The 57,057-nt window shown below is 55.5% G+C and carries 54 protein-coding genes and 1 pseudogene (1 of these 55 only partly in view); 29 read left to right on the top strand and 26 right to left on the bottom strand.

Translation table 11 applies throughout. The annotated features are described in order from the left end of the window. From ompX to GS12_RS07875, 5 genes are all read left to right on the top strand, one after another. Window positions 1-283 carry the 3' portion of an outer membrane protein OmpX gene (ompX, locus tag GS12_RS07895; protein WP_034913661.1) on the top strand. 230 nt of this gene lie to the left of the window's left edge, so the window shows 283 of its 513 coding nt (coding positions 231-513); the start codon falls outside the window, past its left edge; the stop codon is at window positions 281-283. 343 nt (window positions 284-626) lie between these two features. Then, window positions 627-1,076: a manganese-binding transcriptional regulator MntR gene (gene mntR, locus GS12_RS07890; protein ID WP_034945653.1), complete on the top strand. Its 450-nt coding sequence runs from the start codon at window positions 627-629 to the stop codon at window positions 1,074-1,076. A gap of 154 nt (window positions 1,077-1,230) precedes the next feature. Further along, a complete protein-coding gene (locus tag GS12_RS07885; RefSeq protein ID WP_034913666.1) occupies window positions 1,231-2,388 on the top strand; it encodes an HlyD family secretion protein in 1,158 nt (385 codons plus the stop codon). Further along, the gene (locus GS12_RS07880) at window positions 2,385-3,953 is read left to right on the top strand and encodes a DHA2 family efflux MFS transporter permease subunit (protein WP_034945650.1); all 1,569 of its coding nucleotides are present in this window, start codon (window positions 2,385-2,387) and stop codon (window positions 3,951-3,953) included. The genes GS12_RS07885 and GS12_RS07880 overlap by 4 nt, the downstream gene beginning before the upstream one ends. Window position 3,954: 1 nt before the next feature. Then, the gene (locus GS12_RS07875; protein WP_034945648.1) at window positions 3,955-5,511 is read left to right on the top strand and encodes an efflux transporter outer membrane subunit; all 1,557 of its coding nucleotides are present in this window, start codon (window positions 3,955-3,957) and stop codon (window positions 5,509-5,511) included. On the opposite strand, the gene GS12_RS07870 is transcribed toward GS12_RS07875, so the two are convergent. Genes GS12_RS07870 through GS12_RS07860 form a run of 3 tightly spaced genes read right to left on the bottom strand, consistent with a single transcriptional unit; the run spans window position 5,492 to window position 9,292 of the window. Further along, window positions 5,492-6,115 (bottom strand): Crp/Fnr family transcriptional regulator, encoded by a 624-nt coding sequence (locus tag GS12_RS07870; protein ID WP_052118392.1) that lies wholly within the window; start codon window positions 6,113-6,115, stop codon window positions 5,492-5,494. The genes GS12_RS07875 and GS12_RS07870 overlap by 20 nt on opposite strands. Continuing rightward, the gene (locus GS12_RS07865) at window positions 6,090-7,604 is read right to left on the bottom strand and encodes a sulfatase-like hydrolase/transferase (RefSeq protein ID WP_034945645.1); all 1,515 of its coding nucleotides are present in this window, start codon (window positions 7,602-7,604) and stop codon (window positions 6,090-6,092) included. Before GS12_RS07865 ends, GS12_RS07870 begins: the two co-directional genes overlap by 26 nt. After that, window positions 7,601-9,292, bottom strand: coding sequence for a solute:sodium symporter family transporter (locus GS12_RS07860; RefSeq protein ID WP_052118391.1), 1,692 nt, complete (start codon window positions 9,290-9,292; stop codon window positions 7,601-7,603). The genes GS12_RS07865 and GS12_RS07860 overlap by 4 nt, the downstream gene beginning before the upstream one ends. A 387-nt stretch (window positions 9,293-9,679) precedes the next feature. Between GS12_RS07860 and GS12_RS07855 the strand changes: the two genes are divergently transcribed. After that, a complete protein-coding gene (locus GS12_RS07855) occupies window positions 9,680-11,272 on the top strand; it encodes an ABC-F family ATPase (RefSeq protein WP_034945642.1) in 1,593 nt (530 codons plus the stop codon). A gap of 110 nt (window positions 11,273-11,382) precedes the next feature. On the opposite strand, the gene GS12_RS07850 is transcribed toward GS12_RS07855, so the two are convergent. From GS12_RS07850 to moeA, 3 genes are read right to left on the bottom strand one after another with little or no spacing between them, the layout of a single operon-like run. Then, window positions 11,383-12,930 carry a sensor domain-containing diguanylate cyclase gene (locus tag GS12_RS07850; protein ID WP_052118390.1) on the bottom strand — a complete coding sequence of 516 codons (1,548 nt, stop codon included), beginning with the start codon at window positions 12,928-12,930 and terminating at the stop codon, window positions 11,383-11,385. Next, window positions 12,923-13,681, bottom strand: a complete 759-nt coding sequence (gene moeB / locus GS12_RS07845) for a molybdopterin-synthase adenylyltransferase MoeB (protein ID WP_034945639.1) — start codon at window positions 13,679-13,681, stop codon at window positions 12,923-12,925. The genes GS12_RS07850 and moeB overlap by 8 nt, the downstream gene beginning before the upstream one ends. Further along, entirely contained in the window at window positions 13,682-14,917 is a 1,236-nt protein-coding gene (gene moeA, locus GS12_RS07840) for a molybdopterin molybdotransferase MoeA (protein WP_034945636.1), read from the bottom strand. Window positions 14,918-15,162: 245 nt separating this feature from the next. On the opposite strand from moeA, the gene GS12_RS07835 reads away from it, so the two are divergent. From GS12_RS07835 to GS12_RS07810, 6 genes are all read left to right on the top strand, one after another. Continuing rightward, a complete protein-coding gene (locus GS12_RS07835; protein WP_034945632.1) occupies window positions 15,163-16,125 on the top strand; it encodes an isoaspartyl peptidase/L-asparaginase in 963 nt (320 codons plus the stop codon). Between the two features lie 15 nt (window positions 16,126-16,140). Then, window positions 16,141-17,973 (top strand): glutathione ABC transporter ATP-binding protein GsiA, encoded by a 1,833-nt coding sequence (gsiA, locus tag GS12_RS07830; protein WP_034945629.1) that lies wholly within the window; start codon window positions 16,141-16,143, stop codon window positions 17,971-17,973. Window positions 17,974-18,014: 41 nt separating this feature from the next. Continuing rightward, the gene (gsiB, locus tag GS12_RS07825) at window positions 18,015-19,550 is read left to right on the top strand and encodes a glutathione ABC transporter substrate-binding protein GsiB (RefSeq protein WP_034913687.1); all 1,536 of its coding nucleotides are present in this window, start codon (window positions 18,015-18,017) and stop codon (window positions 19,548-19,550) included. A 62-nt stretch (window positions 19,551-19,612) separates the two neighbouring features. Then, entirely contained in the window at window positions 19,613-20,533 is a 921-nt protein-coding gene (gsiC, locus tag GS12_RS07820) for a glutathione ABC transporter permease GsiC (protein ID WP_034945626.1), read from the top strand. Window positions 20,534-20,542: 9 nt separating this feature from the next. Further along, window positions 20,543-21,448 carry a glutathione ABC transporter permease GsiD gene (gene gsiD, locus GS12_RS07815; protein ID WP_034945623.1) on the top strand — a complete coding sequence of 302 codons (906 nt, stop codon included), beginning with the start codon at window positions 20,543-20,545 and terminating at the stop codon, window positions 21,446-21,448. 84 nt (window positions 21,449-21,532) lie between these two features. Beyond that, on the top strand, window positions 21,533-21,982 hold the full coding sequence (locus tag GS12_RS07810) for a DUF4385 domain-containing protein (RefSeq protein WP_034913693.1): 450 nt from the start codon (window positions 21,533-21,535) through the stop codon (window positions 21,980-21,982). Window positions 21,983-22,036: 54 nt separating this feature from the next. On the opposite strand, the gene rimO is transcribed toward GS12_RS07810, so the two are convergent. The 3 genes and pseudogenes from rimO to GS12_RS07790 form a co-directional block, all read right to left on the bottom strand. Next, complete coding sequence (rimO, locus tag GS12_RS07805; RefSeq protein WP_034945620.1) at window positions 22,037-23,362, bottom strand: 30S ribosomal protein S12 methylthiotransferase RimO; 1,326 nt, start codon at window positions 23,360-23,362, stop codon at window positions 22,037-22,039. Window positions 23,363-23,588: 226 nt separating this feature from the next. After that, window positions 23,589-24,275, bottom strand: a pseudogene (locus tag GS12_RS23260) (IS3 family transposase); the annotation flags it as partial. Between the two features lie 137 nt (window positions 24,276-24,412). Beyond that, on the bottom strand, window positions 24,413-24,892 hold the full coding sequence (locus GS12_RS07790; protein ID WP_034913701.1) for an Hcp family type VI secretion system effector: 480 nt from the start codon (window positions 24,890-24,892) through the stop codon (window positions 24,413-24,415). Window positions 24,893-24,971: 79 nt separating this feature from the next. On the opposite strand from GS12_RS07790, the gene GS12_RS07785 reads away from it, so the two are divergent. Continuing rightward, complete coding sequence (locus GS12_RS07785; protein ID WP_034945615.1) at window positions 24,972-25,790, top strand: DUF4225 domain-containing protein; 819 nt, start codon at window positions 24,972-24,974, stop codon at window positions 25,788-25,790. Window positions 25,791-25,792: 2 nt separating this feature from the next. Here the strand turns inward: GS12_RS07785 and GS12_RS07780 are convergent, their stop codons facing one another. After that, a complete protein-coding gene (locus GS12_RS07780) occupies window positions 25,793-26,122 on the bottom strand; it encodes a hypothetical protein (RefSeq protein WP_034945613.1) in 330 nt (109 codons plus the stop codon). Window positions 26,123-26,727: 605 nt separating this feature from the next. Here GS12_RS07780 and GS12_RS07775 point away from each other — a divergent pair. After that, window positions 26,728-27,843: a PQQ-dependent sugar dehydrogenase gene (locus tag GS12_RS07775; RefSeq protein ID WP_034945611.1), complete on the top strand. Its 1,116-nt coding sequence runs from the start codon at window positions 26,728-26,730 to the stop codon at window positions 27,841-27,843. Between the two features lie 16 nt (window positions 27,844-27,859). Here the strand turns inward: GS12_RS07775 and GS12_RS07770 are convergent, their stop codons facing one another. After that, window positions 27,860-28,516: an HAD family hydrolase gene (locus tag GS12_RS07770; protein WP_034913710.1), complete on the bottom strand. Its 657-nt coding sequence runs from the start codon at window positions 28,514-28,516 to the stop codon at window positions 27,860-27,862. 274 nt (window positions 28,517-28,790) lie between these two features. Here GS12_RS07770 and GS12_RS07765 point away from each other — a divergent pair, with 274 nt between their 5' ends. Beyond that, entirely contained in the window at window positions 28,791-29,996 is a 1,206-nt protein-coding gene (locus GS12_RS07765; RefSeq protein WP_052118388.1) for a serine hydrolase, read from the top strand. A 52-nt stretch (window positions 29,997-30,048) separates the two neighbouring features. On the opposite strand, the gene ybjG is transcribed toward GS12_RS07765, so the two are convergent. Both ybjG and GS12_RS07755 read right to left on the bottom strand, forming a co-directional pair. After that, window positions 30,049-30,654, bottom strand: a complete 606-nt coding sequence (gene ybjG / locus GS12_RS07760; RefSeq protein ID WP_034913712.1) for an undecaprenyl-diphosphate phosphatase — start codon at window positions 30,652-30,654, stop codon at window positions 30,049-30,051. Window positions 30,655-30,956: 302 nt separating this feature from the next. Further along, window positions 30,957-32,645: an aspartate:alanine antiporter gene (locus GS12_RS07755; RefSeq protein ID WP_034945609.1), complete on the bottom strand. Its 1,689-nt coding sequence runs from the start codon at window positions 32,643-32,645 to the stop codon at window positions 30,957-30,959. A 273-nt stretch (window positions 32,646-32,918) separates the two neighbouring features. On the opposite strand from GS12_RS07755, the gene ybjM reads away from it, so the two are divergent. Beyond that, entirely contained in the window at window positions 32,919-33,290 is a 372-nt protein-coding gene (gene ybjM / locus GS12_RS07750) for an inner membrane protein YbjM (RefSeq protein ID WP_051937070.1), read from the top strand. Between the two features lie 69 nt (window positions 33,291-33,359). Here the strand turns inward: ybjM and GS12_RS07745 are convergent, their stop codons facing one another. Further along, entirely contained in the window at window positions 33,360-33,626 is a 267-nt protein-coding gene (locus GS12_RS07745; protein WP_034913715.1) for a GrxA family glutaredoxin, read from the bottom strand. 196 nt (window positions 33,627-33,822) lie between these two features. Here GS12_RS07745 and nfsA point away from each other — a divergent pair, with 196 nt between their 5' ends. From nfsA to rlmC, 9 genes are all read left to right on the top strand, one after another. Next, the gene (nfsA, locus tag GS12_RS07740) at window positions 33,823-34,545 is read left to right on the top strand and encodes an oxygen-insensitive NADPH nitroreductase (protein ID WP_034945606.1); all 723 of its coding nucleotides are present in this window, start codon (window positions 33,823-33,825) and stop codon (window positions 34,543-34,545) included. A 22-nt stretch (window positions 34,546-34,567) separates the two neighbouring features. Continuing rightward, a complete protein-coding gene (rimK, locus tag GS12_RS07735; RefSeq protein ID WP_034913719.1) occupies window positions 34,568-35,470 on the top strand; it encodes a 30S ribosomal protein S6--L-glutamate ligase in 903 nt (300 codons plus the stop codon). A gap of 87 nt (window positions 35,471-35,557) precedes the next feature. After that, window positions 35,558-36,037 carry a YbjN domain-containing protein gene (locus tag GS12_RS07730; RefSeq protein WP_034945603.1) on the top strand — a complete coding sequence of 160 codons (480 nt, stop codon included), beginning with the start codon at window positions 35,558-35,560 and terminating at the stop codon, window positions 36,035-36,037. A 387-nt stretch (window positions 36,038-36,424) separates the two neighbouring features. After that, on the top strand, window positions 36,425-37,528 hold the full coding sequence (gene potF, locus GS12_RS07725) for a spermidine/putrescine ABC transporter substrate-binding protein PotF (RefSeq protein WP_034945600.1): 1,104 nt from the start codon (window positions 36,425-36,427) through the stop codon (window positions 37,526-37,528). 115 nt (window positions 37,529-37,643) lie between these two features. Continuing rightward, the gene (potG, locus tag GS12_RS07720; RefSeq protein WP_034945597.1) at window positions 37,644-38,777 is read left to right on the top strand and encodes a putrescine ABC transporter ATP-binding subunit PotG; all 1,134 of its coding nucleotides are present in this window, start codon (window positions 37,644-37,646) and stop codon (window positions 38,775-38,777) included. Window positions 38,778-38,787: 10 nt separating this feature from the next. Beyond that, window positions 38,788-39,729, top strand: a complete 942-nt coding sequence (gene potH, locus GS12_RS07715) for a putrescine ABC transporter permease PotH (protein ID WP_034945595.1) — start codon at window positions 38,788-38,790, stop codon at window positions 39,727-39,729. Continuing rightward, entirely contained in the window at window positions 39,726-40,580 is an 855-nt protein-coding gene (gene potI, locus GS12_RS07710; RefSeq protein WP_034913728.1) for a putrescine ABC transporter permease PotI, read from the top strand. Before potH ends, potI begins: the two co-directional genes overlap by 4 nt. A gap of 29 nt (window positions 40,581-40,609) precedes the next feature. After that, window positions 40,610-41,089 (top strand): YbjO family protein, encoded by a 480-nt coding sequence (locus tag GS12_RS07705; RefSeq protein WP_034913731.1) that lies wholly within the window; start codon window positions 40,610-40,612, stop codon window positions 41,087-41,089. Between the two features lie 51 nt (window positions 41,090-41,140). Continuing rightward, window positions 41,141-42,274 (top strand): 23S rRNA (uracil(747)-C(5))-methyltransferase RlmC, encoded by a 1,134-nt coding sequence (gene rlmC, locus GS12_RS07700; protein ID WP_034945658.1) that lies wholly within the window; start codon window positions 41,141-41,143, stop codon window positions 42,272-42,274. Here rlmC and GS12_RS07695 read toward each other — a convergent pair. The 6 genes from GS12_RS07695 to GS12_RS07670 all read right to left on the bottom strand — a co-directional run bounded on the left by GS12_RS07695 (window position 42,265) and on the right by GS12_RS07670 (window position 46,697). After that, complete coding sequence (locus GS12_RS07695; RefSeq protein WP_034913733.1) at window positions 42,265-43,002, bottom strand: transporter substrate-binding domain-containing protein; 738 nt, start codon at window positions 43,000-43,002, stop codon at window positions 42,265-42,267. The two genes, rlmC and GS12_RS07695, sit on opposite strands and share 10 nt — an antisense overlap. A gap of 129 nt (window positions 43,003-43,131) precedes the next feature. Continuing rightward, entirely contained in the window at window positions 43,132-43,800 is a 669-nt protein-coding gene (gene artM, locus GS12_RS07690) for an arginine ABC transporter permease ArtM (protein ID WP_034945593.1), read from the bottom strand. Next, window positions 43,797-44,516, bottom strand: coding sequence for an arginine ABC transporter permease ArtQ (gene artQ, locus GS12_RS07685; protein WP_034945588.1), 720 nt, complete (start codon window positions 44,514-44,516; stop codon window positions 43,797-43,799). Before artQ ends, artM begins: the two co-directional genes overlap by 4 nt. Before the next feature lie 6 nt (window positions 44,517-44,522). Beyond that, entirely contained in the window at window positions 44,523-45,254 is a 732-nt protein-coding gene (gene artJ / locus GS12_RS07680) for an arginine ABC transporter substrate-binding protein (protein ID WP_034945586.1), read from the bottom strand. A gap of 14 nt (window positions 45,255-45,268) precedes the next feature. Next, window positions 45,269-45,997: an arginine ABC transporter ATP-binding protein ArtP gene (artP, locus tag GS12_RS07675; protein WP_034945583.1), complete on the bottom strand. Its 729-nt coding sequence runs from the start codon at window positions 45,995-45,997 to the stop codon at window positions 45,269-45,271. Between the two features lie 166 nt (window positions 45,998-46,163). Further along, entirely contained in the window at window positions 46,164-46,697 is a 534-nt protein-coding gene (locus tag GS12_RS07670) for a lipoprotein (protein WP_034913745.1), read from the bottom strand. 98 nt (window positions 46,698-46,795) lie between these two features. On the opposite strand from GS12_RS07670, the gene GS12_RS07665 reads away from it, so the two are divergent. Together GS12_RS07665 and GS12_RS07660 are read left to right on the top strand one after the other, a co-directional pair. Then, window positions 46,796-47,116, top strand: coding sequence for a heavy metal-binding domain-containing protein (locus tag GS12_RS07665; RefSeq protein WP_034913747.1), 321 nt, complete (start codon window positions 46,796-46,798; stop codon window positions 47,114-47,116). A gap of 23 nt (window positions 47,117-47,139) precedes the next feature. After that, window positions 47,140-47,940 (top strand): N-acetylmuramoyl-L-alanine amidase, encoded by an 801-nt coding sequence (locus tag GS12_RS07660; protein ID WP_235421111.1) that lies wholly within the window; start codon window positions 47,140-47,142, stop codon window positions 47,938-47,940. A 4-nt stretch (window positions 47,941-47,944) separates the two neighbouring features. On the opposite strand, the gene ltaE is transcribed toward GS12_RS07660, so the two are convergent. From ltaE to cspD, 6 genes are all read right to left on the bottom strand, one after another. Continuing rightward, entirely contained in the window at window positions 47,945-48,946 is a 1,002-nt protein-coding gene (ltaE, locus tag GS12_RS07655) for a low-specificity L-threonine aldolase (protein ID WP_034913751.1), read from the bottom strand. A gap of 127 nt (window positions 48,947-49,073) precedes the next feature. After that, window positions 49,074-50,060 carry an NADH oxidoreductase gene (hcr, locus tag GS12_RS07650; protein ID WP_034945577.1) on the bottom strand — a complete coding sequence of 329 codons (987 nt, stop codon included), beginning with the start codon at window positions 50,058-50,060 and terminating at the stop codon, window positions 49,074-49,076. Window positions 50,061-50,071: 11 nt separating this feature from the next. Continuing rightward, a complete protein-coding gene (gene hcp / locus GS12_RS07645) occupies window positions 50,072-51,718 on the bottom strand; it encodes a hydroxylamine reductase (RefSeq protein WP_034945575.1) in 1,647 nt (548 codons plus the stop codon). 122 nt (window positions 51,719-51,840) lie between these two features. Beyond that, on the bottom strand, window positions 51,841-52,740 hold the full coding sequence (locus GS12_RS07640; RefSeq protein ID WP_034945572.1) for a lysine exporter LysO family protein: 900 nt from the start codon (window positions 52,738-52,740) through the stop codon (window positions 51,841-51,843). Between the two features lie 119 nt (window positions 52,741-52,859). Continuing rightward, on the bottom strand, window positions 52,860-54,368 hold the full coding sequence (locus GS12_RS07635) for a bifunctional metallophosphatase/5'-nucleotidase (protein WP_034945569.1): 1,509 nt from the start codon (window positions 54,366-54,368) through the stop codon (window positions 52,860-52,862). Window positions 54,369-54,737: 369 nt separating this feature from the next. Beyond that, window positions 54,738-54,965 carry a cold shock-like protein CspD gene (gene cspD / locus GS12_RS07630; RefSeq protein ID WP_034913763.1) on the bottom strand — a complete coding sequence of 76 codons (228 nt, stop codon included), beginning with the start codon at window positions 54,963-54,965 and terminating at the stop codon, window positions 54,738-54,740. A 316-nt stretch (window positions 54,966-55,281) separates the two neighbouring features. Here cspD and clpS point away from each other — a divergent pair, with 316 nt between their 5' ends. Continuing rightward, on the top strand, window positions 55,282-55,602 hold the full coding sequence (gene clpS, locus GS12_RS07625) for an ATP-dependent Clp protease adapter ClpS (protein ID WP_034913765.1): 321 nt from the start codon (window positions 55,282-55,284) through the stop codon (window positions 55,600-55,602). A gap of 28 nt (window positions 55,603-55,630) precedes the next feature. Next, window positions 55,631-57,057: Clp protease N-terminal domain-containing protein (locus GS12_RS07620; RefSeq protein WP_034945566.1), on the top strand; the 1,427-nt coding region annotated here is incomplete at its 3' end.

Genomic DNA, 57,057 nt, shown 5'->3' with positions numbered 1-57,057 from the left:
CTATAACAAAGGCCAGTACTACGGTGTGACTGCGGGTCCTGCTCTGCGTCTGAACGACTGGGCAAGCATTTACGGTGTGGTTGGTGTTGGCTACGGCAAATTCCAGCAGAACGCTCAGCAGACGCGTGACAAATCTGATACCAGCGATTACGGCGTTGCCTATGGCGCAGGTCTTCAGTTCAACCCAATTGAAAACGTTGCGCTGGACGTGGGCTACGAGCAGAGCCGCATTCGCAACACCGACGTTGGTACCTGGATCGCAGGCGTGGGTTACAGCTTCTAAGCTGTAGGCTTATTGCTTCACCGATCATAAAAATCCGCCCTCGAGGCGGATTTTTTATGCCGTTTTGCCGGCTAACATTTCCAGCAGCATCAGTCGCAGCGTAAAGGGCGAACGACAGAAGAGCGTCAGCAAGAGCGGTTTTTTCATTTTTCAGCCTCCTGCGGGCGTTTTTTATGCCAAATGGGTAGGGATACGTTCGTATTATAATCAGTTATAGCATGGGCTATACTTTGTAGCCAGCGCTATGCAGCGAAATTTTGTGCTTCAGCGGGCTTCGTTTACACTAGGAAACCAAAATCTGACGTGGTCGTAGCGCGTAAGTGTTAATCAATGAGGAAGCTGAATGAGTCGTCGCGCTAAAGGTGCCATCCCCGCACCATTAAAAGATATCGAAGAGCACGTCGAAGGTTTCCGCCAGGTGCGCGAGGCGCATCGCCGTGAGCTGATTGATGACTACGTTGAGCTGATTTCCGATCTGATCCGCCAGTTTGGCGAAGCGCGTCAGGTGGATATGGCGGCGCGGCTGGGCGTTTCGCAACCCACCGTCGCTAAGATGTTGAAAAGGTTGGCTATCGCTGGCCTGGTTGAACAGGTTCCTTACCGCGGCGTATTTCTTACTGCCGAAGGCGAAGCGCTGGCGGAAGAGAGTCGTATACGCCACTCTATAGTTGAAAACTTTTTGCTGGCGCTGGGCATCAGCCCGGACACAGCCCGACGCGATGCCGAAGGCCTGGAGCATCACGTCAGCGATGAGACGTTGGCTATCTTCCAGAAGTTTTACGAGAATCGTTAGTAATCGTTGTCACCCGCACCCATTTTTAGTCATTAATGCGATTAATGCGCTACCCGACGTAAGTTTGTAAAGAAATACTGGAATTTGTCAGTTTACATCGTATTGTTATAGCTGCGTTAATCATGCGAACCGACAACGGGTTCGCCGTAACCTGATGAGAAATATGGCTAATCAATCAACTCCCCCGTCGGATGATGACCAGCGTCATCAGGAAGACAACCCGCAGCAGGACAAGCAAAATGACCAGCAGGATGATCAGGAGCAGCCGGAGCGCAAACGGCCCGGCAAAAAGCCGCTCATCATCCTTGGCGTGGTGGTGGCGATCGCGATCGTCGTGGCGCTCTGGTTCTGGTTCACTACCCGCAATATTGAAAGCACCGATGACGCCTTCACCGACGCCGATGCGGTGACCATTGCGCCAAAAGCGTCCGGCTACGTCACCAGGCTGCTGGTGAAAGATAACCAGCGGGTGAAAAAGGGCGATCTGCTGGTGGTGATTGATCCCCGCGACAACACCGCGCAGCGCGATCAGGCACAGGCGCAGTTAGGGCTTGCGGTTGCACAGCTGCATCAGGCTCAGGCCGCACTGGCGCTGGCAAAGGTGCAGTACCCGGCGCAGAAAGATCAGGCGCTTGCCCAGCAGGCCAGCGCGGAGGCCAACCTGCGTAATGCGGAAGAGGATTACAAACGTCAGCGCGGTGTTGATCCGCGCGCCACGTCACAGCGCAATATTGATGCGGCAAATGCCCAGTTGAGAAGCGCGCGTGCGCAGTTTGAGAGCGCAAAAGCGCAGGTGGAAGTCGCCTCGCAGATCCAACTGCAAATCCGCCAGCAGGAAACCAACGTTGAGGCGCGTCAGCAACAGGTTCAACAGGCGCAGGCGCAGCTCAATACCGCGAATCTTAACCTCTCCTATACCGAAGTCCGCGCGCCGTACGACGGCTTTGTCACGCGTCGCAACGTGCAGGTCGGGACGCTGGTGCAGGCCGGCACCTCGCTGTTTTCACTGGTGTCGCCTGATGTCTGGATCACCGCTAACTTCAAGGAATCGCAGCTTGAACGCATGAAGCCGGGCGATAAAGTCAACATTACTATTGATGCGTGGCCGGACATGAAGCTGGAAGGGCACGTAGACAGCGTGCAGATGGGCTCTGGCTCGCGCTTCTCGGCCTTCCCGGCGGAAAACGCCACCGGGAACTATGTCAAAATTGTACAGCGCGTGCCGGTTAAGATTGTTATCGATAAAGGTCTCGATCCAAACAAATTACTGCCGTTGGGACTGTCGGTCGAACCTGAGGTAACGGTGGAATGAGTTCCGGCCAGAGCTGGAAACCGGCCAGCAATCCCTGGCTGGTCGCCATGACGGTGACGCTGGCGGTGTTTATGGAGATCCTCGACACCACTATCGTCAACGTGGCGCTGCCGCACGTCGCCGGGTCGCTGTCATCCAGCTATGACGAGTCCACCTGGGTACTCACCTCCTACCTGGTGGCGAACGGTATCGTGCTGCCCATCTCCGCCTTTCTCAGCCGTATTTTTGGCCGCAAACAGTTTTTTCTGATCTGTATTGTGATGTTCACCGTCTGTTCGTTCCTGTGCGGCATTGCCACCGAGCTGTGGCAAATCATTCTGTTCAGGGTGCTTCAGGGCTTCTTTGGCGGCGGCCTGCAACCGGTGCAGCAATCGGTTCTGCTCGACTACTTCAAACCGGAAGATCGCGGCAAGGCGTTTGGCCTCTCTTCCATTGCGATTATTGTGGCGCCGGTGCTCGGCCCGACGCTGGGCGGCTGGATCACCGATAACTACAGCTGGCGCTGGGTGTTCTTCATTAACATTCCGGTGGGCATTTTCAGCGTGCTGGCTATTTATCAATTGCTGGAAGATCCACCATGGGAACGTAAGTGGGCGAAGGGCAAGCTGAAAATTGACTATATCGGTATCAGCCTGATCACGCTTGGTCTGGGCTGCTTGCAGGTGATGCTCGATCGCGGGGAAGATGACGACTGGTTCAGCTCCGGCTTTATCATCACCTTCGCGGTGCTGACGGCGATCGGCCTGGTCGGTGCGGTTTACTGGCTGCTCTATGCCAAAAAACCGGTGGTGGATCTGCACTGCCTGAAGGATAAAAATTTTGCGGTCGCCTCGATTCTGATGGCGGGCATGGCGGCGATCCTTTATGGCAGCTCGGTGGTTATCCCCCAACTGGCTCAGCAGGATTTAGGCTATACCGCCACCTGGTCCGGCCTGGTGCTGTCCCCCGGCGCGGTGCTGATTGTCCTGTCGATACCGCTGGTGCTGAAGCTGATGCCGCTGGTGCAAACCCGCTGGATTATCGCCTTTGGTTTTACCTGTCTGTTTCTGTCGTTCCTCTACTCTGCGACGCTGACGCCGAACGTGGATTTCACCACGCTGGTGATGATTCGTAGTGCACAGACCATTGGCCTTGGCTTCCTGTTTGTGCCGCTCACCACTATTGCCTTTGTCACCATTCCGCAACGGCTCAATGCTGACGCCTCGGCGCTGTTTACCATGTGCCGCAACGTGGCGGGCTCGATCGGCATTTCACTGTCGACAGCGATGATCACCGAGCGCGAGCAGGCGCGCAGCGCGCAGATGGTGCATAACATGTCGCAGTTTAACGAGCCGTTTAACCTGACGGTGGAGCGCTGGGCGCAGTCGGTAAAAGATTTCTCGTCGATGGTTGGCGATCCGGTAACCATCGCCACCGGGCAGCTTTATCAACAGATGATTGCCCAGGCGCGAATTCTGGCCTATATCGACGTGTTTATGGGTCTGAGCGTGGTCGCCCTGATCCTTATTCCCTTTTGTTTGCTGCTTGCGCCGATTAAGAGCGAGGGCAGTGCAGGAGCACACTGACATGAACGTTCTTATCAACTTCAAGCGTTCGCGCACCGGCGCGCTGTTGATCGCCTCGATAGCGCTGGCGGCCTGCTCTGTCGGGCCGGATTACCAGGCGCGTCAGCCGACCACGCCGTCGTCTTTTAACGATATGCGGTCCGGCAGCGCCTCAAAGCCGCAGGCGGCGCAAACCAGCCCAAACTGGTGGAAATCGTTTAACGATCCGCAACTCGACAGCCTGATCGATCGCGCCATCACCGGTAACCTCAGCCTTCAGCAGGCGGTGTTGCGTATTGCCAGTTCCCGCCAGCAGGTGAATCAGGCGCGCGGCGCGTGGTTTCCGTCGGTAAATGGCAACCTCGGCGTCACGCGTCAACAGCTGGGTGCGAAAGGCATTCTGGAGGCGAACGGCGTGTATGATCAGGTGGATCAGGTTGATCCAAACCTGCGCTCGGCGCTGAACGGCCTGACGCAGCCGATCACCAACTATCAGGGCTCGTTTGATGCCTCGTGGGAGATCGATCTGTGGGGAAAAGTGCGTCGTCAGGTAGAAATGGCCAACGCGCAGCAGCAGCAGCAGATTGAGAACCGTAACGATGCGCTGGTGTCGCTGGAGGCGGAAGTCGCCCGCACTTATCTGCAACTGCGCGGCGCGCAATCGATCGTCAACACGCTGCAAACGCAGATCGATATCGCGCAGCAAACCGTCGGGCTGACGCAGAGCCAGCAGCAGAATGGCCTCGCGCCGCAGATGGACGTTGAGAACGCACGCGCGCAGCTCAGTTCGCTTCAGGCGCAGCTTCCGCAGTACGAGGCGCAGAGCCGTCAGGCGATGAACGGCCTGGCGGTGCTCATCGGCAAGCCGCCGGGCGCGCTGGACGGCGAGCTGAGCGCAGTAAAAGCGCTGCCGCCGCTGCCGAAAGCGGTGCCGGTCGGGCTGCCCTCGACGCTGGCGCGTCGCCGTCCTGACGTTCGCGCCGCCGAAGCGCAGCTGCATGCCGCCACGGCCAATATCGGCGTTTCGGTCGCGCAGCTTTTCCCGGATCTGTCGCTGACCGGCCAGTTTGGCATGCGCAACTCCGACATCAGCTATCTGGATAACTGGAGCAGTCACTTCTACAGTTTCGGACCGTCGATTTCGATCCCCATCTTCCAGGGCGGAAGGCTGGTGTCGAGCGTGAAAATGGCCAGAGCCGAACAGGCCAGCGCGGCGCTGGGCTACCGTCAGACGGTGCTGACCGCGCTTCAGGACGTCGAAAATGCGCTGGTCAGCTATCGTACCGATCAGCAGCGCGTGGAAGGGCTGGATCGCACGGTGGCCTCGCTGCAAAACGCGTATAACCTGGCGAATGAGAGCTATGGAAAAGGGCTGGCGACTTTTATCGACGCGCTGGATGCACAGCGTCAGCTGGCGCAGGCCACGCAGCAGGCAGCCTCGGCGCGGGTGCAGAGCAGTCTGGATCTGGTTGCGCTGTACAAAGCGCTGGGCGGCGGTTGGGAAACCTATCAGAACGTGACGCTGCCGGACTATTCGGTATTCGGCCCGGCGGAGAGCGTTACTCCCGCGACCGATTAAAATTTTCAGGAAGCAGGGCCTGCATTTTCAACTCGCGGCTGTGGCGGATAGCGGTTTCCGTTTCACAGCCCGCGTATTCCGCAATTTCCCGCCAGGTAAAATCGTAGCCAGGCCAGCGCTCATACAGCGTACTGATGGCGCGCATCACCCGCTGTCGCGATTTATCGTAAGCCATGCTCGTCATTCGTTTTTCTGCTTCGGCAAGATCGCCAGCCAGCCTGCACACCATAAACGCGTGCAGCGCGGAATAGTGATTCAGAAAGCGGTCAGGATCGTATGGGGTGATCCGCGTGACGCTGGCGGTGAGCTGCACGCGGGAAGAGCAGTGATAATAGCTGTCGCCAAAGAGGCTGCGGTAGCCGAAAAACTCGCCGGGGCAGAAGAGGCGAATCAGACAGACCTTGCCGTTTTCCAGCATGTGATAGAGGCCCACCAGCCCGCTGTGCAAATAGTAAAAGGAGGACGCTTCGTCCTCCTGCGGATAGATACGGGTCTGTTTAGGCAGCGCCTCCAGACGGGTCAACAGGGCGTGGGGTGAGCCTGTCAGGCCTGCAAACAGCGCCGGGCCTGACGTTTCATCAGAACTTTTGTTTCTTTTCCTCAATCTTCACCCCTTTGGTTGGCAAGCCGGTGTCGTAGTCGCGCACCACCGGCGAGACCAGATCGTCCGGCTTCGGACGGAATGCCCCCATCCATTGCGCGTGTCTGCCAGGCCGCCATGGTCGCATCGCCCAGCGATAGCTACGGAACGGATCGCGGATCCTGTCCATATAATCCAGTAACGTATCATGAAGGGCATCGCGGCGCGCGGCGTAGCGCGGATCGTCGATCGCATTGTTCATCTCATCGGGATCCGCCTTGCGGTCATACAGCTCGTCTTCATCAAACAGATTGATCACCAGCTTCAGCTCATTAGAAACCCACGCGCGCATCGGTATAAAGCCGCCAAAACTGTCATGCTCGATTTCATAACGGTTGAATTCCACCATCACTTCGCGCGGCTGCTCTGTCTGCGTTGCCTTGAGCAGCGGCAGCAGGCTTTCGCCATGCAGGGCAGGCGGGCGCGGAATGTTGGCGATCTCCAGCAGCGTCGGCAGCAGATCGATATGGCTTATTGGCGTATCAATTTCGCGTACGATCAGGCCGGGGCCGTGAATGATAAAAGGAATACGCGTAATATCGTCATATCCGGCGGAACCCTTGCTGATCAGGCGATGCGCACCCATCATTTCACCGTGATCCGAGGTATAAATCACCCAGGTGTTATCCCACTCATCGGGCGTCAGGTGATCCAGCACGCGGCCAATCTGGTCATCAACAAAATCATTACAGGCAAAGTAGAGCGGATGGTGATAGCTCTCGCCGTCAGCCACGGGCGACGGCATCGCTTCGGCCCACAGCCTCTGATGCATCGGTTTGCCCTGCAAATCATCCTTCGCTTTCGCGCCCAGCGGATAATGAAAATCTGCGTATCTGTCGAGATAGCGCGGTGGGCAGGTAAACGGGTGATGCGGTTCATCGTAGGAGAGTACCAGCAGAAACGGCCTGTCGTTCTGCTGACGGCGTTCATCCAGAAAAGCGATCGCGCGATCGCTGATGCGATAGCCCCAGGTGAAGGCGTCATCGATAGCGTACGCTTCCAGCTCCTCTTTACTGTTCAGGCCGTTGCGCCACAGGCTTATCTGATCTTCCGACAGATCGGCAAGATAGTTTGCGCCGTCGTACCAGTACTTTTCGTCCCATTCAGGCGGACAAATGCCGGTGCCGAAATAGTCATGGCCGTCCAGATGCCATTTACCGATGTAGCCGGTTTTCCAGCCGCTATTGTGGAAATAGCTGCCCATGGTGCGCATATTTTTGCCCGGCGCGAGGTTATTGGTCCAGGGGCCGCTCTGATTAGAATAGAGGCCGGTAAACAACCCGGCGCGGGCAGGCGTACAAAGCGGGGCCGTGGTGTAGGCCGAGTTAAATTTCGCCCCGCGCGCCGCCAGGCGGTCAATATTGTCGGTTCCCAGCGGCAGACCGGTATAGCAGCCCACCATATTCGAGGCCTGCGTATCGGTCATAATAAAAATGATATTGGGCTGTTTCATCGGGTGGTCTCCTGTTTTAAAGGGGGATTGCCGCCGAAAAACGCCAGCCGCAGGCAGATACCTACAACGACGGCACCGGTCAGCCAGCAGAGCCAGGCGGTGTTCCATCCGCCGAAACGGGCCAGAAACGCATAGACAAATACCATGGCGGACACCACTGCCACCGAGGCGATTTTGACATTTTTCCAGGGCGTTAAATCAACCGCGAAGGCGTCTTTAAATTCAAACGGCGTTTCGCGCGGCGCCAGGCGGCCCACGATCAGCATCATCAATACGTTCAGCAGGAAGGTGATCGCCAGCAGATAGAGAAAGTGGATATGCGATTCAAAGAGATAGTTGATACAGACATAACTCACGATGCCCATAAACAGGGCAAGCTTTGCAGCCAGCGCCGGAATGCGCGGAAAAAAGAAGCCCATTAATACAATGGTCACCAGCGGCACGTTATAGACGCCGTTAAGCTGTTTCATCCAGCTGTAAAGGCCTTCCGGCGCGTTGGCGATGGTGGGCGCAACCACGATCGACATGATGGTCAGCGCCAGCGCAAAATAGCGTCCGACAGCGACCTGCCGTTCCTGCGTTGCATTTTGGTTGATCACCCGGCTGTAAATGCCATAGCTGAACAGCGTACTGGCGCTGTTCAGAAAGCCGGTAAAGGCGCTGATAATGGCTCCGAACAGCACTGCGCCAAAGAAACCGATTAAGGGATCGGGCAGAACCTGATTCACCAGCGCCGGATAGGCCATATCCGCCTTCGGCAGATTCTTAAACAGATGCCAGGCGATAATGCCGGGCAGCACCAGAATCAGCGGGTCGAGCATCTTCAGCACGGCAGTATAAATAGCGCCTTTCTGCCCTTCGACAAGGCTTTTCGACGCCAGCGTGCGCTGAACAATGCCCTGATTAGTACACCAGTAAAAGGTGTTGACGAGGATCAGGCCGGTCAGCGCAGCGCCAAGCGGCACGGGATCGTGCGCGCCACCGATTGAGTTGAGCTTCTCGCCGTGATCGCTTGCCAGCCTGTTTACGCCTGCGATAAAGCTGCCGCCGCCCATCGCCATCAGGCCAAACCAGGGCACCATCAGCCCGCCAGTCACCAGACCGATGCCATTGATCACGTCCGCGACGGCTATCGCCCGCAGCCCGCCGATAATGGCATAGGCGGAGCCGATACAGCCCAGCATCGCCACCATCAGGATCAGCGAGCCGGCCTGGCTCAGACCGGTTATACCGCTGATATTAAACAGGCTGTTCAGCGCCAGCGAGCCGGAATACAGCACAATGGGAAGAAAGCAGATGCCGGTGGCGATCAGAAAGCAGCAGTCCACGATCAGGCGCGTGGTGCGGTCGTAGCGCTCTTCAATGAAATCGGGAATGGTGGCGATACCGCGTTTGAGGTAACGCGGCAAAAATATCAGCGCCAGCAGCACCAGCGGAATAGCGGACATCACCTCCCAGGCCATTACCGACATGCCGAACTTATAAGCCTGTCCGCTCAGCCCGACCAGCTGTTCGGTAGAAAGGTTGGTGAGCATTAGCGAGGCGGCAATAATGGGGGCTTTAAGCGAGCGTCCTGCAAGAAAGTAACCTTGCTGAGAGCGGACATCGTCCTTTCTCACTTTCCACCAGGTCAGCACGCCAACCAGTACGGTGAAAAAGAAAAACGAGGCAATATGCAGCGTATTCATAGAGTAATCCGTCCGGTAAAGTAGTCGCTATTTTTCCCTGCCTTTACGTTGTTGAAACGAAGACAGAATTAACTTCATCATTATTAACAACAATTTATGAAAGGCTAATATCGAGTTGACCTGTTTTATAACCAAAAGTCGGGTCGTTGTTACTGCGCAGGGAGACCGGCTGTTTGCGCCGTTGCCGGTGAAGGAAGTTGTACTCTTTTCAGGAAGCTGTTTTTATGACGATAGTCATAAGCGACATGGGCTTAACTCACAAAACCATAAGAATATGGGTGTCTCTTCAGCCGTTCAGGCTGTCGCGATGAGGTATTCCCCGCCGTATTTTTTTGGCATAATGCGCGCTGGTTCACACATCCCCCATCGCAAACGAAAGGCAATCCTGTGCTAGTTTCCAGCAACGTCACCATGCAGTTTGGCAGTAAGCCGCTGTTCGAAAACATCTCTGTAAAATTTGGCGGTGGAAATCGCTACGGCCTGATCGGCGCCAACGGCAGCGGCAAATCTACCTTTATGAAAATTCTGGGTGGCGATCTTGTTCCCTCCGCCGGTAACGTCTCCCTCGATCCCAACGAGCGTATCGGTAAGCTACGTCAGGATCAGTTCGCTTTTGAAGCGTTCTCAGTGCTCGATACGGTGATCATGGGCCACGGCGAACTGTGGGAAGTGAAGCAGGAACGCGATCGCATCTATGCGCTGGCGGAAATGAGCGAAGAAGATGGCTATAAAGTCGCCGATCTCGAAGTGCTCTATGGCGAAATGGATGGCTACACGGCGGAAGCGCGCGCGGGTGAACTGCTGCTTGGCGTCGGTATTCCGCTGGAGCAGCACTACGGCCCGATGAGCGAAGTCGCCCCCGGCTGGAAGCTGCGTGTTCTGCTGGCGCAGGCGCTCTTCTCCAACCCGGACATCCTGCTGCTCGATGAACCGACCAACAACCTGGACATTGATACGATTCGCTGGCTGGAGCAGGTGCTGAACGAACGCAACAGCACCATGATCATTATTTCGCATGACCGTCATTTTCTGAACATGGTGTGCACGCATATGGCCGATCTGGACTACGGCGAACTCCGCGTGTACTCCGGCAACTACGACGAATACATGACCGCAGCCACCCAGGCGCGCGAACGTCTGCTGTCCGATAACGCGAAGAAAAAAGCGCAGATTAACGAGCTGCAATCCTTTGTCAGTCGCTTCAGCGCAAACGCCTCTAAATCGCGTCAGGCGACGTCACGCGCAAAACAGATCGATAAAATCAAACTGGAAGAGGTGAAAGCGTCCAGTCGTCAGAACCCGTTTATTCGTTTCGAACAGGGGAAAAAGCTGTTCCGCAACGCGCTGGAGCTGGAGTCGGTCACCAAAGGCTTCGATCAGGGACCGCTGTTTAAAAACCTCAATCTGCTGCTGGAAGTGGGCGAAAAATTAGCGATCCTCGGGCCGAACGGGATCGGGAAAACCACGCTGTTGAAAACGCTGGTGGGCGAACTGCCTGCTGATAACGGCACGGTGAAGTGGTCTGAAAATGCCAGCCTCGGTTACTATGCGCAGGATCACGCACATGATTTTGCCGACGACCTGACCGTGTTCGACTGGATGAGCCAGTGGAAGCAGGAGAGCGACGACGAGCAGGCGGTGCGCAGCATTCTCGGTCGGTTGCTGTTCAGCCAGGACGACATCAAAAAACCGGCGAAAGTGCTGTCGGGTGGCGAAAAAGGCCGCATGCTGTTTGGCAAACTGATGATGCAAAAACCGAACGTGCTGATCATGGATGAACCGACCAATCACCTGGATATGGAATCCATTGAGGCGCTCAACATGGCGCTGGAAATGTATGAAGGTACGCTGATCTTCGTCTCGCACGACCGCGAGTTCGTCAGCTCGCTGGCAACAAGGGTGATTGAAATGTCGCCGGGCAAGCTCAACGACTTTACCGGCAATTACGAAGACTACCTGCGCAGTCAGGGCATCGTTTGATAACCAGCAGGAAGCCGGACGGCTTCCTGTTAGCTTTTTTGACCACGGGCTGTTTTTTGTTTTACTCGCTGGAAAAATAAGTTTGTGGGGTGAGCTTATTCACCCCCGTTTCAGAGCATCTCAACGCGGTTTTTGCCACCGGTTTTCGCCTGATAAAGCGCTTTATCCGCCTCGCTTATCAACGTCTCGCGCGACGTATTAGTCGCTTCATCCTCCAGCGCATGCACGCCCACGCTGATGGTCACAATCTTCTCCGCCACGTCGCTGCTCTCGTGAGGGATGTTCATCAATGCCACCGCGTCAACCGCCGCGTGCGCATAGCGCAAGGCGCCTTTACGACCGCTGTCGGGCAAAATCACTGCAAATTCTTCGCCGCCGTAGCGCGCAATCAGGTCATCAGCACGATGAGGAACCTGCTGTAACGCGCTGGCGATCCGCTTCAGACACTCATCGCCAGCAAGATGCCCATAGGTATCGTTGAAGCGCTTAAAGGAGTCGACATCGATCATCAGCAGCGCCACGGAAGATCGCGCGCTCTCCGACTTTTCCAGGCTGCTGTCGAGGTAAAGATCAAACTGCCGTCGGTTCGCCAGGCCGGTAAGGCTGTCAACCAGCGCGAGGTTTTGTAGCGCGTGGTTCATCTGCGTGAGCTGATCGCGTACTTCAGCCAGCTCGCGCTGATTCTGGATACTTTTACTCAGATTACGTAGCAGCAGGTAGCCAAGCATAACGATGGCAAGCAGAAGCAGGATGCACAGGACGATATAAACCAGTACGCCGGTCAGCCACGTCTGCAACAGCTGTTGCTTGCCATAACCAACCGTCACCACCAGCGGATACCGCTTCATGCTGGCGTAGCCAAACACGCGCTCGACGCCGTCGATTGCCGCTTTATAAATCGCGGTTCCGCTGGCGGATTGTTTCAGCAGATGCGTAAACAGCGGGCTGCTGGAAAGGTTGCGATTGATGGTGTCGTCAGGGGAAGGTCTGGCGTAAAAAAGGTTGCCTCTATCGCTGATCAGCGCCATCAGCCCGCGTTCGCCCAGCGTATAGTAGCTAAAAATCTGCCGAAAATAATCAATGCGAATGGTCGCCAGCAGTACGCCGCGAAACGAGCCGTCGCTGTTATTCAGACGCATTGATAAGGGAATAATCAGCTCACCCGTACTGCGGCTGCGGATCACCTTGCTGATCAGCATGCCCGGATCGGTATGCGTCATATGGTAGCGGAAATAGTCGCGATCGCTGTTGTTAAAACGTTGTTTCGGCATCTCCGCCGCCGAGGTTACCACCCAGTTTCCGCTGGCATCGTAAACAAACAGGCCGTGCAGCTGCGGCAGAGAGGATTTACGCGTGGAGAGCAGCTCGTGCAGATAAACCTGCCGCTCACCATCCAGCCCGATGAGCGTAATGCGGTCGCGCAGATCCTGTAACACCAGCTCCACCTGAAGAAATGAATCTTCCGACTGCTGCGACACGGATTGCGAAAGATTACGTGCGTTGTTTTGCGTATCGTCAAGCATGCGTTGCCAGGTATTATTGACTATCCAGCCATTCACCAACACCACGGCTACGCAGATAACCGATAAAAAGATCAGCAGCATTTTACGTAAATTAAGCATGCTGGTGTCGTTCTGCGCCCGTATCTCTTCACTCATGTTTACCACATACCTCGCAGGCAGGGTCTTTCGCTACCTTCATCTCACGAAACTGAAGCGCCATTGCATCATAGATTAGCAGCTTACCGCTGACGCGCTCGCCGTAGTGCGTCAGCAGCCGAATGGCTTCCATCGCCTGAAGCGCGCCAATCACCCCCACCAGCGGGGCCATCACGCCCGCTTCGACGCAGCTGAGGGTGGCGTCGCCGAACAGCCGACTGATGCAGCGATAGCAGGGCGCATTGTCCTGCCAGCTGAACACGTTAATCTGTCCTTCCATACGGATTGCGGCACCGGAAACCAGCGGAACGCGCTGCGCGAAACAGATCCGATTTAACTGCTCGCGTGTGGCTACGTTGTCAGTGCAATCAAGCACCACGTCGTGTTTCTTAACCAGCTCCGCCATCGCTTCGTCGTTAAGCTGTGCATTAACGCTGCTGAGGGAGAGATGGGGGTTGAGCGCGCGCAGTCTGTGGCTGGCCGACGCCACTTTAGGCATGCCGATGTCCGCATCGGTATGCAGCGTCTGGCGCTGAAGGTTGGACAGGGAAACCGTGTCAAAATCGAGCAGCGTCAGATGACCCATGCCGGCCGACGCCAGGTAGGGCGCCGCCGCGCAGCCGAGGCCGCCGAGGCCGACCACCAGCGCTTTCGACGCTTTCAGCCGTTCCTGCCCGTCAAAATCGAAACCCCGCAGCACAATCTGGCGGTTATAGCGCAGCGTCTCTTCATCGCTCAGTTCCGGCAGCATTTATCCCTCCAGCAGGGTGTTGAAAGGCTCAACCTCAACCCATTCGCCGGCGTTAACGTTGCCGCGCTCGCGCTCCAGCACGATAAAACAGTTGGCCTGGCTGAACGAACTGAACACGTGGGAGCCCTGAGGGCCGGTGCTGCGCACTTCCATTTCGCCCTCCGCGTTGCGGCTGAGGATACCGCGCTGGAAATCGAGCCGCCCCGGCGTTTTTTTCAGCGAGCCAGTCAGCTTAACGCGCTGGCGTGGCGGCAGTACGGCCGACTGCTGGCCGGTGAGCTTCGCCAGCAGCGGCTGCACCAGTTGATAAAAGGTGAGAGCCGCAGAAACCGGATTACCTGGCAGGCCGCAGAACCAGCTATTTTTCAGGCGGCCAAAGGCGAAAGGCTTGCCGGGTTTAATGGCCAGCTTCCAGAAGGTGACTTCCCCCAGACTTTCCAGCATCTGTTTGGTGTAATCCGCTTCGCCTACAGAAACGCCACCGCTGCTGAGGGTAACGTCGGCCTGGCTGTCCGCCTGCTGAAATGCGGCGCGAAGCGCGTCAGGATCGTCACGAATGATGCCAAGGTCAATTACCTCGCAGCCAAGCTTATGCAGCATCAGCGAGACGGCAAAGCGGTTGGTGTCGTAAATCTGCCCTGCGCCCAGCGGCTGGCCGACAGGCTGGAGTTCGTCGCCGGTTGAAAATATCGCAATTCGCAGGCGGCGAATGACATTTACCTCAGCCACGCCTAATGAGGCCAGCAGCGGAAGCTCCGCCGCGCCCAGGCGCGTTCCAGCACGCAGCACGCGGGCGCCGCGTCGAATATCTTCACCCGGCAGACGGATATTTTGCCCGGCCGCCACCGGCGCGGTAATGCGGATCGCCTCGCCGTCCTGTTCGGTCTGCTCCTGCATCACCACCGCATCCGCACCCGGCGGCACCGGCGCGCCGGTCATAATGCGGATACAGCTTCCTGCGGGCCATTCGCCGGAAAAGGGCGCGCCGGCAAACGCTTTGCCAGCTACGTAAAGCGGTTTTTCATTCTGTATATCTGCCAGCCGCACGGCATAACCATCCATGGCGGAGTTAGCAAAAGAGGGCACATCAATCGGTGAAATCACCTCTTCGGCGGTTATGCGACCTGCGGCATCGATAATCGACAGCGTTTCATCATCGGTAAGCGGGGTAATTTGAGCCAGCATCGTGGCCAGTGCGTCATCCAGGGAAATCAGTCCTGTGGTAAAGGGTTCCATACGTTCTCCGGCGCGCCTGCACGCGCGCTAATCAATCAGATGCTTTTATTATGACGGCAATTTGCCTTAGGGTCACGTAAACGCCCCGTCCGGCATGAGTTATAACTTTTCGTTATTATCAGCCAGCAACCTTTGTGCTTTACATCACTTTACAGGCTGCCTATAGTCAAAAACGACTTATTCCAAATAAATGCAGCCTAACTCAGTGTTTTTCATGCTGATTTGGCAGTCACGACAGAGGCGTTATGGTCAAAGCAGCAATTGCCATCCACGGCGGCGCGGGCGCCATCGCCCGCGCCAGTATGAGTGCGGAAAAAGAGCAGGCGTACATTCAGGCGCTGTCAGACATTGTGTCACGCGGCCAGGCGATGCTGGCGGAAGGACGCAGCGCGCTGGATGCGGTCACCGAGGCGGTACGGCTGCTTGAAGAGTGTCCGCTGTTTAACGCAGGCAAAGGCGCGGTATTTACGCATGTTGGCACGCATGAGCTTGACGCCAGCGTGATGGATGGCCGCACGCTGGAAGCGGGTGCCGTCGCGGGCGTCAGCCGCATTCGCAACCCGGTGCTGGCGGCGCGTGAGGTGCTGGCGCACAGCCCGCACGTGCTGCTGATTGGCGAAGGCGCAGAAAAATTTGCGGCCGAACGCGGCCTTGAACGCGTTGCGCCGGACTTCTTCTCGACCGATGAACGCCGTGAGCAGCTCGAACGCGCTCTGGCGTCTGAGCAGGTGCTGCTCGACCACGATGGCGCCGCGCAGGCGTCGGGCGATCCGCTCGACCCGGATCGCAAATTCGGCACCGTCGGCGCGGTGGCGCTCGACCTTGAAGGTAACCTGGCGGCGGCCACCTCAACCGGCGGCATGACTAACAAACAGGTGGGACGCGTAGGGGATTCCCCCGTCATCGGCGCGGGCTGCTATGCCAACAACGCAAACGTTGCCGTCTCCTGTACCGGCACCGGTGAAGTCTTTATGCGTACGCTGGCCGCCTACGACATCGCTGCGCTGATGGCGTATGCAGGCCTGTCATTAAAAGAGGCGACCGACCGTGTGGTAATGGAAAAAATTCCCGCTTTCGGCGGCAGCGGCGGCCTGATTGCTATCGATCGCGAAGGCAATATCGCGCTGCCTTTTAACAGTGAAGGCATGTATCGCGGCTACGGTTACGTGGGCGACGCGCCAAACGTCGGCATCTACCGTCAACAATAAACAGGCTTGAGCATAATGCAGTCACCAGAGGAACAGGTACTTTCGGTCAAAAATCTGCGCGTCAGTTTTCAGCAGGAAGGCGAAAGGATTCAGGCGGTAAAAAATCTTTCGCTGGAGGTGAAGCGCGGCGAAACGCTGGCTATCGTCGGAGAATCCGGCTCAGGAAAATCGGTGACGTCACTGGCGCTGATGCGTCTGGTGGAGCAGGGCGGCGGCATTATCGACAGTGGCGAAATGTGGCTGCGTCGGCGTAACGGCGAGCTTATTGATCTTGCCACGCTGCGTCAGTCGCAGCTGCGCGGCATCCGCGGCGCCGATATGGCGATGATTTTTCAGGAGCCGATGACCTCGCTCAATCCGGTTTTCCCGGTGGGCGAGCAGATCGCTGAATCCATTCGCCTGCATCAGGCGAAAAGCCATCGTGACGCGCTGAAGGAAGCAGAAAGGATGCTCGACCTGGTGCGTATTCCCGAAGCGAAAAACGTACTTTCCCGTTTCCCGCACCAGCTTTCCGGCGGGATGCGTCAGCGGGTGATGATCGCCATGGCGCTCTCCTGCCGACCGGCGCTGCTGATTGCCGATGAGCCAACCACGGCGCTTGACGTCACCATCCAGGCGCAGATCCTGCAACTGATCCGCGTACTGCAAAAAGAGATGCAGATGGGCGTGATTTTTATCACCCACGATATGGGCGTGGTGGCGGAAATGGCCGATCGTGTGCAGGTCATGTATCGCGGCGACGTGATGGAAACCGGCAGCGTCGACGAGATTTTTCAGCGTCCGCAGCGCGACTATACGCGCGCGCTGCTGGCCGCCGTGCCAAAACTGGGGGCGATGACCGGCAGAGCGCTGCCGGCGCATTTCCCGCTGATTGGGCATGATAATGATGACACGCCCCAGGATACCGTGGTCGCTGACGGTGAACCGGTGCTACAGGTGCGCGATCTGGTAACCCGCTTCGATATTCGCAGCGGCATTCTGAACCGCGTGACGCGGCGCGTGCACGCAGTGGAGAAGGTCAGTTTTGATTTGCGCGCGGGCGAAACGCTGGCGCTGGTGGGAGAGTCCGGCTGCGGCAAGTCCACCACCGGACGCTCGCTGCTGCGGCTGGTTGAAAGCCAGGGCGGCACCATTACCTTTAACGGCCAGCGAATTGATACCCTGACCGGCCCGGCGCTTTCACATCTGCGGCGTGATATTCAGTTTATTTTTCAGGACCCCTACGCCTCGCTGGATCCGCGACTGACGGTAGGCTTTTCAATTATGGAGCCGCTGCTGGTGCACGGCATCGCAAAAGGGCAGGCGGCGGAAGATCGCGTGGCCTGGCTGCTGGAGCGCGTTGGCCTTTTGCCGGAGCACGCGCGTCGCTATCCCCATGAATTTTCCGGCGGTCAGCGGCAGCGCATCTGTATTGCGCGCGCGCTGGCGCTTAATCCAAAGGTGGTGATCGCCGACGAGTCGGTCTCCGCGCTGGACGTCTCCATTCAGGCGCAGATCGTTAATCTGATGCTCGATCTCCAGCGCGAGTTTGGCATTGCCTTTCTGTTTATCTCTCACGATATGGCGGTGGTGGAACGGATCAGCCACCGCGTGGCGGTGATGTATCTGGGACAGATTGTTGAGATCGGCCCGCGCCAGTCTGTATTTGAAAATCCGCAGCATCCCTACACGCGCAAGCTGATGTCGGCGGTGCCGGTGGCAGACCCGGCTCATCGACGTCGTGAACGAGCGCTACTGGTTGATGAAATTCCCAGCCCGATCCGCGCCCTGGACGATGAGCCGGTGGTGGCACAGCTTATTGAAGTGAGCGCAGGACACTACGTTGCCCGCCATGCAGTCGGCGGCTGATTTGCAGCACAACATCGACAAAGGATTAAGAGGAAGACGAGATGATGATTCAAAAACGTAAGTTGCTGTTAACCGCTGGCCTGCTGGGCAGTATTGCGGCGCTACCCGCGTGGGCGGCAAAGGATGCGGTGATCGCCGTAGGGTCCAATTTCACCACGCTCGATCCTTACGACGCCAACGACACGCTGTCGCAGGCGGTAGCGAAATCTTTCTATCAGGGCCTGTTTGGCTTTGATAAAGATATGAAGTTAATTAACGTGCTGGCAGAGAGCTATCAGGCCAGTCCGGACGGATTAACGTACACCGTCAAACTGCGTTCAGGCATTAAATTCCAGGACGGCAGCGACTTCAATGCCGAAGCGGTCAAGGTTAACCTCGATCGCGCCAGCGATCCCGACAGCCATCTGAAGCGCTATAACCTGTTTAAATCTATCGGCACCACCGAAGTGGTCGATCCCGTAACGGTGAAAATCACTCTTAAGCAGCCGTTCTCCGCCTTTATTAACACCCTGGCAAGCCCGGCGGCAGCGATGATTTCGCCCACTGCGCTGAAGAAGTACGGCAAGGACATCGGTTTTCATCCGGTGGGAACCGGGCCGTACGAACTGGAGAACTGGAATCAGACCGATTTCGTCAAGGTGAAAAAGTTTGCCGGCTACTGGAAAAAAGGCTATCCGAAACTGGATACCATCACCTGGCGTCCGGTTGTGGACAACAACACGCGCGCCGCGATGCTGCAAACCGGCGAAGCCAACCTGGCGTTCCCTATCCCTTATGAGCAGGCGAAGCGTCTGGAGAGCAATGCCAAACTGGATCTGACCACGTCGCCGTCGATTATGCAGCGCTATATCAGCTTCAACGTCACGCAGAAGCCGTTTGATAATCCTAAAGTGCGCGAGGCGATCAACTACGCGATCAACCGTCAGGCGCTGGTGAAGGTGGCTTTCGCCGGTTACGCCACGCCTGCCACCGGCATCGTGCCGCCGGCTATCCAGTATTCAGAAAGCTTTGCGGCGCCGCAGTACAATCCGGCGAAGGCGCGCGAGTTGCTGAAAGAGGCGGGTTATCCAAACGGTTTCGAAACCACGCTCTGGTCTTCACATAACCACAGCACGGCGCAAAAGGTGTTGCAGTTCACCCAGCAGCAGCTTGCTCAGGTGGGCATTAAGGTGAAAGTCACGGCGATGGATGCCGGCCAGCGTGCGGCGGAAGTGGAAGGTAAGGGCCAGAAAGAGAGCGGCGTGCGTATGTTCTATACCGGCTGGTCTGCGTCGACGGGCGAAGCGAACTGGGCGCTGACGCCGCTCTTTGATACGCAGTCCTGGCCGCCAACCATCTTCAACACGGCGTTCTACAGCAATCCGCAGGTGGATAAAGATCTGGCTGACGCGCTGAAAACCACCGACGGGGAGAAGAAAGCCTCGCTGTATAAAGACGCGCAGTCGCGCATCTGGAAAGATCAACCCTGGGCGCCGCTGGTGGTCGAAAAGCTGGTTTCAGCGAAAACGAAAAACCTCACGGGCTTCTACGTCATGCCTGACACCTCGTTCAGCTTTGATGAAGCCGAACTGAAGTAACAGCGTCCGCTGCGGCTGCGGCTCCGGAGAGAGGCGCAGCCGCGCGATGCGCAGGATAACGCATGCTTAACTATTTTTTCAGACGCTTACTGGGGCTGATCCCGACCCTGCTAATCGTAGCGGTGCTGGTGTTTCTGTTCGTGCATATGCTGCCTGGCGACCCGGCGCGGCTGGTGGCCGGACCGGAAGCCGATGCTACCGTGGTGGCGATGGTTCGTCAGCAGTTGGGGCTGGATCAGTCGCTGCTTCAGCAGTTCTGGCATTTTATCAGCCATGCCGTGAGAGGCGATTTCGGCCTGTCGATGGTGTCAAAGCGCCCCGTTTCAGAGGAGATCGCGCTGCGATTTTTACCGACGCTGTGGCTGACGCTCAGCAGTATGGTGTGGTCGGTGATCTTTGGTATGACGATTGGGATAGTTTCGGCGGTCTGGCGCAATCGCTGGCCGGATCGGATCGGCATGACGCTGGCGGTGTCGGGCATCTCGTTTCCCGCTTTCGCGCTCGGCATGTTGATGATGCAGGTGTTCTCCGTCGAACTGGGCTGGCTGCCCACCGTCGGCGCAGACAGCTGGAAACACTATATTCTGCCCTCCATTACGCTTGGCGCCGCCGTTGCAGCGGTGATGGCGCGTTTTACCCGCGCATCATTCGTTGAGGTTATGCAGGAAGACTATATGCGTACGGCGCGGGCGAAAGGCGTACGCGAAAGCTGGGTTGTGGTCAAGCACGGCCTGCGCAACGCGATGATCCCGGTAGTGACCATGATGGGATTGCAGTTCGGTTTTCTGCTGGGCGGCTCCATCGTGGTCGAGGTGGTTTTCAACTGGCCAGGGCTGGGACGACTGCTGGTGGATTCGGTAGAAATGCGCGACTACCCGGTAGTACAGGCGGAAGTGCTGCTTTTTTCGCTGGAATTCATTCTTATCAACCTGATTGTCGATATGCTGTATGCCGCAATCAACCCCGCGATTCGCTACAAATAAGGACACGCGATGAAAAACTGGCGACGAAGCGCGGCACAGGCCGCGATGCCAACCATCAATCAGCATCGCGTTCGCACGCCCTGGCGGGAGTTCTGGCGCCGTTTTCGCCGTCAGCCGGTGGCGCTGATGGCGGGCCTGTTCATCTTACTGCTGATCGTCGTGGCGGTGCTGGCGCCCTGGATTGCGCCGTTCGATGCTGAAAACTATTTTGATTACGATCGCCTGACCGAAGGGCCGTCCGCTATGCACTGGTTTGGCGTCGATTCGCTTGGACGCGATATTTTCAGTCGCGTACTGCTTGGCACGCGGCTGTCGCTGATTTCCGGCTTTGTGTCCGTCGCAATCGGTGCCGCTATCGGCACCGCGCTTGGTCTGCTGGCGGGCTATTATGAGGGCTGGTGGGATCGCATCATCATGCGCATCAGCGACGTGCTGTTCGCGTTCCCCGGTATCCTGCTGGCGATTGCGATTGTAGCCATCATGGGCACCGGCATGTCGAATGTGATCATCGCCGTCGCGGTATTCAGCGTGCCCGCTTTTGCCCGTCTGGTGCGCGGCAATACGCTGGTGTTGAAACAGATGACATTTATCGAGTCGGCGCGCAGTATTGGCGCCTCTGACTTCACGATTATAATGCGGCACATTCTGCCCGGCACCATCTCGTCCATTGTGGTCTATTTCACCATGCGTATCGGCACGTCGATTATTACGGCGGCGAGCCTCTCTTTTCTCGGACTTGGCGCACAGCCACCCACGCCGGAGTGGGGCGCGATGCTGAACGAGGCGCGCGCGGATATGGTGATGGCGCCGCACGTGGCGATTTTCCCCAGCCTGGCGATTTTTCTCACGGTGCTGGCTTTCAATCTCCTTGGTGACGGCCTGCGCGACGCGCTTGATCCGAAACTGAAAACCTGACCTTTCCCTTCAGCGCCCGGTTCCGGCGGGCGCGGCTTCGCCGATTTTGTGCCAGACTGAATGTTTTACTCAGGAGAGGGCACGGTGAAGGAATTTGATTATCAGCAGGACTTCAAAACAATCGATTTTCGCAAGCATCCTGAGCGCTATCAGGTGGGACGCGGCGAGCAGGGCGTGCTGATGGTTGAACCTTATAAGAGTGAAATTCTGCCGCACTGGCGATTTAAGACCGCTGAGATCGCGAAAGTTTCCTCCCGGGCGATCATGACGCTGTTTGAGGAATACCGTGCGAAAGATGATTTTGTGGGGATGGATATGGCGCGCAAGTTTATTCAGATGGGATATACCCGCGCGCGTCGTTATGCCAATCACAAGGGCGGCCGGAAATATGATGCCGATCGCAACGAGCTGCCGCGCGAGCTGAATGATGAAAAAGCCGCTGCCGCCGCAATTTTTAAAGCAGAGTGGGACAAGCTGCGTGCGGATGCAGATTACCTGGCGCGAAAGAAAAAGCATCAGGCGGCGTTTGGCTGATGCGAAGGGCTGCTAAGCGCCAGTCGCCTGGCACAAAGAAAACCACACCCTGCCTCAGATTCTTGTCGCCCAGAGATCGTATTCGTCGGCGTTGTCCACCACCGCATGAATAATATCGCCTGGCTTGAGGTTCGTCTCGCCGTTAAGGTAAACCGCACCGTCAATCTCCGGCGCATCGGCCATGCTCCGGCCAATCGCGCCTTCCTCATCCACTTCATCAATGATGACAGCAATGTTGCGGCCGATTTTTTCCTGCAAACGTTCCGTTGAAATAGCCTGCTGAAGCTGCATAAAGCGGTTGAAGCGATCTTCCTTCACCGACTCCGGGATCGGATCCGGCAGATCGTTGGCCGTCGCGCCCTCAACCGGACTGTATTTAAAGCAGCCGACGCGATCCAGCCGTGCCTCTTTCAGGAAGTTGAGCAGCATCTGAAAATCGTTTTCCGTCTCGCCGGGAAAACCGACAATAAACGTCGAGCGTAGCGTCAGTTCCGGGCAGATTTCGCGCCAGCGCTTGATGCGTTCCAGCGTGCGTTCGACGGCACCTGGACGTTTCATCAGCTTTAAAATGCGCGGGCTGGCGTGCTGAAGGGGAATATCCAGATAGGGCAACACCTTGCCTGCCGCCATCAGTGGGATCACGTCGTCCACGTGTGGATAGGGATAAACGTAGTGCAGGCGCACCCACACGCCGAGCTTCGCCAGCTGTTCGCACAGGCTGACCATGCTGGTTTTCACCGGCTGGCCGTTCCAGAACCCGGTACGGTGCTTCACATCCACGCCGTAGGCTGACGTGTCCTGCGAAATCACCAGCAGCTCTTTCACACCGGCTTCCACCAGGCGTCGCGCTTCGTCCAGCACCGCGCCCACCGCGCGGCTGTCGAGATCGCCTCGCATTGAAGGAATAATGCAGAAGGTACAGCGATGGTTACAGCCTTCTGAAATTTTCAGGTAGGCATAATGACGCGGCGTCAGCTTCACGCCCTGTTCCGGCACCAGGCTGGTAAAGGGGTTATGCTGCGGCTTTGGTACATAGCGATGCACATGTGAGAGCACCTGCTCGTAGCTGTGTGGGCCGGTGATCTCCAGCACTTTCGGATGCACTTCGCGGATCTGGTTTTCCTTCGCGCCCAGACAGCCGGTTACGATTACCTTGCCGTTTTCGTTCAGCGCTTCGCCAATGGCTTCAAGCGACTCCTGCACGGCGCTGTCGATAAAACCGCAGGTGTTAACGATAACGATTTCGGCATCGTCGTAACGTGGCACCACATCATAGCCTTCGGTACGAAGTTCGGTCAGGATCCGCTCAGAATCGACCAGGTTTTTAGGGCAGCCTAATGATATAAATCCTACACGAGGGGTATGTATTACATTGCTCATAAGGTTAAGAATTTATCATGTTTATAATTGATAGGGCTGGAATTCTACAGATGTCTAAGTCGAAATTGTATAGCTATATACGCTGGTCAAGTGATAGGCAGCAACAAGGTTCCACCAGAGAACGGCAGATGAGATCTGTTCCTACCCACATATTGTGGAAGCGATCCTGAGCGAGGGGCTGGTTTTCAAACTGTTCCGGGCTGAGTCCGCCGCAGGCACTATGACGTCACCAGCGATTGTAATCGCACCCAATATAATTAAATACCGTGCCTCGCATTATTTCTCGGCTGCTGAAGCGTTCTCCGCAGATACATTCCACCATCAGTGAGTGAAAGTAGCTTTCCGCGAAGGCATTATCGTAACAGCAACTTTTTGCGCTCATGCTGCCGCGCAGATTATATCGCTTCAGCAGCGCCTGATAGTTTGCTGAACAGTACTGTCCTCCGTGATCGGTGTGAGCGATAACATTTTTCGGGCGCTTACGCCGCCAGAGCGCCATCTGCAAAGCATCGCAGGCAAGTTGTGATGTCATCTACGATGACATCGACCAGCCAATGACAGCACGTGACTACAGGTCAATGACCACCGCCAGATACAGCCAGCCTTCTTCCGTGCGCAGATACATGATGTCACCTGCCCACTTCTGGTTTGGGGCGGCGGCACAAAAGTCCTGTTTCAACAGATTTTCTGATACCGTCAGGCCATGCTTCCGATAGCTCACCGGGCTGAACTTCCGGGTGGCTTTCGCCCGCAGTCCCTGACGACACAAACTGGTGGCAATGGTTTTGATGTTGTACTCCGATAGCCCATTAGCAAGGCGCGGAGCACCATAGCGCTGTTTTGCCTCAGTGAATGCCTTACGGACAGCAGCATCACAGATGAGCCAGAACTGCTGACGCGAACCCGTCTGATAAGGAGCTGATGGACAGAGAGAACGAGGATTGTGGGTTAAGCTGGGAATCAGACGCATTCTAACGCGTCTGTAATATTAAGGTTCAGTATATGATTCTGAAAGTTATTTTAAACCTTTTAGAACGCGTCCTATTAAGCTTATTCGCGGTTTTCTTTAATGTTCCAGCTCGATTGAGTTTCAGCACCTCTGCCACCAGTTGTAGACTGTTCCCAGTACTGGGTCTTGACCTTAGCAGCCTGGAATTGGTAGATCATACCAACAAGGTCACGCTGGCTTGCACCATTGAACATAGCATCGATGATCAGTACATCCTCAAGGGTAATACGACAATACTCAATCTGAGTTCCTCCGGCTTTGCATATGGCCAGTTCAACCTTAGTTATGTGTTTACCGTTGGAGAGATAACGCATGATTGCTGGAATTGCCTTGTCGATGTTCGCATGTACAGTGAGATCCCGGTACTGAACCTTGCCAGCTCCACCACCACCACCAACACTCATGTTTGCAGCCTGGCTTGCACCCCAAGAGAATGAGTCGATGTTGATCCAACCCTTGTGGTTAGAATCCTGTGACTCACCGTTGATGCCATCAATTCTCAGGTAAAGATCGGTACTCATATTCAAAACTCCCTTTGATTACTCAATGATATCTGTTTAAATAAAATTACTGAGCATATGATGACATAAAGGGACTGTTATGGACAACTACGCGAATCCAGGGAGATTTTCAAATTACTATCAGACAATGGCAAACCTCCAGGTCCAGGCAAATCAGCTTAATAGCATTGCTAATACACTATCATTGCTGCATATCCAGGACGCAATGCTCAGGATGAATTTTAAGGATGAAATTCAATCATTCATCACCCTTCAGCTTAATGCTATTTACTCAGCCAGTACTGATAATGAGTGCCAGGCTTGCATAAAGAATCTCAAACAAGAGTATGAATATCTAACCATACAAGACAGGATGCTTCGTTCAGGTCACGCTGTAGTGTCTGCTTCAGTTCAGTTCTACCATGATCATGAAAAAATCATCGGTTATATAATAGATGGCATAGGTGTTGTAGTGGGCGGATTACAAATGGTGGCAGGTGCTACTTTAGTAGCCGGATCCATAGCAACCGGAAACGTAGTCGGAGTTGTCGCAGGCGGTAGTCTCGTCTTCAATGGCTTCGGTTCGCTAACAGAGAATATCCAGAAAATTGCAGGTAGCACTAACCCTTCAAATTTTGCAAGAGATGCATATGAAGACGTGGCTGAATTCATGGGCTTCGACAAAAGGTTAGGATTATTGGCGTACCAAGCCGTTGATTTTACTACATCGTATTATGGGGTTTTGAAGCTAACTTTAAAACCTGAGGCATGGAGGCTATTCAACTATCTTCCATCAGACTATTACAGAAAAGTTCAGGCAATGAGTAAACCAGCTCTCGCACTAAAAGGAGCTGGTGCGGCAAAGAAAGGAATAGAGATCGGCATTAACATTAAAGATATGAATACTGATCCCAAATAATTTTACTTATTCTTAGCCATGTAACGATAAGCTTTCCAGGCGAGTTTCATAGGAGTAACAATATATATAACCGTTACTCCGAATATGGCACCAATGAAATATGAAATTACTTTGCTTTTTTCATCAGCATGAAGTAAGCCAACGATGAAACAAATTGCAATGATTGCTAAAGAAATAACTCCACCCCAAAAACGTTTGCTCAAGTCAAGTACTATAGAAGCAAACGTTTGATCCTTAGTAGGAACACTCTCAACTATGTTACGTAATCGACCTATATCTCTGTCAGTAAAGCCATTAGCCTTGAGATCATTTATAAAATCCATATCGTTCAAAATTGGCTCCATCTCTAAACTTCAATGAATTAACATAGAGTATTTTAACATATGGCGGCTAATTGGTACATTCATTAGTTGATTATGAATGATTTTTTATCAGGAGATAAAACCATTTCTTAATACAGCCAAGATTTATCTTGGTGACTTAAATTATAGAAACTGTAGAATACGTATCGCCCTGTATGCTCCATGGGGATTGTTCTGTGACATTTTTGCAACGGGACAACCCTTAGAATGGTAGCTCACACCGCTTAACAAACGTCCTGACCCCATTCTTAAAGGGTAAATAACTCTAAAAAAACCGGGCGCTGGCCCGGTTTTTTATATTTGATACGACCATTAATCAGACCGGCGCCAAAATATATTGGTATGGTTAATTTTGCCATTACAGGAATAATGGATGATGCTCAAATATCGGGTTTCAAAAAGTCGAGGGGTTTAAAACAGATGTTTTTACATTGTCCGAAAGATATATTTCTGATTTATCGATGATGAAACGTTTACACCATTTAATAGGTCTTCCTTAAGCTTTTGTAAAGTCTCCTCCTTCTCAATATTTTTTCACTAAATTTAATCAACGCCCATCATAAAGAGGAAAAGGCATGTCTCGTCTGCTTACGGCCGCGGCTGTCGCTGTCACGCTGTTATTCAGCCAGAATGCGCTGGCGGAAAAAGTCAGCGTGGAAGAGTTGCAAACCGGGTTGGATCATCCGTGGGCTGTCGCATTTCTGCCTGACAATCAGGGAATGCTGATCACCGAGCGATCGGGTAGTCTGCGCTATTGGCGGCAGGGTAAAGGATTGTCCCAACCCATCATCGGTGTGCCAAAAGTATGGGCTGAGCGGCAGGGTGGGCTACTCGATGTGGTGCTGGCGCCTGACTTTACGCAAAGCCGCCGCGTCTGGCTGACGTGGACAGAGGTTGACAATAACGGGCGTGCGGGCGCAGTAGTGGGTTACGGCACGCTCAGCGACGATAACGCGCGGTTGACCAGGGTGAAAACCGTGCTTCGTCAGCAGCCGGCGCTTTCCAGCGGGGCCAACCTGGGATCGCGCATCGCCTTCGATGGTGATGGTTTTGTCTGGATCACCTTTGGGGATAATTTTCACGCTGAAACGGCGCAGGATCTCTCTGCGCTGACCGGGAAAATCGTCCGGCTGAACGCCGACGGCAGCGTGCCGCAAGACAACCCTTTTGTAAACAAAACAGGGGCCAGGCCAGAGATCTGGGCGCTGGGCGTGCGCAATCCACAGGGCATCGCGCTGAACCCATGGACGCAGGAAATCTGGGAGAGCGAGCACGGGCCGCGCGGGGGCGATGAGGTGAATATCCCTCGCAAAGGGAAAAACTACGGCTGGCCGTTGGCGACATGGGGCCTCGATTACAGCGGCGAAAAAGTGCCGGGATCGAAAGGCGGCGAAGTGGCCGGGACCGAACAGCCTGCTTTCTGGTGGAAGGTATCGCCCGCCATCAGTGGCATGGCTTTTTACAACAGCGCACGCTTCCCACAGTGGAAAAACTCACTGTTTATCGGCGCGCTTAAGGAAAAAAACCTGATCCATCTGTCGGTGAACGGCGATCGCGTGACAGAAAAAGAACGGCTGCTCAGCGATCGCGGCGAGCGTATTCGCGACGTCAGAATGGGGCCTGACGGCTATCTTTATGTATTGACCGATGAACGTAACGGTAAACTACTCAAAGTAGGCCTGGCAGAGTAGCCAGGCCGGACTGGCGCTATCGCTGCCAGTGACAAATTTCCCAACCGCGCTGCTGTGCCACAAGGTGCAGCGGCTCTGCGGGATTAATGACAAAGGCGTGATCGGCGTGCTCCAGCATCGGCAGGTCATTCATTGAGTCGCTGTAGGCCCAGGTGCGTTCGTAGGCCGCGTCTTTCTGCTCCGCCAGCCAGTCGTTCAGGCGCGTCACTTTTCCTTCTTTATAGGTCATCGTACCGTAGGTCTGGCCGCTGTAGCGGTCATCAAGGATCTCAACGCCAATGGCAAGCGCGCCGTGAGCGCCCAGCCGCTGCGCGATAGGAACAACCAGATGCTCGCCGCTGGCGGACACGACCATCACCTTGTCACCGCGCGCGTGGTGCCAAGCCATGCGTTCATGAGCAGAAGGGTAGACGCGCGGCACGATATCACGCTGAATAAATCGCCTGACCCAGCCGGTCACGGTGAGCGTGCCCATGCCGGCGAGCGGAGAAAGCGTCGCGGCCATATACTCTTCCATACGCAACGTGCCCTGGTAATACTGCGTCATCAGCGCCTGTTCTTCATCAATAAGCCCGGCCGGTGCGAATCCCTGCGAAACCAGCCAGCGTAGCCAGAGTCCGGTACTGTCTTCGCTGATCACCGTTTCATCAAGATCGAATAATGCTAAATCCATCGTCGCCACTCCTCTGCGGGTTTGCTTCAGATTAGTAGAATTTTGTGACGAACTTAACAGTGTGACGGTAAATCAGAATTCACCTGGCTTTTTCGACCCTGCAAAGAGGTTGAAAGGGTTGATTAGGCATGTTTCTAATATATTTCTAATAAACTCTAGAAAACTTTACGAATGAACTGTTCTAATCGGTGAGAAGACGCGATAGCGTGGGAAGGTTTACGCTCGCCAGCGCTCCAAAAACAGCGCTCATTCAAATGGATACTTGGGTTCTGCCATGAAGAAAATGCATCATTCTGCCGCCGTCCGCGCCGTTGCGATCTCCGCTACCCTCTCTTTACTTCTTGTTACTCTTGCCCGCGCCGAAGAGGCCCCCGCGCCGCCGCAAATTGAAGCGAAGGCCTGGATTCTTATGGACTATAACAGTGGCAAAGTGCTGGCTGAGTCTCATGCTGATGACCGTCTCGATCCTGCCAGCCTGACAAAAATGATGGCCAGCTACGTCAGCGGTCAGGCAATCAAGTCCGGTAAGATCACCACTGACGATATGGTGACGGTGGGTAAAGATGCCTGGGCGACCGGTAATCCCATTTTAAAAGGGTCGTCGCTGATGTTTCTCAAGCCCGGCGATCGCATTCCTGTTTCCGAACTGAACAAAGGCATCATTATTCAATCCGGCAACGATGCAAGCATCGCGCTGGCAGATTATGTGGCGGGCAGTCAGGATGCTTTCGTCGGCCTGATGAACAACTACGTCAACGCGCTTGGTCTGCAAAACACCCATTTTAAAACCGTTCACGGTCTTGATTCCGACGGACAGTACAGCACCGCGCGCGATATGGCGCTGATTGGTCAGGCGCTGATCCGCGACGTGCCTGAAGAGTATGCAATCCATCAGGAGAAGGAGTTCACCTTTAACGGCATCCGGCAGCATAACCGTAACCGGCTGCTGTGGAGCAGCAACCTTAAGGTGGACGGCATCAAAACCGGGCATACCGATGGCGCGGGCCATAACCTTGTGGCTTCCGCGGTAGCGGGCGATCAGCGCCTGATCTCGGTGGTGCTCGGCGCAGCGACGGATGGCATTCGCTTCCGGGAGAGCGAGAAGCTGCTGACGTGGGGCTTCCGCTTCTTCGAAACCATTACGCCCATCAAATCAGGCAGGCCGTTTGCCAGCCAGCGCGTGTGGTATGGCGACAGCGATACCGTCAATCTGGGGGTGGCGAAAGATGCGGCGATCACTTTGCCGAAAGGACAGGCGAAAAATCTGAAGGCGAGCTTTACGCTCTCACAGCCACAGCTGACCGCGCCGCTGAAGAAGGATCAGCAGGTTGGGACGATTAACTTTCAGCTCGACGGTAAAACGATCGAACAGCGCCCGCTGGTGGTGATGCAGGATGTTAACGAAGGCGGATTTTTTAGCCGTATTGTTGATTTCGTTATGATGAAAATGAACGGCTGGTTTGGGAAATGGTTTTCCTGATAAGTCCTGACCTGAAAAAGGCAGCCGTTGCGGCTGCCTTTTTTGTGCCGGTTTAATTCTGTACCCAGCCTTTACGAATCGGAATGGCAAAGAGTTGGCGATAGAGCCACGAGGTGGTGGCCAGCACGCGTTCACCGCAAAACATCCACGCCATCTGGGCGAACAGGCATGAGAGCATGCCGACCAACAGGCCGCCAAGCATATCCATTGGCCAGTGCACGCCGAGATAGACCCGCGACCAGGCGATAGCGGCGCCGACAATCATCAGCACCGCGCCGGACCACACGCGATGCCAGCAGATAAAGGCAATGGCAAAGGTAAATATTGCCGTACCGTGATCGCTGGGATAGGAGTCGTCAGGGGCGTGCTTCAGTAACTGATGACCCAGACCGAGCATAAACGGACGTGGATGCGGGAAGAGATTGCCTATGCACCAGGAAAGGCTGAGCGCCCACGCCAGCGCAATGGCAATTTTGATCACCAGCTCGCGCTGCAAAGTCAGTTGCCCCTTTGGCCCCCAAAACCACATCGCCACCACCAGCAGGGGAACAACGGCAATCAGATCGCGTGCAATGAATACCGCCAGCGAAATCAACCACTCCGGCGCACTGGCGCTGGCATTGATCCAGAGAAACAGCGTCCGGTTCAACTCTTCCATTCATTATCTCCTCATCGGTTCGACGACAGCTGCCGTCGGACGTAAAATTCAGGATCAATAAGATAAAACCCGATGTCAGGAAGATAAACGGATTCATTCCGAAATGACGCTGTGGTTAGGGTTTTGTTAAGGTTTAATGACGATCTGACAGGGGAGCAGGTGGTAAATGGGGTGCCAGAAAAAGAAAAACCCGCTAATCATTTGATTAACGGGCTCCACAATTTAGGATTTCAAAGAAAAGCAGTGGCACTAATTAGGACTGCGCGGAGAAATAAAAGTTCTCATGCATGCTGAAATAATTTTTATCCGCCCAGCGCAGGCCAGATTATTACGATCAGCGTACCTGCCAGCGTAAGCAGGACGTTCGCAATAGCATAGGTGCCCGCATAGCCCAGCGCAGGAATATTACTGCGTGCGGTATCGCTGATAATTTCCATTGCGGGCGCACAGGTGCGCGCGCCCATAATCGCGCCAAACAGCAGTGCGCGGTTCATTTTCAATACCCAGGCGCCAAATAAAAAGCTGACGATGACCGGCAGCAGGCTGACCATCAGCCCGGCGCCCAGCATCAGCAGCCCCGTATCGCCCAGCCCGCGCGATAAGCCGCTGCCTGCGCTCAATCCTACGCCCGCCATAAAGACCATCAGGCCGAACTCTTTTACCATTGTCAGCGCCGCCTGCGGGATATAGCCAAACGTAGGGTGGTTAGCGCGTAAAAAACCGAGAAGAATTCCTGAAAAAAGTAAGCCGGCAGCGTTACCAATACCAAAATTAAAATTGCTGAACTGGAAGGTCACCATACCGATCATCAGTCCAATAATAAAAAAGGCGCAAAAGGCGAGCAGGTCTGTGACCTGACTATGAATTGAGATGAATCCGATGCGATCCGCAATGGATTTAACCCGTCGGGCTTCACCGCTGATGTGTAATACGTCGCCTTTATTAAGAATAATGCTGCTGTCGATGGGCATCTCAATCTGGCTGCGGATCACCCGATTCAGAAAGCAGCCATGATCGGTTAATTTTAACTGGCTGAGCCGCTTATTCACCGCATTATTATTTTTTACCACGATCTCTTCATTAATGATGCGCATGTCCAGCAGATCGCGGTCAAACACTTCTTTGCCGTTGCGAAAGCTGGGATCGAGGCGGGCATGGGCATCGGGATAGCCGACCAGCGAGATCTCATCGCCCGGTTGCAGCACCGCATCGCCGTCCGGGCTGGCCAGAATACCGTTGCGGCGAATGCGTTCGATATAGCAGCCGGTTTGCCGATAAATACCTAACTCGCGCAGATTTTTGCCGTCGGTCCAGGCGACCAGTTCCGGCCCGACGCGGTAAGCGCGAATCACGGGCAGGTAGATTTTGCGCTGGCTGTCCGGATCAAGGCCGCGTTCCCGCGCGATCTGTTGGGCGCAGGTGGGCAGATCCTGATGTTGCAGTTTCGGCAGGTAGCGCGCGCCAAAAATCAGGCTGACGAGACCGATCAGGTAGGTTAAGGCATAGCCAAGACTGAGGTTATCCAGCGCATGATTCAGCGCCGGGCTGGCGTTCAACGTCTGACGCAGCGTATCGCCTGCGCCCACCAGCACCGGCGTTGACGTCATGGAACCCGCCAGCATGCCTGCCGTCAGGCCAATATCCCAGCCAAACAGCTTGCCTAACCCCAGCGCGGTCACCACGGCGGTGATCACCATTACCAGCGCCAGCAGGAGGTAATTTTTGCCGTCGCGAAAGAAAATGGAAAAGAAATTGGGGCCGACTTCGATACCGACGCAAAAAATAAATAACATAAAGCCCAAATTAAGCGCGTCGGTATTCATGCCAAAGTGTTGTTGCCCCAGCAGGAGCGAGACGACTAAAACACCAATGGAATTACCGAGTTGGACTGAGCCAAGTCGTAATTTCCCTAAACAGAGTCCGAGGGAGAGAACAACAAATAATAACAGAATGTCATTATCAATTAACAAATCTGCGACGTTTATATTCACGCTTTAACTTCTTGTTTACGAGTAACATGTTGATAAGTCGGGTTTTTTGAGCTAAATTTATCGCGCTGCCAACAGAGTAGCGGCGGCGTTCAGGTTAATCAGAGAACGACAGCCCAGCGCCATAAATAATGGCCGCCATTTTAATCGCTTCATACTTTTTCAGCCAGTAAAAGCCGTGATGAATTTTAACGGGTCCTTGTAGCATGATTAACCGAACGAATGTGTCGAATTATTTTGACAAACTCACGTCATAAATTACCGGAAGAAAGTTTCATGATGCTGAAAGGCGTGTCGCGGACAAGCGTGCTGGGCAGTTTTGTTCTTTTTTGCCTCGTATTTTTAGCAGTAGGATCGCAGATGTCCAGCGAGAACCCGGCGAAGCTGCATGCGCGGCTTGGTTTGCTGATGTTCATCCTTCCGGGCGTCATGACGGCGCTGTTCTGTCGATCTTCCCCGCTTGTCGCCACGCTGCTTGGCGCGCTGCTGGCAACGCCGGTCTGCCTGATCGCGCTGCATACCTGGTTTACGAACAGCGGTGACCTGGTGCAGGAAGTGGCTTTTGTGACCAGTGCGGTGTTCTGGTGTGGCTCAGGTGCGCTGCTGGTTATGCTCTGGCGAATGATGTTCTGGCAGCAGCATCGCTGACGTACTGCCCGCAACGCACGCAAAAAAAAAGCCGATATTCTCGGCTTTCTTCTTTTATGGGCATCAGCGTTATGACTGAAACAGACCCAGATTCTCTTTGGCGTAGGCTTCAAAATCGGTGAAACCGCCCACGTGGTTCTGATCAAGAAAGATTTGCGGAACGGTTTCGACCGGCTTGCCGACGGTTTTTTCAAGATCGGCTTTGGTGATGCCTTCCGCATGGATATCGACGTAACGGAAGTTGAAGTCTTCACGCTCTTCAGTCAGCTTCTCAGCCAGGTCTTTAGCACGTACGCAGTAAGGGCAGCCCGGGCGGCCAAAAATCACAGCAAACATGGAATTCTCCTTGAGGTAACCATTTTCTATGTGACTTACATCACAATTTATAACTCACTGGCGGTTATCATGCCCGCTTCATTCTGCTAATAAAAGAAGAAATTGCCTGTTGATCTGATTCGTGCAGGCTATGCTACAGGCTGAATTTTACGTTTTACTATTGGCGTGTGCCGAATAAAACCATCAGGAGTGAACCATGACGCCGACCATTGAGCTACTCTGCTCACATCGCTCGATCCGGGCCTTTACCGATGCCGCGATTGATGACGCCCGGCGTGATGCCATTATTGCCGCAGCGCAGTCGGCTTCAAGCTCGAGCTTTTTGCAGTGCTCATCCATAATTCGTATTACCGACCGCAGCCTGCGTGAGCAGTTGGTGACGTTAACCGGTGGGCAACACTACGTGGGGCAGTCAGCCGAATTTTGGGTGTTTTGCGCGGACTTTAATCGCCACCAGCAAATTTGCCCGCAGGCGCAGCTTGGCCTGGCCGAACAGCTATTGCTCGGCTGCGTTGATACCGCGCTGATGGGGCAAAATGCCATGACCGCCGCCGAATCGCTCGGTCTTGGCGGCGTTTTCATTGGCGGTATTCGTAACAATATTGCTGAAGTGACCGAACTGCTGGCGCTGCCGAAGTTTGTTTTGCCGCTGTTTGGCCTCTGTCTTGGCTGGCCCGACCAGTCGCCGCAGCACAAGCCGCGTATGCCGTCGGCGATGCTGGTGCATGAAAATCGCTATCAACCGATCGACCCGGCCGTACTGGCAGCTTACGACAGCGAGCAGGAAGCGTATTATATGAACCGCGACAGCAATCGCCGTCGTGAAACCTGGAGCGAACACATCCAGAAAACCATTATCAAAGAGAATCGTCCTTTCATGCTGGATTATCTGCACAAGCAGGGATGGGCGACGCGGTGAGCGTGCGGAGCGGAGAAAAAGGGTGAAGATTGCGATTCTTTCCAGAGACGGCTCGCTTTATTCATGTCGGCGACTGCTTGAGGCGGGCAAAGATCGCGGCCACAGCATGGAGGTGATCGACCCGCTCTCCTGCTACATGAATATCAATCCGGCTTCGTCGACTATCCACTATCGCGGCAGGCAACTGGCGCATTTCGATGCGGTGATACCGCGCATCGGTTCGGCGATTACCTTTTATGGCACCGCCGTGCTGCGCCAGTTTGAAGTGTGCGGCAGCTATCCGCTTAATGAATCGGTCGCCATTACCCGCGCGCGCGACAAACTGCGCTCTTTACAACTTCTGGCACGGCAGGGCATTGCCATGCCGGTGACCGGTTTTGCACATTCGCCGGACGACACGCACGATCTGATCGAGATGGTCGGCGGCGCGCCGTTGGTAGTGAAGCTGGTTGAGGGCACGCAGGGTATCGGCGTGGTGCTGGCCGAAACACGGCAGGCGGCAGAGAGTGTGATAGACGCCTTTCGCGGCCTCAATGCGCATATTCTGGTGCAGGAATTTATTAAAGAGGCGCACGGCAGAGATATCCGCTGCCTGGTGATCGGCGGCGACGTGGTGGCGGCCATCGAGCGCGAGGCAAGAGAAGGGGATTTCCGCTCGAATTTGCATCGCGGCGGTACGGCACGGCGCGTACAGATTACCGAACAGGAAAGAGACATCGCCATTGCGGCCGCCAACACGCTGGGGCTGGATGTGGCCGGTGTCGATATTCTGCGCGCCCGCCGCGGGCCGCTGGTGATGGAAGTTAACGCCTCGCCGGGGCTGGAAGGCATTGAGAGCACTACCGGACTGAATATTGCAGGAATGATGATCGCCTGGATTGAAGAGCAGGCGCGTCCCGGCTTCAGTCTTAAAACGGGTGGTTAATCTGCATATTTAGCGCGTAATCGTGGTGTTTACGCGCTTTTTTCCGTAAGCTAGGGCGCAATTTTCCGGCAGTCAGAGAGCAAGCATATGGATTCACTCGTCGTTCCCGATATCGATCTACTACGACGTTGGCTCGATCAGCAAAGCATTACCTGGTTTGAATGCGATTCATGCCAGGCGCTTCATCTGCCGCATATGCAAAATTTCGACGGGGTATTTGATGCCAAGCTGGATTTAGTCGACAACGTCATTCTGTTTTCCGCGCTGGCCGAGGTCAAACCGACGGCGCTGATCCCGCTGGTGGGCGATCTTTCGCTCATTAACGCCAGCTCGCTTACCGTTAAAGCGTTCGTGGATATCCAGGACGATAATCTGCCAAAGCTGATTGTCTGCCAGTCATTTTGCGTCGAGGCGGGCCTGACCTTCGGCCAGTTCGTTCACTTTATGAAGCAGAGTGAAGAGCAGATCTCAATGGTCATTATGGAAGCTTTCTCCAATCATCTGCTGGTCATTGGCGAAGAAGAAGAGCGCGGTTCGCTTATTGATACGCCCCATCATCTGCATTAAGACCTTCTGTGGATCGATAATGTATCGATCCCCTCTCTTTTCCCGCCGCTCTCCTCTCTCATCGCGTTGTATAATTATGCAAAACCGTCTTTTATTCTGCATTTTGCCCTAAAATGCCAGATATTTATCGCGTGTTATGCCGCCTTCGGCGTATCACATAGAGGAAACATGCCTTTAGATTCGATAAAAGGCGTTTTTTACGCTGAGGGCTGGTCTGAAAAGCCCCGGAGGTCTATTCTTGCCGGGCTGCGTTTCTGGTGCGATGCGGCGGTTCACAGCGCAGTGAATAATCATTCATGATTCGCGCTGCTTTTTTGCAGGCGGCGGCCTCGTTGTTGGCCCTGTCATCCCGGGATTATTACCGATCGTGTCGTGGAGGTGGAAAGCATGTTCAACCAGCGTAAAAAATGGTTGTCTGGCGTGGTTGCGGGCGTACTGATGGTTGCTGGCGCAGGTGCGGCTGATAAAACGCTGCACGTTTATAACTGGTCAGATTATATCGCTGCGGACACGGTGCCCAATTTCGAAAAGCAAAGCGGCGTTAAGGTTGTCTACGACGTGTTTGACTCCAATGAGGTGCTGGAAGGAAAACTGATGGCGGGCAGCACCGGCTACGACGTGGTGGTTCCATCCTCCAGCTTTCTGGCGCGCCAGCTCCAGTCGGGCGTGTTTCAGCCGCTCGATAAAAGCAAACTGCCGAACTACAAAAATCTCGATCCCGACCTGTTGAAAAAAGTTGAGCAGCACGATCCGGGCAACAAATACGCGATACCTTACCTGTGGGCCACCACCGGTATTGGCTATAACGTGGAAAAAGTGAAGGCGGCGCTGGGTAAAGATGCGCCGGTCGACAGCTGGGATCTGGTGCTGAAACCGGAAAACCTTGAGAAGCTGAAAAGCTGCGGCGTCTCCTTCCTTGATGCACCGGAAGAGATTTTCGCTACCGTACTTAACTATCTGGGCAAAGATCCCAACAGCTCTGACGCAAAAGATTATTCGGGCGCCGCCACCGACCTGTTGCTGAAACTGCGGCCGTCAATTCGCTACTTCCACTCATCGCAGTACATTAACGATCTGGCGAACGGCAATACCTGCGTGGCAATCGGCTGGGCCGGCGACATTCTTCAGGCGAAGAACCGCGCGGCTGAAGCTAAAAACGGCGTCAATATCGCTTACAGCATTCCAAAAGAGGGCGCGCTGGCGTTTTTCGATATGCTGGCTATTCCTAAAGACGCGAAGAACCTCGATGCCGCCTATCAGTTCCTCAACTATCTGATGGAACCGAAGGTGATTGCCAATGTGTCCGACAAGGTGTTTTACGCTAACGGGAACAAGGCTTCAGTACCGTTTATCAGTGCCGATGTTCGTAACAATCCGGGCATTTTCCCCACCCCGGAAACCATGGCAAAACTGTTTGTGCTGAAAGTACAGGATCCAAAACTGGATCGCGTGCGTACGCGTGCATGGACTAAAGTTAAAAGTGGCAAGTAGCTGACGGCGATTGCACGACGACAGCAATCTACGCAACAGAGGTGCGGTGCCTGGCCTCTGTTTTGTCTTTTCTACGGCCACGCCGTAATCCGAATAGCGCCGGAGAGTAAAGGTAGTGAATGACGCAGTCCACCGTCCGCAACAGAAAGCAGCTAAGGCGCTGACGCCGCTGCTTGAAATCCGCAATCTGACCAGATCCTTCGACGGACAGCACGCGGTTGATGATGTCAATCTGACGATTTACAAAGGCGAAATATTTGCCCTGCTGGGCCCATCCGGCTGTGGGAAATCCACGCTGCTGCGCATGCTGGCAGGTTTTGAGCCGCCAACATCGGGACAGATTGTCCTTGATGGTCAGGATCTCTCCCATGTGCCGCCGTATCAGCGTCCCATCAATATGATGTTTCAATCCTACGCGCTGTTTCCGCATATGACGGTGGAACAGAATATCGCCTTCGGCCTGAAGCAGGATCGCCTGCCGAAAGGTGAAATCGCCAGCCGCGTGGCCGAGATGCTGACGCTGGTGCATATGCAGGAGTACGCAAAGCGTAAGCCGCATCAGCTATCCGGCGGGCAACGGCAGCGCGTGGCGCTGGCGCGCAGCCTTGCCAAACGTCCTAAACTGCTGCTGCTGGATGAACCGATGGGCGCGCTGGATAAAAAGCTGCGTGATCGTATGCAGCTTGAGGTCGTGGACATTCTTGAACGCGTTGGCGCCACCTGCGTCATGGTCACGCACGATCAGGAAGAGGCGATGACCATGGCGGGGCGCATTGCAATCATGAATCGCGGCAAGTTTGTGCAGATTGGTGAGCCGGAAGAGATCTACGAGCATCCCACCACGCGTTACAGTGCGGAATTTATCGGCTCGGTCAATCTGTTTGAAGGACTGCTGCGCGAGCGACGGGCCGATGGGTTGATCATCGCCAGTCCCGGCCTGGTGCACCCGATGAAGGTGGATTCGGACGCCTCCGTCATGGATGGCGTGCCGGTGCACGTCGCGCTGAGGCCGGAAAAGGTCATGCTTTGCGAAGCCGTCCCGGAAGACGGTTGCAACTTTGCAGTGGGCGAAGTGGTGCACATTGCCTACCTCGGCGATCTCTCTATTTATCACGTACGATTGCACAGCGGACAGATGATCAGCGCGCAGTTGCAGAACGCGCATCGCTTCCGTAAGGGCGCACCCACCTGGGGCGATGAAGTTCGCCTTTGCTGGGATGCGGACAGTTGTGTCGTGCTGACGGTATAGCGGAGAAGTCATGAGCCAACATTCAGTGAAATCTGCGCGGCCGTTAAATGCCTTTATCACCCGCATGCAGATGCGTCACGGCCGCAAAGCGGTCATTGCGCTACCTTATCTCTGGCTGATCCTGCTGTTCTTACTGCCGTTTCTGATTGTGCTGAAGATAAGCTTTGCGGATATTGCCCGCGCCATCCCGCCCTATACCGAGCTGCTGTCGTGGACGGACGATCAGCTGACAATGGTGATGAACGTTGGCAACTACCTGACGTTAACCGACGATCCCCTCTATGTTGATGCCTATCTGCATTCATTGCAGGTGGCGGCCATTTCAACCGTTATCTGCCTGCTGATTGGCTATCCGTTGGCCTGGGCGGTGGCGCACAGCGCACCGTCAACGCGCAATATTCTGCTGCTGCTGGTGATTTTGCCTTCCTGGACGTCGTTTCTGGTGCGCGTTTATGCCTGGATGGGCATCCTGAACGATAACGGTATTCTTAATCGTTTTCTGATGTGGACGGGCGTGACCGATCACCCGATAGCGATCCTCTACACCAATCTGGCGGTGTATATCGGCATCGTTTACTGCTATCTGCCTTTTATGGTGCTGCCGATCTATACGGCGCTGACGCGCATCGACTATTCGCTGGTCGAAGCCTCATTGGATCTGGGCGCCCGGCCGTTGCGTACCTTTTTCAGCGTGATCGTGCCGCTCACCAAAGGCGGCATTATCGCCGGGTCGATGCTGGTGTTTATTCCGGCCGTTGGCGAATATGTCATCCCGGAACTGCTCGGCGGCCCCGACAGCATCATGATTGGTCGTGTGCTGTGGCAGGAGTTCTTTAACAATCGTGACTGGCCGGTGGCCTCCGCGCTGGCGGTGATCATTTTACTGATCCTGATCCTGCCGATTATCTGGTTCCATAAGCATCAGAACAGAGCGACAGGGGAGAAGAAATGAGCGCCTTACCGACAATTCGTTCGCCCTGGCGGACGGCGATCCTCATCGTCTGCTTTTTCTTCCTGTACGCACCGATGGCGCTGTTGGTTATATACTCCTTCAACGCGTCGCAGCTGGCCGCCTGGGAGCGATTCTCGCTGCACTGGTACAGAGTGCTTTTTCACGACGGTGCAATGATAAGCGCCGTGACGCTGAGCCTGTCCATCGCCGCGCTGGCGGCCACGGCGGCGTCGGTGCTGGGCACGATCGCGGCGGTGATCGTGGTGCGTTTCGGACGCTTTAAAGGCTCGACCGGCTTTGCGTTTATGCTGACCGCGCCGCTGGTAATGCCTGACGTTATCACCGGCCTCTCACTGCTGCTGCTGTTTGTGGCGATGGGCAACGCCTTTGGCTGGCCGGCGGATCGCGGCATGCTGACTATCTGGCTGGCGCACGTCACGTTCTGCACCGCCTATGTCGCGGTGGTGATTAACGCGCGCCTGCGCGAGCTGGATCGATCGATTGAAGAAGCGGCGATGGATCTCGGCGCCGCGCCGCTCAAGGTGTTTTTTGTCATTACCGTGCCGATGATCGCACCGGCTATCATCACCGGCTGGCTGCTGGCGTTTACGCTGTCGCTGGATGACCTGGTGATTGCCAGCTTCGTGACCGGCCCCGGCGCCACCACGCTGCCGATGCAGATATTTGCTACCGTGCGTCGCGGCGTAAATCCGGAGATCAACGCGCTGGCAACGCTTATCCTGTTTGTGGTCGGCATTGTCGGGTTCATCGCCTGGCGCGTGATGGCGCATGAAGAGAAACAGCGGCTGCGCGACAGACAGAAGGCACGTGGCGCACACCAGACGTTGTGAGGCATGAGGGCATCCGGCGGAGGAAAGCTATGTCAGACGTGCTCAGAGAAAGTAAAGCGGTACTGCACGCTTCTGCGACCATTCCGGTGCAGGTACTGATTGCCGGTATCGCGATTATCGCTATGCGCTGCCTTAGCGTGGCGTTACAGGTTGGGGAACTGGGGCTGGATGAGTTGATGAATTTTCTTCATCGCAGCGCACAGGCCTGGGATTCCACGCTGATTTTTATTGCCAGCCAGCTTATGTTCTTTATTGAACTACGCTGCGCCATTGCGCTGATGTATGGCCGCAACTGGGGCCGCTGGGGCTATGCGTTGACGCAGTTGATTAAGCTGTTCTATATGTTTATCGCCTCGATGGGCTGGAGCTATCCGGAAATTTTCAGCATTCACGGAGAGAATAACCTGCAAATCGTTAACGTGCTGATTTCACAAACGTTACCCGATTTGCTGGTGCTGTTTCTGCTGTTCTGTCCGGCCAGCAGCCGCCGGTTTTTCCGTCCGCACTGAACGGTGATATAATGCTAATCCGCACCATGTTTTATGGATTTAACCTTCGCCATGCACTGCGCTCTCTATGATGCCGAACGCTGCCGCTCGTGCCAGTGGCTGCCGCTTCCCTATACCACGCAACTGGAACAAAAGCAGTCGCAGCTGCACGCGCTGCTGGCGCAGCAGCCGGTTAAAACGTGGCTGCCGCCGGTCACTTCGCCCCAGGAAAAGTTTCGCAATAAGGCGAAAATGGTGGTCAGCGGCAGCGTCGAACGCCCGCTGTTAGGTCTGCTGCACCGCGATGGCACGCCGGTGGATCTCACCGGCTGCCCGCTCTATCCTGACACCTTTGAAGCAATTTTTACGCAGCTCAAACCGTTTATCGCGCGCGCCGGGCTGACGCCTTATCACGTTGTGCGCAGGCGCGGCGAGCTGAAGTTTATTCTTCTGACCGAAAGCGCCGCCAGCGGCGAACTGATGCTGCGCTTCGTCCTGCGCTCGAAAACCAAACTGGATGCGCTGCGTCGGGCGCTGCCGTGGCTTCAGCAGCAGCTGCCGCAGCTGCGGGTGATCTCGGTGAATATTCAGCCGGTCGCTATGGCGATCCTCGAAGGTGATGAAGAGATCATTCTGACCGATCATCAGGCGCTACCCGAGCAGCTTAATGACGTGCCGTTGTGGATCCGACCACAAAGCTTTTTCCAGACCAACCCGCAGGTCGCGGCCGCGCTCTATGCCACCGCTCGCCGCTGGGTCAGCGCGCTGTCGGTGACCAGCATGTGGGATCTGTTTTGCGGCGTGGGCGGTTTTGGCCTGCACTGCGCTACGCCGGATATGCGCCTGACCGGTATTGAGATCAGCGCTGAGGCGATTGCCTGCGCGCGACGCGCGGCGGATCAAATGGGATTACAACACGTCAGCTTTGCCGCTCTCGACTCAACCGCCTTTGCGACCGGGGAAGGCGCCGTGGCGGATCTGGTGCTGGTGAATCCACCACGACGCGGCATCGGCGCAGAACTCTGCCGCTGGCTGAGCGAGATGGCGCCGCCCTGGATCCTTTATTCAAGCTGCAACGCCAGCACCATGGCCAGTGATATTGCTTTGCTGACTGATTACGCCATTGAGAAAGTACAGCTGTTTGATATGTTTCCTCATACCGCGCACAGTGAAGTACTGACGCTGCTGAAGCGTATTCAATGCTGAATGCCTAACCAGCGGCGATTCAACTTTTCCAGCGTGCCGTCTTTTTTCAGGCTTTGCAGTGCGCTGTTAAGGCTGTTTTTCAGCGCGGTATTATTTTTGTGTACCGCAATGCCGATGCCGTAGCCAAAGTAGCGCCCGTCGGTGACAGGTTCGCCAACCTGCGCCAGCTGCGGGTTGGTCTTGAACAGTTCCCGCATGGAGAAGGTGTCGCCAAAAATGCCATCAAGCCGATTGTGCCTGATGTCGAGCAGGGCGTTCTGAAAGCTGTCGTAGTTCACTGCAATAATGTCTGGCTGCGCTTCAGCCAGCCAGGCCTGCTGCGTGGTGCCATTCACCACGCCTACGCGCTTGCCCGCAAGCTGGCTGATGTGTTGAAAGCGGCCTTTAGTGGCAATCAGGGAGCTTGAGTTGGTGCGATAGGGTTCGGTAAAGTCGACATCTTCCTGTCGGGCAGGGGTAATATCCAGCGCGCAGATAGCGGCATCGTAGTGCTCATATTTCAGCGAGGGGAGCAGCCGCTCAAAGGTGTTATTGGTAAACTGACAGGTTACGTTCAGTCGCTGGCAAATCGCCTCAGCCAGATCAATATCAAAACCGGTCAGCGTGTTATCAGCGTTGTAATACTCAAACGGCGGATTAGTGGCGCTGGTGGTGAAGCGAAGCGTCCCGGCGGCCATCGCATTCACGCTGAAGCAGGCGAGCAAAAAGATCTGAACAAGTTGGTGCATGATCTACGGTCCTTGCGTAAAAAACCCGACCATTATGCATCACAACGCTGGCAGGCTATCCGCAGATTAACCGCTCAGGAAAGGCTGTTTCCGGGCGATTCCGACGGCATCACTGCCGTCAGAAAGAGATTAATTTCGTCGTTCAAACGCCAGCGCGCGACGTTCGATCAGCCGCATCAGCAGCGTAAGCATGCCGTTTACGCAGAGATAGATCAGGCCGGCGGCGGCAAAAACCGTCACGTCATAGGTGCGTCCATACAGAAGCTGCCCGTGTCCCATCACTTCCATCAGGGTGATGGTATAGGCCAGAGACGTGCTTTTAAAGACCAGCACCACCTCGTTGGAATATGAAGAGAGCGCACGCTTAAAGGCGTACGGAAGCAGAATGCGCAGCGAACTCTTTCTATCCATGCCCAGCGCGGCACAGGCGTGCCACTGGCCTGCCGGAATAGCGCGTACCGCGCCGTGAAAAAGCAGGGTGGTGTAAGCGGCGCTGTTAAGTGAGAGCGCCAGCAGGGCGCAGAACCAGGGCTGCGACAGGAAATGCCACAGCCACGGAATGGACTGGATTGAAGGAAACTGTCCGGGCCCGTAATAGATTAAAAAGATCTGCACCAGTAGCGGCGTGCCGGTAAACAGCGTGATCCATACGCGCACTAACGGGCTGAACAGCGGCGTTTTCAGCGACAGAATCACCGTAAACAGCAGGGCGAACAGCAGCGCCAGCAGCAGTGAGGCGAGCGTCAGCGTCAGGCTGGTTTGCAGCCCCTTCATCAGTTCCGGCAGATAGCTCATCATGATGATTGTCCCCGCTCAAAACGGGTGGCGCGCGCGTCGATGCGCTTCAGTATCCGCTGGCTGAAAAGCGTAATCACCAGATAAACCGCGGCGGCGATCAGATACCAGGTAAAGGGTTGTTGGGTGCGCACCGCAATGCTTTTGGTTTGCAGCATAATATCATTCACGCTGATTAACGAAACCAGCGCCGTATCCTTCAGCAGAACCAGCCATTGATTGCCCAGGCCCGGCAGCGCGTGGCGCCACATTTGTGGCAGGATCAGGCGAAAAAAACAGGCCGACGTCTTTATACCCAGCGCCCGGCCGGATTCCCACTGGCCTACCGGCACGGCTTTCAGCGCGCCGCGCAGCGTCTGCGAAGCATAGGAAGCGTAAAGAATAGCGAGTGCAATCACGCCGCACAGGAACGGGCTGACGTCAAAATTCTCAATATTGACCTGCACCGGGAACTGAACAATGCCCAGATTGAGGCTGAAGCCGTCTGAAAGCGTCAGTAAAAGCTGTGAAGCGCCGAAATAGACAAACAGCACCACCAGAATTTCCGGCAGGCCACGAAACAGCGTGACCAGGCCCGTCGTCGGCCACGAAAGCAGTCGCCAGCGGGAAGACTCACCGGCGGCAAAGATCATCGCCAGAATCAGGCCTGCCGCCAGCGCGCAAAGCGCAAGGCCGAGCGTCATCGCGGCGGCGCCTGCAAGTGAATAGAGTTCGTTCATGTAAAGTTACTGCTGAAACCATTTGCTGTAGAGCGTTTTATAAGTGCCGTCGGTTTTGATTTTATCCAGCGCGGCGTTGAACTGGCTTTGCAGTTGGGTATTTCCCTGACGAACCGCAATGCCTAAACCAGTGCCGAAGTAGGCTTTGTCCGTTACTTTTTCGCCCACCGCCGCCAGGCTGGCGTTCTGCTTCAGCCACGCGTTTACAACGGCGGTATCACCAAATACCGCATCAATACGGCCGTTTTTCAGATCGAGAATGGCGTTCTGATAGCTGTCGTACGGCACGGTACTGACGTCAGCCATTTTTTCAGCAAGATATTTCTGGTGCGTGGTGCCATTTTGCACGCCGACGCGCTTGCCTTTCAGCGCCGCGGCAGAGGCAACTTTACCCTTCTGCGCGATAAACAGTGCCGAGTTGTCATAGTCGGCTTTGGTAAACAGCACCTGTTTTTCACGTTCCGGGGTGATATCCATACCGGCCATTACCGCGTCGAAACGACGAAATTTCAGGCTGGGGATCAGGCTGTCGAAGGCCTGATTGGTAAAGGTGCAGGTTGCATTCATTTCGCGGCACAGCGCGTTAGCCAGATCGACATCAAAACCCTGGATTTTATTGTTTGAGTCAACAAATTCAAAAGGAGGGTAGGAGGCTTCGGTGGCAAAACGGATGGTCTGTGCGGCGCTTGCGCTCAGGCTTAAACCGGCTAATACGGCGGCAAGGACGGTTTTTTTCATCATAATATCCTGAATTAATGCGAAAGATAGTGGGCAAACGCGTCGGTCTGCGGCCGGGTGAAAAGGCTGGCATCGCCCTGCTCGACCACGCAGCCGTTTTCCATATACACCACGCGACTGGCGGTTTTACGGGCAACCTCTTTCTCATGCGTGACGATCACCTGCGTGATATGGGTTTGCGACAGTTCACGAATGATGGAGACAATTTGTGCGGTGATCTCCGGGTCCAGCGCGGCGGTGGGTTCATCAAACAGCAGCACCGCCGGCTCCATCATCAGCGCGCGCGCAATCGCAACGCGCTGCTGCTGCCCGCCGGAAAGATGCAGAGGAAAGCGATCGGAAAAAGAGGTCAGGCGCAGGCGCTCAAGCAGCTTGTCGGCGCGGGCGCGCGCCTGTTCTTTGCTCAGTCCCAGCACGCGGCACGGCGCTTCAGTGAGATTCTGCATTACCGTCAGATGCGGCCAGAGGTTGTACTGCTGAAAGACCATGCCAACATTTTGACGCAGTTCGCGAATGGTGGGATCAGACGGCGTTTTGGTAAAATCAATATTTCTGCCCGCAATGCTCATGGTGCCGGAACGTGGCATCTCCAGCAGGTTCAGTACACGCAATAGCGAACTCTTGCCAGCGCCGCTCGGTCCGAGCAGCACCAGCGTTTCGCCTTCAGGGCAGGTCAGATTGATGTCAAAAAGCGCCTGATGAGCGCCGTAAAAACAATTGATACCGTTAAGTTGAATACTCATGCGTCAAAAGTGAATAGCCATTAATGCTGCGAATCTTAACGTTGACGGCATAGTTATGCAATCATCGCGCGTAAAAATCATTTTCAGCCATTAACAGAAGCCATGATCTGGCACAAAATCGCGCAATTTGTGCACATAATAACGCGCGCCGAAGCGCGCATTACCGTCATTTCAGCAGCAGCTGGCTGAGCGATCCGCCTTCCAGATGGGCGTTATTGTGCGTATAGCGGATGTCATCCACCGTCCAGCAGGTGCCTTCCCGCACCATTAATACTTCATCCTGCCATTCCGCGCCGTTGCTGCCGTCACGGCTTAGCGAGACGCGCAGCGGAATGTTTCTTGCATCGGTATTCGGAATGGTTGAGGCGTCGGCCACGTCGGCAGAAGTGGGGCCGGCGGCGAGGCTTGAGAAGATATCGCCGCTCAGCGCCGGATCGCTTTTACCTTCGCTCCTGGCTTTTAACAGCGTTTGATAAAGTTTGTCGCTCAGGTAAGGGCGATATTTTGCCAGCAGTTGTGCATCTGGCAGGCCCTGTGAAGGCTGCGCGGTTCGCAAATCATAGAATTTTTGCGCAACGGTATCCGGGCCGCCGTCAACGCACGGTCCCATGCGGGTGCCGATATCCTTATAAGCGGGTTCAACCGTGGTACAGGCGCTGAGCAGCAGCGCAAGCGGAGCCATTACGGCGAGATATTTCATCTTGATTTCCTTATTGTTTCTGGATGACATTTTTTAGCATACAGTATAGTCGCTTGCTTAGCCGCAAGGGCTATGACAATTACCGACAGGAGCAACTAATGAAGTTTTCTACCACGCCAACGCTTGAAGGTCATGCCATCCGCGATTACTGCGGCGTCGTCACCGGCGAGGCCATTCTGGGTGCCAACATTTTTCGTGATTTCTTCGCCGGTATTCGCGACATTGTTGGCGGCCGCTCTGGCGCTTATGAAAAAGAGCTGCGCAAAGCGCGGCAAATTGCCTTCGCCGAGCTGGAAGAGCAGGCAAAAGCGCTGGGGGCGAACGCCGTGGTCGGCATTGATATCGATTATGAAACCGTCGGCAAAGACGGCAGCATGCTGATGGTGAGCGTGAGCGGCACAGCGGTGAAGGTTGGCTGATGCGGGTTCTGCTGCTGACGGTAATGGCGCTGCTGCTGACCGCGTGCGTATCAAAAGGGTTCGAGCGGCACGACGGCTATGTGGTGGATACGCGCCACCCGGCGCTGGGCGCGCGGCCACGCGTGAAGGTGCTGGTAATTCACTATACCGCTGGCGATTTTGCGTCTTCGTTGAACACGCTGACCGATCGGGAGGTCAGCGCGCACTATCTGATCCCGGCCTCGCCGCCGGAAAAGAGCGGTCGGCCGGTGTTACTCAGGCTGGTGCCGGAAACGGAGCTTGCCTGGCATGCGGGCGCCAGCTACTGGCGCGGCGCAACGCGCATCAATGACACCTCCATCGGCATCGAACTGGAAAACCAGGGCTTCCACAAAACCGCAGCGGGACGCGTCTGGTTTCCTTTCCCGCAGCCGCAAATGGCTGCGTTGATGCCGCTGATGCGCGACATCATTTTGCGCTACGGCATCAGGCCGCAAAACGTGGTGGGGCACAGCGATATCGCCGCGCAGCGCAAGCAGGATCCCGGCCCGTTGTTTCCCTGGCAATGGCTGGCGGCGGAAGGCATCGGCGCATGGCCCGATGCCGATCGCGTGACGTTCTATCTGGCGGGACGTGCGCCCATGCAGCCGGTGGATCGGCAACGCCTGCTCGGCCTGCTGGCGCGTTATGGCTATGAGATCGCGCCTGCGATGAGCGCGCGGCAGCAGCAAAAAACCATCGCCGCCTTTCAGATGCACTTCCGGCCGCGCGACTATCGCGGCCTGGCCGATGCTGAAAGCGAGGCGATCGTCCTGGCGCTACTGGAAAAATACAGCGCGGAATAAACCCTCAGCGGCGCAGAAAGGCCTGCCACGCCGCCACCAGCGTTTCCAGCGCGTCACGACTGATGTCCAGATGGGTGACCAGGCGCGTGACCGGGCCGGCGCTGAGCCGAATGTCGCGCTCGCGCATCCACGCGGCGAGCGGCTCAACCTGTTCCGGCGGCACGCGAACAAACACCATGTTGGTATCCTGACGTGAAACCTCCACGCCAGCCTCGCGCAGCCGTTCTGCCAGCCACGCGGCGTTGTCATGATCGTCCTTCAGCCGCACCACGTTATGTTCCAGCGCGTAAAGACCCGCTGCGGCCAGAATCCCGGCCTGACGCATGGCGCCGCCGGTCATTTTGCGCCAGCGGCGGGCGCGTTTGATGTACTCCGTACTGCCGCACAGCAGCGAACCGACCGGCGCGCCCAGGCCTTTCGAGAGGCAGATGGTCAGCGTATCGCAATAGCGGGCGATCTCTTCCAGGCCGACGCCGAGCGCAACGGCGGCGTTAAAAATACGCGCGCCGTCGATGTGCAGCGCCAGCCCGCGCTCGCGCGTGAACGCATAAGCCTCTTCAAGGTAGCGCAGCGGCAGCACGCTGCCGTTCCAGGTGTTTTCAAGGCTGAGCAGTTTTGTTATCGCAAAGTGCATGTCGTCCGGCTTGATAAACTGCGCCACAACGTCGAGCGGCAGCGAACCGTCCGCCGCGGCCGTAACCGGCTGTGGTTGAATGCTGCCCAGAACCGCCGCGCCGCCCGCCTCATATTTGTAGTTATGGGCAAGCTGACCGACGATGTACTCCTCGCCGCGCTGGCAGTGACAGAGCAGGGCGACCAGGTTCGCCTGGGTGCCGCTGGGAAGAAAAAGGGCCGCTTCCTTGCCGCTCAGGCGCGCTGCCGTCGCTTCGAGCGCGTTAACGGTCGGGTCGTCGCCATAGACATCATCGCCGGTTTCGGCAGCCATCATGGCGGCCAGCATCGCCGCAGAGGGACGGGTGACGGTATCACTGCGTAAATCGATCACTTTTGCGCTCCTTTTAAGCAAAACTGTCGATGTTTTACCGCAGGCGGTGATTTTTTACCAGCGTCATCAGGAGCAACAGGCGACAGGCCGGAGAAAGGCAGGCGGGGGCCACCCCGCCTGGTAAGCGTCAGGCGATAACGATATCGCTGGCAGGATGACAGCGACAGGCCAGTACGTAGCCGGCCGCAATCTCTTCAGCACTGAGCGTTTGCGTACTGTCGGTACGGTACTCGCCGCTGAGGATCTGTGTCTTACAGCAGCCACACACGCCGGCGCGGCAGGCGGCATCAACGGCAAACTGGTTTTTCTCCAGTGCGTCAAGCAGCGTTTCACCTGCGTTAAAGATCCCGACCTCAGCCTTCGTTGCTGAACGCAGCGTATGTTCCGCCGCGTCTGCTTCAGTCACGCTGCTGTCGGCAGGCGTAAACTGTTCAAGGCAGATTTCCGCCGCGCCCAGTTCACGGGCGAAGCCCTCTACCTGCTGCATGTAAGCGGCTGGCCCGCAGATCATCACCGTACGCTGCGTCATATCGGGCACCAGCGCCTTCAGCCGCTCGCGCGTGATGCGTCCTTCAGGCAGATCGGCGGTGGGTCTGTTTTCCACCACCAGCTCCAGCGCCATCCACGGCTGCATTGCGCGGAGCGCATCGGCAAAAATCACGTCCTGCTCTGAACGCACGCTGTAGCAGAGCGTGACGCGCGCGTCGGGGCGGTGGGCATGCAGCCAGCGGCACATCGATATCACCGGCGTGATGCCGCAGCCTGCCGCCATCATCAGATAGCGATCGGCCGGATGCTGTTCACAGGTAAACTCGCCCTGCGCATCGGAAAGCCAGACGTAGTCGCCCGCCTTAACCTGCTGCGTCAGCCAGTGCGAACCTTTACCGCCTTCGATATGGCGTACGGTCAGCGTGATAAAGTCGCTCTGGCCCGGCGTGGAAGAGAGCGTATAGGCGCGCAGCTGGCTCGATTTGCCAACCTGCACCAGGGCAAACTGCCCCGCCTGCCAGCGGTAAAAATCGTGATTGATCAGCGCGATCGTCCAGACGTCCGGCGTCTCCTGAACCACGTGGTGAACCTGCATGCGCCAGGGGCAAAGAGGATGAGATTGCATGACGGGTCTCCTTAGTGAGCCAGAATAGCGTTAATGTCGTTTTCGACGGTGGTCACCGGCGCCAGACCAAATTCGCGTTGCAGCAGCGCCATAACGTTTTCGCTGAGGAAGCCCGGCGCGCTTGGGCCGGTGCGGATGTTTTTCACGCCCAGCGACAGCAGCGTCAGCAGGACCACAATGGCCTTCTGCTCAAACCAGGAGAGCACCAGCGACAGCGGCAAATCATTAACGCCGCAGTTCAGTTTTTCCGCCAGCTTCACGGCCAGCATGATCGCGGCGTAGCTGTCGTTACACTGTCCAACGTCGAGCAGGCGCGGCAGGCCTTCAAGCGTGCCGAAATCGAGCTTGTTGAAGCGATACTTGCCGCACGCGAGGGTGAGGATCAGGCAATCTTTTGGTACAGCGGTAGCCAGATCGGTGAAGTAGCTACGCTGCTCGCGGCTGCCATCGCACCCGCCAATCAGAAAGACGTGACGCAGTTTCTGCTGCGCAACCAGTTCGATAACGCTGTCGCTGGCGTCCTGAAGTACCTTGCGGCCAAAACCCACGGTAATTTCGTGTGGGATCTCCGTCCACGGAAAGCCCGGCATTCCCTGCGCCTGCTCAATAACCGGCGAGAAGTCTTCGCCGTCAAGGTGATTCACTCCCGGCCAGCCGACGATACTGCGCGTCCAGATACGGGACTGATATTCACCGACAAACGGATCGATAATGCAGTTAGATGTCATCACGATCGGGCCGGGGAAGCGGGCAAATTCCGCCTGCTGGTTTTGCCAGCCGCTGCCATAATTGCCCACCAGGTGCGGATACTGTTTTAACAGCGGATAGCCGTGCGCAGGCAGCATCTCGCCGTGCGTATACACGTTGATGTCTTTACCCACGGTCTGCTCAAGCAGCAGCTGAAGGTCTTTCAGATCGTGACCTGAAATCAGAATCGCTTTACCGGCCACCGGGCGCACATTGACGGAAACGGGCTGAGGATCGCCGTAGGTGGTGGTCTGCGCTTCATCCAGCATGGCCATGATGCTGAAGTTCATTTTGCCGATCTGCATGGCATGATCCAGCAGATCGCTCAGCTGGTTAGGTTGCGTGCCGAGCCACGCCATAATCTCGTGATAGTGCTGATAAACCTTTTCATCGTAGCGGCCATGCACGTGCGCATGTTCCATATAGGCCGCTGCGCCTTTCAGGCCGTAGAGGCAGAGCAGACGCACGCCAAGGATATCTTCATCTTCTTCATCGCGATTCAGCGCAAAGTCGGCGGCCTGTTTTTGCAGCGCATCCAAATCGTGACTGACCAGCGACAGTTCCGCCATCGGATGCGTGAAGCTGTTCGGAAGCTGCGCGTTGAGGCACAGCGTTTTCAACCGCTCGCGCCAGGCGATAGCGGTAGTGGCATAATCAACGATGCGCTGAGAGTCAAAATTGACGTTAGTCAGCGTGGCAAAGAATGCCTGCGGCGCAAAGCTGTCGACCTCATGAATGATGATGCCATGACGCCGCGCTTCCACGGCCCAGGCAGAAAGCCCCTGAAGGACGGCAATCAGCAGGTCCTGTAGATCGGACGTCTGTGCCGTTTTGCCGCACATGCCCTGGGCCCATGAACAGCCGTTGCCCTCGGGAGTTCTGATTGTTTGCTCACATTGAACGCAAAACATAATGTTGCCTTTTTAAAGTTGTATTTTAAATGCAACTTTATGCTATGAGCAAATACCGCCTGTGAAAAGTGGCGGTATGCAGAATCAGAAGTGAGTTTGATCTGGCGCAAACAAAATGCCGATCAGGCAGAAAAGAGCGCCATCAGCAGCGGCGCAATCAGGCTGAGGATAAAGCCGTGGACGATAGCGGCGGAGACAATCTCCATGCCGCCGCTGCGTTGCAGCACAGGCAGAGTGAAATCCATCGAGGTTGCGCCGCACAGGCCCAGCGCACTGGCGCGATGGCGGCGGATCAGCGACGGAATAAGCATAATCGCCAGCAGCTCCCGCAGCAGGTCGTTAAAAAAGGCGGCGCTGCCGATCACCGGGCCGAATGACTCGGTCATCATGATGCCGGAAAGTGAATACCAGCCAAAACCGGACGCCAGCGCCAGCCCGGTGCGCAGCGGCAGGCCAAGCGCTAACGAAGCGATTATGCCGCCTGCCAGCGCGCTGAAGACAACCACCAGCGCCACCTGCATGCCGCGTCGGTTGAGCACGATTTGCCGTACAGTCATGCCGTTGCCGCGCAGTTGAAGGCCCACCAGGAAAAGCAGCAGCAGCAGGGCATATTCGCCGATCTGACTGGCGAAGGTGAGCGGCGTCCAGCGGCTCAGGCCAAGACAAAAACCGGCGGCAACCACGCCGCACAATTTAACCGACTCCAGCGCCATACGCAGCCGTGACGGCAGCGCCTCAGGCTGCTGCGCGTGCCGCCACGGGTGGCGTGCTTCCAGAAGACGCAGCGCCAGAACGTTACAGATCAGAATGCAGGTGGCGCTAACCAGGCTGTAGCGCAGAATAGCCAGCAGGCTCTGGCCGAGATCGTCAATAAACGCCAGGCTGATGCCCATGAAAAACAGAATGATGTAAACCATCCAGCCGAGCACTTTATTTACCATCCGCATGCGTGCCGCGCCGGAAGGCGGCAGCAGATAGCCAATAAACAGAGGAAGAAGGATGATTAACAGTCCTGAATACATGTGTGGCGCGTCCGTTTGAGAATTTGCCGACACGCTAACCAAAAAAGGATGCGCAGTAAACCGTTAATTATTGGGTAAAAAAATGCACCGCGCGTAATCCACGCGGCGCGGGGTAGCGATTAATGAGAGGGCCGCGCCGCGCTGACAGGTTGCAGCCGACTGGCGCTGCCGTCGCGAATCGTAATCCCTGAATTAACGTAGCGGATAAAGGCCGGATAGACGCTGTCGTGCGCTTCACAGCGCAGCGGCGCGTCAGCCGCGATGAAGCGCTGGATCACCAGCATGTCTTTCCGCGTCGCCACCTGATAAACGGCATCAGGACGCACTTTTTCGCCCTTTTCCAGCGTGAGTTGAACGATGCGATCGCCGCTTTTCCTGCTGGGATCAAATTTTACGTTGACGCCTGAAACCTGCTGAAAATGGATACTCACCGCTGGCCAGGCCGCCAGGGTGTATTCAATCATCTCTTTCAGTTGTGCGCCGGTAAAGCTGAATTTACACAGCGGCTGTTCCGAGCCCAGCGTGCTGAGCAACGTTGCGCGCGTGACCGGGCCGGGCGCAATATCCCGCCGGATTGTCACGCCCGCAGCGAAGGCGACATCCGCCGCCGTAGCTGCACGATAGGCATCGGCGACCAGATCGCCTAAATTGGTCTCCTGCGATCGCACCCGATGGCGTTCGCCTACCAGTTTAACCGGCGTGGTAAACACCACTTCCGCGAGCTGTTGCTGATTGCGGGTGTTCACCTCGTCAATGATGGCGCGCACGGTGTTGTCAGGTACCACAGTTTTGCTCTGCCGCAGCGCCGCAAGCGAGAGGGTGCTGGCCGTTTTCTCCTCCACCACATCGTCGCGCAGCGTCAGTTTGACCACGCCGAGGTATTGCCCATATTCGCCCGCTTCGGCAATCAGCACGCCGTTATGCATTAACCCATTCTTGTGCAGCGTATGACAATGGCCGTCGATAATCGCCGTCAGCCAGGGGGCCTTTTCCGCCAGCCATGTGCTGCGCATCGTGGGGTCGGCGTCGGTGACGCCCAGGTGCGCAACGGCAATAAAGACGGTTGCACCCTGGCGCCGCGTCTCCTGATGCAGGCGTTCAGCAACGCGCAGCGTTTTCTCAGGAAAGCCTGCGGCGACGGGCGAAGTGGTCAGCCCCAGGAAAGCGATTTTAACGCCATTAACATTTTTAATCAGGTAGTCGCCTGGCGCCGGCAGCGCGGCGCGCAGGGTATCCGGCGCGTTGGCACCCAGAATGGGGAAGTTTACCGCATCAAAAATACCGCTCAGCCAGTCGGCCTCCATAGCGTATTCATGATTTCCCAGCACCATCATCTCGTAGCCCGCTGTGTTCATTACCCTGGCCACGTCCAGCCCTTTGCTCAGTGACGCAAAGGGCACCCCGGCAAATGCATCACCGGCGGAGAGGGTCACGACCTGCTTGCCTTCGCTTTTCAGCTTATCAACATAGCCTTTAACGAAGGGTTCGATATCTACATGGCCGTGAACGTCGTTGGTGTGCACAAGGTAAATTTCGGCCTCTGCGGCGGCAGGCGTTGCGATAATGATCGAAAGCGTCAGCAGCAGGGCTATTGCTGCAATAGATTTTATCCGGTATTGAAAATGCATACGCTACTCCTTGTAATGATAATGTCCTTGCTGGCAGTCGGCTTGTCCGGTGGGGTAATCAGCACCTTAACCAAATGTGCTTTTTCGGCATGCCAGATATAAAAAAACCATTTGCTTATCAACGGAGGTGCGCGGTTGATAAGCAAATGGTTTAGCTTGAAAATTCAATAACTACCCAGCCTGACCGGACATTAACAGGGTTGCTTTGGCCAGGCAAGCGGCAAAGGAGAAGGGCGTGCGGCGTGTCAAAGGGTTGAAAAAAGAGCGGCTATCCCAAACTATGTTCTGGCGGGCAGGAGAGGCATAAAAATGCCAGCATGGTTGGCTGGCATTTTACTTCGGGGTTGTTCAGAATGAGTGTGATTGAGGTCAGGCACTGGCTGCCAGGGCCATTTCAACCGGGATGATAAGGCTGGCATGATTGCCTTTCGGCCCCTGATGCACATCAAACTGAACCTGTTGCCCGGCTTTTAGCGTTCGGTAGCCGTCCATCTGGATTGTTGAGTAGTGGGCGAAAATGTCTTCGCCGCCGCCAATGGGGCAGATAAAGCCGAAACCTTTGGCGTTATTAAACCATTTAACAGTACCCGTCTCCATGCTTAACATCTCTCATAAGTCGTTCAGGTAGGTGAGGTGATAAAGCGTACAGCTCCTGAGCTGGTTAAGTTACGTCCAACTCATGCCAGTACTGTAGAGAAATGGCATGGAGCGTCAAGCAAATGGGGACGTCAGGACGGGATAAAATCGTCAAAATTTGAGGTAGTTAACGCTATTGCAAATTTTGTGATAAAGGTCGCTTAGCGTGATGTTGTCGACCAGAACTCTCGGCGAGAGCCAGCAGTTGAGGTGTGTTAAACTTAACCTGTCATTTGCCCGCTGACGTTTGCTGGCAGCGTTATCAAATTGGGTACGTATGGGAAAGACTAACGACTGGCTTAATTTTGAACAGCTTGCAGAAGACAAATTGCGTGAAGGCCTTAAGCCACCTTCGATGTATAAAGTTATTTTAAATAATGACGATTATACACCTATGGAATTTGTTATTGACGTACTGCAAAAGTTCTTTTCTTATGATGTTGAACGTGCAACACAGTTGATGCTTACCGTTCATTATCAGGGAAAGGCAATTTGCGGCGTTTTTACCGCCGAAGTGGCGGAAACGAAAGTTGCACATGTCAATAAGTATGCCAGGGAGAACGAGCATCCATTGCTGTGTACGCTTGAAAAAGCCTGAATAAGGCAATCAATTGGGGGAGGTGCCAATGCTCAATCAAGAACTGGAACTCAGTTTAAATATGGCTTTCGCCAGAGCGCGTGAGCACCGTCATGAATTTATGACCGTCGAGCATCTGTTGCTGGCTTTGCTCAGTAACCCGTCGGCCAGAGAGGCGCTTGAAGCCTGTTCAGTCGATATCGTAGCGCTTCGGCAGGAGCTCGAAGCCTTTATTGAACAAACCACCCCGGTCTTGCCGGTCAGCGAAGAAGAGCGTGACACGCAGCCTACGCTCAGTTTCCAGCGCGTATTACAGCGCGCAGTATTCCACGTACAGTCCTCCGGCCGCAGCGAAGTTGCGGGCGCCAACGTGCTGGTCGCGATATTTAGCGAGCAGGAGTCTCAGGCCGCTTATCTGCTGCGCAAGCATGAAATCAGCCGTCTGGACGTAGTGAACTTTATTTCCCATGGTACGCGTAAAGACGAGTCAGGGCCCGCCTCAGGCGCGGAAAATCCTGTTAACGAAGAGCAGGCAGGCGGGGAGGATCGTATGGAAAACTTCACCACCAATCTCAATCAGCTTGCTCGCGTCGGCGGTATCGATCCGCTCATCGGGCGTGATAAAGAGCTTGAGCGCACTGTCCAGGTGCTTTGCCGTCGCCGTAAAAACAACCCGCTGCTGGTGGGTGAGTCCGGCGTCGGGAAAACCGCCATTGCCGAGGGGCTTGCCTGGCGTATCGTGCAGGGCGAAGTGCCTGAAGTGATGAAAGACGCCACCATCTATTCACTGGATATTGGCTCACTGTTGGCGGGCACCAAATATCGCGGCGACTTTGAAAAACGCTTCAAGGCATTGCTGAAGCAGCTTGAGCAGGACAACAGCAGCATTCTGTTCATTGATGAGATCCATACCATCATCGGTGCAGGCGCGGCTTCAGGCGGCCAGGTCGACGCGGCAAACCTGATCAAGCCGCTGCTCTCAAGCGGTAAAATTCGCGTGATGGGTTCAACCACCTATCAGGAATTCAGCAACATTTTTGAAAAAGATCGTGCGCTGGCGCGCCGGTTCCAGAAAATCGACATTACCGAGCCGTCGGTGGATGAGACCGTGCAGATCCTGAACGGCCTCAAGCCGAAGTACGAAGCGCATCACGATGTGCGTTATACGGCGAAGGCGGTACGGGCTGCCGTTGAGCTGGCGGTGAAGTACATCAACGATCGTCATCTGCCCGATAAGGCCATTGACGTTATTGATGAAGCAGGCGCACGTGCGCGTTTGATGCCGGTCAGCAAACGCAAGAAAACGGTCAACGTGGCGGATATCGAATCCGTGGTCGCTCGCATCGCGCGTATTCCAGAAAAAAGCGTTTCTGCGACCGATCGCGATACGCTGAAAACCCTGGGCGAACGTCTGAAAATGCTGGTGTTTGGTCAGGACAATGCGATTGAAGCGTTAACCGAAGCGATCAAAATGAG

Origin of the sequence: Erwinia oleae, assembly GCF_000770305.1 — a bacterium.
Classification (GTDB): domain Bacteria; phylum Pseudomonadota; class Gammaproteobacteria; order Enterobacterales; family Enterobacteriaceae; genus Erwinia; species Erwinia oleae.
Note: the sequence above shows the minus strand (reverse complement) of the source record. Positions and strands in the feature narration are given on the sequence as shown.

Excerpts from the sequence above, each read along its gene's own strand:
- moeB (WP_034945639.1), bottom strand. The coding sequence starts at position 13,681 with ATGCTGCCGGAACTGAGCGATGAAGAGACGCTGCGCTATAACCGCCAG.
- GS12_RS07865 (WP_034945645.1), bottom strand. The coding sequence starts at position 7,604 with ATGAAACAGCCCAATATCATTTTTATTATGACCGATACGCAGGCCTCG.
- GS12_RS07860 (WP_052118391.1), bottom strand. The coding sequence starts at position 9,292 with ATGAATACGCTGCATATTGCCTCGTTTTTCTTTTTCACCGTACTGGTT.
- cspD (WP_034913763.1), bottom strand. The coding sequence starts at position 54,965 with ATGGAGACGGGTACTGTTAAATGGTTTAATAACGCCAAAGGTTTCGGC.
- ybjG (WP_034913712.1), bottom strand. The coding sequence starts at position 30,654 with ATGGAAGAGTTGAACCGGACGCTGTTTCTCTGGATCAATGCCAGCGCC.
- GS12_RS07635 (WP_034945569.1), bottom strand. The coding sequence starts at position 54,368 with ATGCATTTTCAATACCGGATAAAATCTATTGCAGCAATAGCCCTGCTG.
- hcr (WP_034945577.1), bottom strand. The coding sequence starts at position 50,060 with ATGCAATCTCATCCTCTTTGCCCCTGGCGCATGCAGGTTCACCACGTG.
- GS12_RS07695 (WP_034913733.1), bottom strand. The coding sequence starts at position 43,002 with ATGCACCAACTTGTTCAGATCTTTTTGCTCGCCTGCTTCAGCGTGAAT.
- GS12_RS07670 (WP_034913745.1), bottom strand. The coding sequence starts at position 46,697 with ATGAAATATCTCGCCGTAATGGCTCCGCTTGCGCTGCTGCTCAGCGCC.
- GS12_RS07850 (WP_052118390.1), bottom strand. The coding sequence starts at position 12,930 with ATGAGTGAAGAGATACGGGCGCAGAACGACACCAGCATGCTTAATTTA.
- GS12_RS07745 (WP_034913715.1), bottom strand. The coding sequence starts at position 33,626 with ATGTTTGCTGTGATTTTTGGCCGCCCGGGCTGCCCTTACTGCGTACGT.
- artQ (WP_034945588.1), bottom strand. The coding sequence starts at position 44,516 with ATGAACGAACTCTATTCACTTGCAGGCGCCGCCGCGATGACGCTCGGC.
- artJ (WP_034945586.1), bottom strand. The coding sequence starts at position 45,254 with ATGAAAAAAACCGTCCTTGCCGCCGTATTAGCCGGTTTAAGCCTGAGC.
- GS12_RS07835 (WP_034945632.1), top strand. The coding sequence starts at position 15,163 with ATGGTCAAAGCAGCAATTGCCATCCACGGCGGCGCGGGCGCCATCGCC.
- GS12_RS07875 (WP_034945648.1), top strand. The coding sequence starts at position 3,955 with ATGAACGTTCTTATCAACTTCAAGCGTTCGCGCACCGGCGCGCTGTTG.
- potF (WP_034945600.1), top strand. The coding sequence starts at position 36,425 with ATGTTCAACCAGCGTAAAAAATGGTTGTCTGGCGTGGTTGCGGGCGTA.
- GS12_RS07785 (WP_034945615.1), top strand. The coding sequence starts at position 24,972 with ATGGACAACTACGCGAATCCAGGGAGATTTTCAAATTACTATCAGACA.
- ybjM (WP_051937070.1), top strand. The coding sequence starts at position 32,919 with ATGATGCTGAAAGGCGTGTCGCGGACAAGCGTGCTGGGCAGTTTTGTT.
- gsiD (WP_034945623.1), top strand. The coding sequence starts at position 20,543 with ATGAAAAACTGGCGACGAAGCGCGGCACAGGCCGCGATGCCAACCATC.
- potI (WP_034913728.1), top strand. The coding sequence starts at position 39,726 with ATGAGCGCCTTACCGACAATTCGTTCGCCCTGGCGGACGGCGATCCTC.
- mntR (WP_034945653.1), top strand. The coding sequence starts at position 627 with ATGAGTCGTCGCGCTAAAGGTGCCATCCCCGCACCATTAAAAGATATC.
- GS12_RS07880 (WP_034945650.1), top strand. The coding sequence starts at position 2,385 with ATGAGTTCCGGCCAGAGCTGGAAACCGGCCAGCAATCCCTGGCTGGTC.
- gsiC (WP_034945626.1), top strand. The coding sequence starts at position 19,613 with ATGCTTAACTATTTTTTCAGACGCTTACTGGGGCTGATCCCGACCCTG.
- clpS (WP_034913765.1), top strand. The coding sequence starts at position 55,282 with ATGGGAAAGACTAACGACTGGCTTAATTTTGAACAGCTTGCAGAAGAC.
- rimO (WP_034945620.1), bottom strand. The coding sequence starts at position 23,362 with ATGAGCAATGTAATACATACCCCTCGTGTAGGATTTATATCATTAGGC.
- gsiB (WP_034913687.1), top strand. The coding sequence starts at position 18,015 with ATGATGATTCAAAAACGTAAGTTGCTGTTAACCGCTGGCCTGCTGGGC.
- artP (WP_034945583.1), bottom strand. The coding sequence starts at position 45,997 with ATGAGTATTCAACTTAACGGTATCAATTGTTTTTACGGCGCTCATCAG.
- hcp (WP_034945575.1), bottom strand. The coding sequence starts at position 51,718 with ATGTTTTGCGTTCAATGTGAGCAAACAATCAGAACTCCCGAGGGCAAC.
- GS12_RS07730 (WP_034945603.1), top strand. The coding sequence starts at position 35,558 with ATGGATTCACTCGTCGTTCCCGATATCGATCTACTACGACGTTGGCTC.
- GS12_RS07665 (WP_034913747.1), top strand. The coding sequence starts at position 46,796 with ATGAAGTTTTCTACCACGCCAACGCTTGAAGGTCATGCCATCCGCGAT.
- GS12_RS07885 (WP_034913666.1), top strand. The coding sequence starts at position 1,231 with ATGAGAAATATGGCTAATCAATCAACTCCCCCGTCGGATGATGACCAG.
- gsiA (WP_034945629.1), top strand. The coding sequence starts at position 16,141 with ATGCAGTCACCAGAGGAACAGGTACTTTCGGTCAAAAATCTGCGCGTC.
- GS12_RS07660 (WP_235421111.1), top strand. The coding sequence starts at position 47,140 with ATGGCGCTGCTGCTGACCGCGTGCGTATCAAAAGGGTTCGAGCGGCAC.
- GS12_RS07775 (WP_034945611.1), top strand. The coding sequence starts at position 26,728 with ATGTCTCGTCTGCTTACGGCCGCGGCTGTCGCTGTCACGCTGTTATTC.
- potH (WP_034945595.1), top strand. The coding sequence starts at position 38,788 with ATGAGCCAACATTCAGTGAAATCTGCGCGGCCGTTAAATGCCTTTATC.
- artM (WP_034945593.1), bottom strand. The coding sequence starts at position 43,800 with ATGATGAGCTATCTGCCGGAACTGATGAAGGGGCTGCAAACCAGCCTG.
- GS12_RS07765 (WP_052118388.1), top strand. The coding sequence starts at position 28,791 with ATGAAGAAAATGCATCATTCTGCCGCCGTCCGCGCCGTTGCGATCTCC.
- GS12_RS07770 (WP_034913710.1), bottom strand. The coding sequence starts at position 28,516 with ATGGATTTAGCATTATTCGATCTTGATGAAACGGTGATCAGCGAAGAC.
- moeA (WP_034945636.1), bottom strand. The coding sequence starts at position 14,917 with ATGGAACCCTTTACCACAGGACTGATTTCCCTGGATGACGCACTGGCC.
- GS12_RS07640 (WP_034945572.1), bottom strand. The coding sequence starts at position 52,740 with ATGTATTCAGGACTGTTAATCATCCTTCTTCCTCTGTTTATTGGCTAT.
- GS12_RS07790 (WP_034913701.1), bottom strand. The coding sequence starts at position 24,892 with ATGAGTACCGATCTTTACCTGAGAATTGATGGCATCAACGGTGAGTCA.
- rlmC (WP_034945658.1), top strand. The coding sequence starts at position 41,141 with ATGCACTGCGCTCTCTATGATGCCGAACGCTGCCGCTCGTGCCAGTGG.
- GS12_RS07705 (WP_034913731.1), top strand. The coding sequence starts at position 40,610 with ATGTCAGACGTGCTCAGAGAAAGTAAAGCGGTACTGCACGCTTCTGCG.
- nfsA (WP_034945606.1), top strand. The coding sequence starts at position 33,823 with ATGACGCCGACCATTGAGCTACTCTGCTCACATCGCTCGATCCGGGCC.